This window comes from Belnapia mucosa (assembly GCF_016775475.1).
Lineage (GTDB): Bacteria > Pseudomonadota > Alphaproteobacteria > Acetobacterales > Acetobacteraceae > Belnapia > Belnapia mucosa.
In genome coordinates, this window is record NZ_JAEUXJ010000003.1 from 404,652 (window position 1) to 460,256 (window position 55,605).

Genomic DNA, 55,605 nt, shown 5'->3' on the forward strand with positions numbered 1-55,605 from the left:
CCCGCCTTCGCCAGCGGCCTCGATTCGCGCCCGGCCATCGAGCGCTACTTCCTGAAGGACGGCGTTGCCTGCATCGACGCGCTGGTCTCGCTCACCGGTTTCTCCCTGGTCGGCGGCCCCGCCTACAACGACGCCCACGCCGCCGAGGCGATCCTCGCCCAGCTCGACATCCCCTACATCGCCGCCCATCCGCTCGAATTCCAGACGATGGAGCAATGGCAGGCCGATGCCCGCGGCCTGCTGCCAGTCGAGGCGACGATGATGGTCGCGCTCCCCGAGCTCGACGGCGGCATCTGGCCAATGACCTTCGGCGGCCGCACCGGCACGGCGGATGGCGACACCGCGCATGAGATGGCCGCCCATCCCGAGCGCGCCGCCATGCTCGCCGCCCGCATCGCCCGCCTGGTCGAACTGCGCCGCGCCGAGCGGGCCGCCCGCCGCCTCGCCATCATCCTGTTCAACTTCCCGCCGAACAGCGGCGCCACCGGCACCGCCGCCTATCTCGGCGTCTTCGCCTCGCTCCACCACACGCTGGTCGGCCTGCGCGACGCCGGCTACACGCTCGACGTCCCGGCGACGGTGGACGAGCTCCGCCGCATGATCCTTGACGGCAACCGCGCCCGCTACGGCACCGACGCCAACGTGGCGCTGCGCGTGCCGACCGACGACATCCTCCGCCACGAGGCCTACCTGCCCGAGATCGAGGCGCAATGGGGCCCGGCGCCGGGCAAGCTGCAGACCGACGGCGCCGGCATCCTCGTGCTCGGCCTCCAGCTCGGCAACGTCTTCATCGGCATCCAGCCCGCCTTCGGCTATGAGGGCGACCCGATGCGCCTGCTCTTCGAGCACGGCTTCGCCCCGACCCACGCCTTCAGCACCTTCTACCGCTGGATCCGCGAGGATTTCGCTGCCCATGCCGTGCTGCATTTCGGCACCCATGGCGCACTGGAATTCATGCCCGGCAAGCAGGCCGGCATGTCGGGTGTGTGCTGGCCTGACCGGCTGATCGGCGACCTGCCCAACTTCTACTTCTACGCCAGCAACAATCCCTCCGAGGGCACCATCGCCAAGCGCCGCGCCGGCGCCGCGCTGATCAGCTACCTCAGCCCGCCCGTCGCCCATGCCGGCCTCTATCGCGGCCTGCTCGACCTCAAGGCCTCGATCGACCGCTGGCGCGCGCTTGAGCCGGGCAGCGACCCGGAGCAGCAGGCGAGCCTCGCCACGCTGATCCAGGCCCAGGCCGCCGCCGTCGACCTCACCGCCGCCGAGCCCGCCTGGGGCGATGCGGACGGCCGCATCCTCGCCCTCGGCCGCGAGCTGCTGGCGCTGGAGGAGACGCTGATCCCCTACGGCCTGCACGTCATCGGCGAGCCGCCCAACGCCACCGACCGTGCCGCCATGCTCGACGCCGCCGGCGTGACGGAGCCCGAGCGCCGCGCCGCGCTCGACGCGCTGCTGGCGGAGGACCACGAGATCCCGGCGCTGATTCACGCGCTCGATGCCGGCTACCTCCACCCCGCCCCGGGCGGCGACCTGCTGCGCACGACCGAGGTTCTGCCGACCGGCCGCAACCTGCACGGCTTCGACCCCTTCCGCATCCCGAGCGCCTTCGCCGTGCAGGACGGCGCCCGCCAGGCCGACCGCCTCCTCGCCCGCCACGCGGCGGACGGCAACACCATGCCGGAGACAGTCGCCCTCGTCCTCTGGGGCACCGACAACCTGAAGACCGAGGGCGGCCCCATCGCCCAGGCCCTCTGGCTGATGGGCGCCGCGCCGCGCTTCGACAGCTACGGCCGCCTCTGCGGCGCCCAGCTCCTGCCGCTCGAGACGCTCGGCCGCCCGCGTATCGACGTCGTCGTCACCCTCTCCGGCATCTTCCGCGACCTGCTGCCCCTGCAGACCCGCCTGCTGGCCGAGGCCGCGCTCCTCGCCGCCGAGGCCGAGGAGGCCCCGTCGCGCAACTTCATCCGCAAGCACGCGCTCGCCTTCCAGGCCGCGCATGGCGGTTCGATGGCGGAGGCCGCGCTCCGCGTCTTCGGCAATGCCGACGGGGCCTATGGCGCCAATGTCAACCAGCTCGTCGGCAACGGCGCCTGGACCGATGAGGACGAGCTGGCCGACGCCTATGAGCGGCGCAAGGGCTTCGCCTATGGCGTCAGCGGCAAGCCGGTGCGCCATGCCGCCGTCCTCGCCCATGTCCTCGCCAGCGTCGAGGTCACTTACCAGAACCTCGATTCCGTCGAGCTCGGCGTCACCACCGTCGACCACTACTTCGACACGCTCGGCGGCATCAGCCGCGCGGTGAAGCGGGCCCGCGGCACCAGCGCCTCGATCTATATCGGCGACCAGACGCGCGGCGACGGCGCCGTCCGCACCCTGTCCGAGCAGGTCGCGCTCGAGACCCGGACCCGCGCCCTCAACCCGAAATGGTACGAGGCGCTGCTCTCCCATGGCTATGAGGGCGTCCGCCAGATCGAGGCGCAGGTGACGAACACCCTCGGCTGGTCGGCGACGACCGGCGAGGTGGACCCCTGGGTCTACCAGCAGCTCACCGAGACCTTCGTGCTCGACGCCGCCATGCGCGAACGCCTGGCGACATTGAACCCGACCGCCTCGGCGAAGATCGCCAACCGCCTGCTGGAAGCGCATGAGCGCCGGTACTGGTCGCCCGACCAGGGCGTGCTCGACGCGCTGCGCCAAGCGGGGGAGGAGCTGGAGGACCGGCTCGAAGGCATCACCGTGGAGATGGCCGCATGAGAATCGAGACGCCGCATGCCGCCCTCCACCGCCGCCCCGTGCCCGCCCGGACGGACGGGGATGGCAGCGTGCAGGTCCACCTGGACCCGGGCATGACCATCGGCAGCGCCAAGGTCTTCTCCGTCTATGGCAAGGGCGGCATCGGCAAGAGCACCACCAGCTCCAACCTCTCGGTCGCCTTCAGCAAGCTCGGCAAGCGGGTGCTGCAGATCGGCTGCGACCCGAAGCACGACAGCACCTTCACCCTGACCAAGAGCCTGATCCCGACGGTGATCGACGTGCTGGAGACCGTCGACTTCCATTCGGAGGAGCTCCGCCCCGAGGATTTCGTCTTCGAGGGCTATAACGGCGTGATGTGCGTCGAGGCCGGCGGCCCGCCCGCCGGCACCGGCTGCGGCGGCTATGTCGTCGGACAGACGGTGAAGCTGCTGAAGGAGCACCACCTGCTGGAAGACACCGATGTGGTGATCTTCGACGTGCTGGGCGACGTGGTCTGCGGCGGCTTCGCGGCCCCCCTGCAGCACGCGGACCGCGGCATCATCGTCGCGGCCAACGACTTCGACAGCATCTTTGCGATGAACCGCATCGTCGCCGCCATCAAGGCCAAGTCGAAGAACTACGATGTCCGTCTCGGTGGCGTCATCGTCAATCGCAGCGCGGCGACGGACCAGATCGACAAGTTCAACGCCGTGACGGGGATGCAGACGCTGGCCCATTTCCCCGACCTCGACGTCATCCGCCGCTCCCGCCTCAAGAAGTCCACCCTCTTCGAGATGGACCCGACGCCGGAGCTGGTCGCGGTGCAGGAGGAATACCTCCGCCTCGCCACCAACCTCTGGGCCGGGACCGAGGCCTTGCAGGCCTCGCCGATGAAAGACCGCGACATCTTCGACCTGCTGGGATTCGACTGATGCCGAGCAGCACCTACACCGCCCGCCGCGGCGAGCTCGAGACCTATTTCGACCGCACCGCGGCCGAGGCCTGGGCGCGCCTCACCTCCACCGCCCCGGTCGGCCGCGTCCGCGCCACCGTCCGCGCCGGCCGCGACTCCATGCGCAATACGCTGCTCTCCTACCTGCCGGACGACCTCACCGGCCGTCGCCTACTCGATGCCGGCTGCGGCACCGGCGCGCTCGCCGTCGAGGCCGCCCGCCGCGGCGCCCATGTCACCGCCATCGACCTCTCGCCGACCCTCGTCGGACTCGCCGCCGAGCGCGCCGCCGGCAACACCGGCGCCGGCCATGTCGACTTCCGCACCGGCGACATGCAGGACCCCGCCCTCGGCGAGTTCGACCACGTCGTCGCCATGGACAGCCTGATCCACTACAAGGCGTCCGATGTCGTCGCGGTGCTCGCCGGCCTCGCCGCCCGCACCCACCATTCGATGCTGATTACCTTCGCCCCGCGCACCCCGTTGCTGGCGGCGATGCATGCCGTAGGCCAGTTCTTCCCACGCGGCGACCGCTCGCCCGCCATCGAGCCGGTCGCGGAGCGCCGCCTCGCGCATCTCGTCGCCGCCGGTCTCCCCGGCTGGCAGCCCGTCCGCAGCCAGCGCATCACCGCCGGCTTCTACATCTCCCAAGCTCTGGAGGTGCGCCGCAGATGAGCCGCATCGCCCGGGCCTGGACGAAAATCGGCCCCGAATTCCTCCCCTTCGCCGACGCCGCCTCGACCGAACTCCCCCTTGGCCGCCTGCTGCGCCTCTCGCTTTTCCAGATCTCGGTCGGCATGGGCTCCGTGCTGCTGATCGGCACGCTGAACCGGGTGATGATCGTCGAGCTCGGCGTCTCCGCCTGGCTGGTGGCGACGATGGTCTCGCTGCCGCTGCTCTTCGCTCCCTTCCGCGCGCTCGTCGGCCACCGCTCCGACAACCACCGCTCCGCGCTCGGCTGGCGCCGCGTCCCCTACATCTGGATGGGCACGCTGCTGCAATTCGGCGGCCTGGCGATCATGCCCTTCGCGCTGATCCTGCTCTCCGGCGACAGCAATGCACCGCCCATTGTCGCCCATATCGGCGCGGCAATGGCCTTCCTCCTCGTCGGCGCCGGCCTGCACACCACGCAGACCGTCGGCCTCGCGCTCGCCACCGACCTCGCCCCGCCCGAATCCCAGCCGCGCGTCGTCGCCCTGCTCTCGCTGATGCTGCTCCTCGGCATGATGGTGAGCGCCCTCGGCTTCGGCGCGCTGCTGCAGCATTTCAGCCAGATCCGGCTGATCCAGGTCATCCAGGGCGCTGCCATGCTGACGATGGTGCTGAACTGCATCGCCCTCTGGAAGCAGGAACCGCGCGACCCTGGCCGCACCCGCGCCAATCGCCCGCAGCCGGGCTTCCTCGACTCCTGGCGGCGACTGCGCGGCGAAGGCCGCTGGACGCGCCGCCTTGCCGCCATCGGCCTCGGTTCCGCTGCCTTCAGCATGCAGGACATCCTGCTCGAGCCCTATGGAGGCCAGATCCTCGGCCTTTCCGTCGCCGCGACGACGACGCTGACCGCGCTCTTCGCGGGCGGCGGCATCGCCGGCTTCGCCATGGCAGCGCGCGGCCTCGGCCGTGGCGCGGACCCGCACCGCATCGCCGGCTTCGGCGCACTCGTCGGCGCCACGGGATTCGCCGGCGTTATCTTCGCCGCGCCCCTCGACAGCGCCGTCGCCTTCGGCCTCGGCACGGTGGCGATCGGCCTCGGCAGCGGCCTCTTCACCGTCGGCACGCTGACGGCCTGCATGGACCTCGCCCGCAGCGGCCAGGCCGGCCTCGCGCTCGGCGCCTGGGGCGCGGTGCAGGCGAGCTGCGCGGGCGGCGCCGTCGCCGCCGGTGGCGTGCTGCGCGACATCGTCTCCGACTTTGCGATGCAGGGCGGCCTCGGCTCCACCCTCACCGGCGCCGCGACCGGCTACGGCGCCGTCTATCTGTTCGAGATTGTCCTGCTCTTCGTCACCATCGCCGTGATCGGTCCGCTCGTCAGCGTCGCCCGGCCGCGGCCCACACCCTCGCTCGGCCTCGCCGGGTCGCCCAGCTAGCGGAGGAACGCCGTCATGCAAACCGGTGCCATCACCAGCTATGTCGATGTCGCGCAGGTCGCGCTCTATGCCTTCTGGCTCTTCTTCGCCGGCCTCATCTGGTATCTCCGCCAGGAGGACAAGCGGGAGGGTTACCCGCTCGAGAATGACCGCTCCGACCGCGTGCTGGTGCAGGGCCTGCCGCCCATCCCACGTCCGAAGAGCCTGAAGCTCGCCCATGAAGGGAGCATCATCCCGCACCGGGAGGAGCGTAATCTCGACGGCCTCCTGATCCCGGCCGCTTCCTGGCCCGGCGCGCCGATGCAGCCGCTCGGCGACCCGATGCAGGACGGCGTCGGCCCCGCCTCCTATGCACTGCGCGCCGATGTGCCGGACGTCACCTTCGACGAGCAGCTGCCGAAGATCGTCCCGCTCCGCGCTGCCGGGGGCTACTACCTCGCCGCACAGGATCCTGACCCGCGCGGCTACCAGGTCGTCACCGCCGATGGCCGCATCGCTGGCACGGTCGTCGATTGCTGGGTGGATCGCTCCGAGACGGTGGTGCGCTATCTCGAGGCCGAAGCCGAAGGCGCCTCCGGCATGCGCCGGATCGTCTTTCCCATGGCGCTGTCCCGGATCGATCCAGGGCGCCGCATCGTCAAGGTCGCCTCCGTCCTCTCCTACCAGTTCGTGGGAGCACCGATGCTGAAGGACGCCGACACGATCACCCTGCGCGAGGAGGACCGAATTTGCGGCTACTTTGCCGGCGGTCATCTCTATGCAACGCCACAACGCCTTGGCCCGCTGGTCTGAAGGAGGCGGCAATGGTGCAGGAACACGAGCTGGAGCCGGTCTGGGGCCTGCCCGAACGTCCCCCTGCCGGTGAGGTGATCCTCTGGCAGGGTGCGCCGGACTGGCGGGTCCATCTGCGGCGTGGCCTCCATCTGCGCGGCTTCGCTCTCTATTTCGGGGCGCTGCTCGGGGCGCGCTGCATCGCCTCGCTGGCAGCGGGCGCAAGCCTGCCTGTCGCGCTGCGCGATGCCGCTTGGTTCCTGCCCTTCGTCGCAGCGGTGCTGGCGCTGATCCTGCTGCTCGCTGTCCTGGTCGCGCGCACCAGCGCCTATACCATCACCAGCCGGCGCATCGTCTTCCGGATCGGCATCGCGTTGTCGATGACGGTGAACATTCCTTTCACCGCCATCGAAGGTGCCGCGCTGCGACGCCATGCCGATGGCAGCGGCGACATCACGCTGGCAATCTCACTGCAGCAGCGCATTTCCTACATCTTCTTCTGGCCGCATGTGCGCCCATGGCGCTACGCTCGTCCCGAGCCTGCGCTGCGTGCGATCCCGAATGTGGATGCGGTGGCGCAGACCCTGTCGCGGGCCCTGGCTGCGGCGGCCGCGGTGCCGGTGCAGCCGGTTGCGGTCACCGCACCCGCCGGGGCCGCAAGCGGCCCGCAGACGGCCGCGGCCTGAGGGAGGAAGGGATGAGCAGCCATTCCCACAACATGCCGGTACCGCGTGGTCCGTTGATCGGTGCCGGGGCCTTGCTCCTTGCCGTTCTGCTCGGCACCGGTCTCGGGCGGATCGCCGGGGCTGGCACCACGGCGCCGCAGGACGATGCGCCGATGCTCGCCCGCAGCCTCGGCTTCGAGGATCGTATCGACGGCGCCATTCTCGTGCGCGACGCCGAGGCCGACCGCGACATCGCCGTGCTGGAGCCCGGGACCAACGGCTTCGTCCGCGGCGCACTGCGCGCCCTGGTGCGTGAACGCCGGCGAGAGGATGTGGGCGGCCGTGCGCCCTTCCGCCTGGCCGCCTGGCCGGATGGAAGGCTGACGCTGGAGGATCCAATGACCGGCAGCCGCATCGGCCTCGAAGCCTTCGGCCCGACCAACATGGAATCCTTCGCCCGGCTGCTGACCGCAGGGAGGGCTTTGCCATGAACCCCGGCCTGCTCTCCCGCCTGACTGGCGGCCGCCGCTTCGAGGTACCCTGCACCGTCGAAATCGAGCAGACCTTCGACAGCCTGCATGCCCATGCCATCCCGGAAGGCGTGCAGCTGCGCCCCGGTGACCGCGTGCTCGTCCACAACCTGCCTGGTCATATTGCCCATGGCGAGGCGATGCGCTTCGAGACCCAGGCCACTGTCATCCGCGCCGGCTGGCTGGAACGCGCCTGGACCGAGGCTTCGGCCATCCTGGAACTGACGGAACTCTATCATTGCGGCTTCGAGCCCAAGGAAGCGCCATGAACGCGATCACGCCTGTCGGCAACCCGACCCCGCGCCGCCCGCTCAATGATGCGACGCGCCTCGCCACCACGGAGGCGGTGCTCAGCCCGCGCTTCTACACCACCGATTTCGATGCCATGGACCGCATCGATGTCGACAGCCTGCGCGCCGAATGGGACGCGCTGATGGCTGAATTCCACGCCGACCCCAACAAGGGGCATTTCGTCCGCACCGAGGCATTCGACGAGTTCAAGCTCGATGCCCTGCCGGAGCCCTTGCAAAAGGAGCTTGTCGAGTTCCTCGTCAGCTCCGTCACCGCCGAATTCTCCGGCTGCGTCCTCTATGCCGAGATCCGCAAGCGGGTGAAGAACCCGGACATGAAAGATCTGTTCGGCGTGATGAGCCGGGACGAGGCGCGCCATGCCGGCTTCATCAACGATGCGCTAAAGGATATCGGCATCGGCGTCGATCTGGGTTTTCTCACCAAGGCGAAGAAATACCACTACTTCCAGCCGAAATTCATCTTCTACGCCACCTACCTGTCGGAGAAGATCGGCTACGCCCGCTACATCACCATCTTCCGCCAGTTCGAGCGGCATCCGGAGCTGCGCTTCCACCCGATCTTCCTGTGGTTCGAGAAGTGGTGCAACGACGAGTTCCGCCACGGCGAGGCCTTCGCCCTGCTGATGCGCGCCAACCCCAAGCTGCTCGAAGGCCGCAACAAGCTTTGGGTGAAGTTCTTCCAGCTTGCCGTCTATGCGACGATGTATGTGCGCGACCATGCCCGGCCGGAATTTCACAAGGCCCTTGGCATGACGCCAACCGGCTACGACCACGAGGTCTTCCGCACCTGCACCGCGATCTGCAAGCAGGTCTTTCCGGTCACGCTCGACACCGACCACCCGGCGATGCGTCGCGGCCTTGACCGGCTGTTTCGCATCACCCAGCGCCAGGCGGCCGCCAAGGCCCGCGGCGGCCTTGCCGGCAAGCTGCAGCGCGCCGGCCTTGGTGCCGCGGCGGCCGCAACCTTCGCGCGGCTCTACCTCCTCCCGGGCAAGCATGCGGCGCTGCCGGCGCAGATCCGCATGGCGCCGGCCTGGTAGCGCGCCATGGCCGATTACGGTCTGCCCGCCCTCTATGCGCTGTTCGTCTGGTGGTTCAGCACCGGGGCGATCATCTGGCTGGACGGGCTGCCGGCGCGGACCTATCGACGCAGCATGCTGGGCGCGACGGTAATGCTTGCCGCCGCCCTCTGGGGCCTCGCCGCCAGCAGCGCGGACGCCTCGCCCCTCGGCGCCTACTGCGCCTTCTCCTGCGGCCTGCTCGCCTGGGCCTGGCAGGAGATGGCTTTCCTGATGGGCTTTGCCACCGGCCCGCGCCGCCAACCCTGCCCGGAAGGCTGCACCGGCTGGCCGCGCTTCCGCCTCGCCGTGCTGACGATCCTGCATCATGAGCTGGCGATCATCGCCGGCGCCGGAGCCGTCCTGGCTCTGACCTGGGGCCAGCCGAACCAGATCGGCGCCTGGACCTTCCTGCTGCTCTGGGGCATGCGGCAGAGCGCCAAGCTGAACGTCTTCCTCGGCGTACGGAACCTCAACGAGCAGTTCCTGCCGCCGCACCTCGCCTACCTCGGCAGCTTCTTCGCCCGCAAGCCGATGAACCTGCTCTTCCCGCTTTCCGTCACCGGCGGCACGCTGCTCTGCGCCTGGTTTTTCCACCGCGCCCTGGCCGGCGGGGCCAGCGACTTCGAGGCCGCCGGCTTCACCTTCCTCGGCGTGCTGACCGCGCTCGCCATCCTCGAACACTGGTTCCTGGTGCTCCCCATCCCGGCGGAAGCGCTCTGGAACTGGAGCATGAAGTCACGCCGCCAGGCCGCATCGGCCGTGGCGGAGGCGGAACCACAGCACCTGCATGCGCTGCGGCCCGCCGCCTGATGCCATAGACCCTGAAAGGGAGAGGGGACGATGAACTACGAGGCGTTCTTCCGGAAGCAGATCGGCGCCCTCCACCGCGAAGGCCGCTACCGCGTCTTCGCCGACCTCGAGCGCCAGGCCGGCGCCTTCCCCTATGCGACGCACCACCGCCCGCGCGGCCAGCAGCAGGTGACGGTCTGGTGCTCCAACGACTATCTCGGCATGGGCCAGCACCCGAAGGTGCTCGCCGCGATGCACGAGGCGCTCGACAAGTGCGGCGCCGGTGCCGGCGGCACGCGCAACATCGCCGGCACCAACCACTACCACGTCCTGCTCGAGCAGGAGCTCGCCGACCTCCACGGCACGGAGGCCGCGCTGCTCTTCAACAGCGGCTACATGTCGAACTGGGCGACGCTCTCGACGCTCGCCTCGCGCATGCCAGGCTGCGTCATCGTCTCCGACGAGCTGAACCATGCCTCGATGATCGAGGGCATCCGCCACAGCCGCGCCGAGCGCCGCGTTTTCGCCCATAACGACCCGGCCGACCTCCGCCGCATCCTCGCCGAGCTCGACCCGGAGGCGCCGAAGCTCGTCGCCTTCGAAAGCGTCTACTCGATGGACGGCGACATCGCGCCCATCGCCGAGCTCTGCGACATCGCTGAGGAATACGGCGCGATGACCTATATCGACGAGGTCCATGCCGTCGGCCTCTACGGCCGCCGCGGCGGCGGCGTGACGGAGCGCGACGGCGTCGCCCATCGCCTCACCGTCATCGAGGGGACGCTGGCCAAGGCCTTCGGCGTCGTCGGCGGCTACATCGCCGGGTCCGCCGCGATGTGCGACTTCGTCCGCTCCTACGCCTCGGGCTTCATCTTCACCACCTCCATGCCGCCCGCGGCCGCAGCCGGCGTCATCGCCAGCATCCGCCACCTGAAGGAGAGCAGCGTCGAGCGCGACCTGCTGCATGCAAATGCTTCGCAACTCCGCGCCAAGCTCGACGCCGCCGGCGTGCCGCATCTGGAGAACCCCAGCCACATCGTCCCGGTCATGGTGCGCGATCCGGTGGTCTGCAAGCAGATCAGCGATCTCCTGCTGGACCACTACGGACTCTACGTGCAGCCCATCAACTACCCAACCGTGCCGCGCGGCACGGAGCGCCTGCGCTTCACCCCCGGCCCGCTGCACAGCACCGCGGATATCGACCATCTGGTCGCTTCCCTGTCCGAGATCTGGTCGCAGTTCAGCCTGCAGCGCGCTGCTTGAGACGCATTCTCATGAGACGAAAAACATCGTTGTTACGCTTGGCAAGTTCGGTATCGGACCCATGCTTGGCGTGCCGCCCAATCGGAGGAGGTCATACAGGTGATGGACAAGCGTTCGAAACCGCAGGCGCGCCGCGCCTTCCTGCAGAGGACCGGGCTTCAGGTCGCCGGCCTCGCCGCCCTGGCACCATTCGCCGTCGCTACGGCCCGTGCGCAGGACAAGCTGGCGCCCGAGATGGTGATGTATCAGAACGAGCCGAAGGAAGGCCAGCGATGCAGCGGCTGCCAGCATTTTCAGCCGCCGAATGCCTGCGCGATCGTCAACGGCAATATCAGCCCGGATGGCTGGTGCGCCGTCTGGGCCGCAAAAGGCTGACCATGACCCGGCGCGGCCCGCTCGCCGCGCCGGCCGGAGACAGGCGGCCGTGACTGGGCGGCGCGCCTTCCCCTTCTCCGCCATCGTCGGGCAGGAGGAGATGAAGCTGGCGATCCTCATCGCCGCCATCGACCCCGGCATCGGCGGCGTGCTCGTCTTCGGCGACCGCGGCACCGGCAAGTCCACCGCGATCCGCGCCCTCGCCGCCCTGCTGCCCGAGATCCCCGTCATCGAGGGCTGCCCCTATCGCTGCGACCCGGCCGACGAGGCCGCGCTCTGCGCCGAATGCCGCACCCGCCGCCCGCTGCGCACCGCCATGGCGCCGGTCCCCGTGGTGGACCTGCCGCTCGGCGCGACCGAGGACCGCGTGCTCGGCGCCCTCGACATCCAGCGCGCGCTGGCCGAGGGAGTGAAGAGCTTCGAGCCCGGCCTCCTCGCCCGCGCCCATCGCGGCTTCCTCTACATCGACGAGGTGAACCTGCTCGAGGATCACCTCGTGGACCTCCTCCTCGACGTCGCCGCTTCCGGCGAGAATGTGGTGGAGCGCGAGGGCCTCTCCATCCGCCACCCCGCCCGCTTCGTCCTGGTCGGCAGCGGCAACCCGGAGGAGGGCGAGCTCCGCCCGCAGCTGCTCGACCGCTTCGGCCTCTCGGTCGAGGTGGCGACCCCGAAGGACCTCCCGAGCCGCATCGAGGTCATCCGCCGCCGCGACGCCTTCGAGCGCGACCCCGCGGGCTTCACCGCCCACTGGTCCGGCGCCGAGGCCGAGCTGCGGAACCGCATCCTCGCCGCCCGCACCCGCCTGCCCGACATCGCCCTGCCGGACGCCGCGCTCGAGCGCGCCGCCCGGCTCTGCCTCGCCCTCGGCACCGACGGCCTCCGCGGCGAGCTGACGCTCATCCGCGCCGCCCGGGCGCTGGCCGCCCTCGAGGGCGAGGCGGCGGTGGACGACGCCGCCCTCCGCCGCGTCGCCCCGCCCGCGCTGCGCCACCGCCTGCGCCGCAACCCGCTGGACGAGGCCGTCTCCACCACCCGGGTCGAGCGCGCCATGGCGGAGGTCTTCGCCCCGTGACCCCGGGGGCCGGGCCCTGGGCCGATGCCGCGCGGGCCGCCGCCCTCCTGGCCATCGACCCGGCCGGGCTCGGCGGCGCCGCCCTCCGCGCCCCGCCCGGCCCGGTGCGCGAGGCCTGGCTCGCCCTGCTGCGCAGCCTCCTGCCGCCGGCGATGCCCTGGCGCCGCCTGCCGCTCGGCATCGCCGATTCCCGCCTGCTCGGCGGCCTCGACCTCGCCGCCACGCTGCGCGCCGGCCGCCCCGTCGCCGAGCGCGGCATCCTGGCCGAGGCCGATGGCGGCGTCCTGCTCCTCGCCATGGCGGAGCGGCTGGAGCCCGGTACCGCCGCCCGCCTCGCCGCCGCCCTGGATACGGGGGAGGTGGCCGCCGAGCGCGACGGCCTCGCCCTCCGCGCCCCCGCCCGCCTCGCCCTCGTCGCCCTCGACGAGGGGATCGCGCCGGAGGAGGCCCCGCCCGCCGCCCTGCTCGACCGCCTGGCCCTCCGGCTCGACCTCTCCGCGATCCCGCCCGCCGCCACCTCGGCGCCCACGCCCACGGGCGGCCAGGTCATCGCCGCCCGCGCCCTGCTGCCCCGCATCGCCGCCGGGCCCGACGTGCTGGAGGCGCTCTGCGCCACCGCCGCCGCTCTCGGCATCGACAGCCTCCGCCCGCCCCTGCTGGCGCTCCGCCTAGCCCGCGCCGCCGCTGCCCTGGCCGGGCGCGAGGCCGTCGCCGAGGAGGATGCCGCGCTCGCCGCCCGCCTCGTCCTCGGCCCCCGCGCCACCCAGGCCCCGGCCGCGCCCGAGCAGGAGGCGCCACCCCCGCCACCCCCGCCCGAGACGGCCGAGGACCAGCCGCCCCAGCCCAGCCCCGAGCAACTGGGGGAGATCCTCCTCGCCGCCGCCGAGGCCGCCATCCCCGCCGGGCTGCTGGATGGGCTCCGCCTCGCCCCCGCCCGCGCCCGCACGGCCGGCACCTCCGGCCTGCGCCGCGCCTCGCCCCATCGCGGGCGACCGGTCGGCAGCCGCCCCGGCGAGCTGCGCGGCGGCGCCCGCCTCGCCCTGGTCGATACCCTCCGCGCCGCCGCCCCCTGGCAGCGGCTGCGGGCCAATGGGGGAAATCCCGGCCCCCGCCTCCGCATCGCCCGCGAGGACATCCGCATCCGCCGCTTCCAGCAGCGCTCGGAGACGGCGACGCTCTTCCTGGTCGATGCCTCCGGCTCCGCCGCCCTGCACCGCCTGGCCGAGGCCAAGGGCGCCGTCGAGCTCCTCCTGGCCGAGTGCTACATCCGCCGCGACCGCGTCGCGCTGCTGGCCTTCCGCGGCGCCGGCGCCGAGCTGCTCCTGCCGCCGACCCACTCGCTCGTCCGCGCCCGCCGCAGCCTCGCCGCGCTGCCCGGCGGCGGCGGCACCCCCATCGCCGCGGCGCTCGACGGGGCCCTGGCGCTGGCGGATGCCATCCAGCGCCGTGGCCAGACCCCGCTGCTGGTCCTGCTGACCGACGGCCGCGCCAACATCGCCCGCGACGGCCGGCCCGGCCGCGAGCGCGCCATGGCCGAGGCGCTGGAAGCCGCCCGCGCCCTCCGTGCCGCCCGCATCCCGGCGCTGCTGGTCGACACCTCGCCCCGCCCGCAGGAGGCCGGCCGCAGCCTCGCCGCCGCCCTGGGCGGCCGCTACGTCCCGCTGCCCTATGCCGATGCCGCCGCCATCTCGCGGGCCGTGAGGCAGGGATGAGCCCCGGCCGCCCCGACTGGGCGACCGACGGCCGCGACTGGCCGAACCGCGCCGCCAGCCGCTTCGTCCGCGCCGCCGGCTTCCGCTGGCATGTCCAGGTGGCGGGGAGGGGGCCCGTGCTGCTCCTCGCCCACGGCACCGGCGCCGCCACCCATTCCTGGCGCGGCCTGCTGCCGCTGCTCGCCCGCCGCTTCACCGTCGTCGCCCCCGACCTCCCGGGCCACGGCTTCACCAACACCCCCGCCGGCGGCCGCCTTTCCCTGCCGGTGATGGCCCGGGCGCTCACCGAGCTGGTGCGCGCGCTGGGCCTGCCACCCGACCTCGCCATCGGCCACTCCGCCGGCGCCGCCATCCTGGCGCGGATGACGCTCGACGGCGGCATCGCCCCGCGCGCCGTCATCGGGCTCAACGCCGCGCTGCTGCCCTTCGAGGGCTTCGCCGGCCAGGTCTTTTCCCCCATTGCCCGGCTGCTCGCCGGGGTGCCCGCCGTGCCCTGGTTCTTCGCCCGCCGCGCCGCCGGGCCCGGCGTGGTCGAGCGCCTGCTGCGCGACACCGGCTCCGCCCTCGACCCGGAGGGCGTCGAGCTCTACGCGCGCCTCGTCCGCCGCCCCGCCCATGTCGCCGCCGCCCTCGGCATGATGGCGAACTGGGACCTACACCCGCTGCTGCGCGACCTCCGCCGCCTGAGGCCGCCGCTGGTCCTGCTGGTCGGCGGCGCCGACCGCACCATCCCCCCCGCCGATGCCCGCCGCCTCAAGGCGATGCTCCCCGCCCTGCGCGTCATCCCGCTCCCCGGCCTCGGCCACCTCGCCCATGAGGAGGATCCGGCGCGCATCGCCACCCTCGTCGCCGGCCTCGCCGAGGAGCTGGGCCTCGCCACCGGCCCCGCCTCCCTGGCCGAGGCATGATCCTCCCGCCCTCGCACCCCCAGCGCCTCGAGCTGAACGACGAGGTGCATGCCCGCCCGCCCGAGGCCCTGGCCGCGCCGCTGCGCCTCACCTACCTGGCCCTGCTGACCGACCCGGCACGGCGCGACGAATCCTACGAGGCGATCTGCGACCTCGCCCGCCGCTCCGCCATCCCGCCGCCGCTGCCCGGCGCCAGCCATGCCAGCACCGATTTCGGCCCCTTCCGGCTGAAATGGGAGCGCCACACCGAGTTCAGCCGCATCATGGTGATCACCCCCGGCGCCGATGCAGCCGATCCCTTCGCCAGCCCCGCCATCGACGCGCTGCCGCCCGACTGGGTGCAGGCGCTGCCCGGCCGGCTGCTGGTGGCGACGCACCTCGCCCTGCTCCCCGCCGGCGAGACCGATCCCGACAGGCTCGCCGCCCGCCTCTTCGCCGGCAACGGCCTGATCGGCGGCACGATGAGCGGCGGCGCCGCCCGCGTCTTCACCGATTTCCGCATCCATGGCGGCTTCAGCCGCATCCTGGTCGAGGATATCCGCACCACGCCGCGCCAGGCCGGCCGCCTCATCCAGCGCCTGCTTGAGATCGACACCTACCGGATGCTGGCGCTGCTCGCCCTGCCGCTGGCCCGCGACCTCGGTGCCCCCATCACCGCCAGCGAACGCAAGCTCGTCGAGATCACCGAGGCCCTCGTCACCGCCCGCTCCGCCGACGAGCCGGAGCTGCTCGACAGCCTCACCCGCCTCGCCGCCGAGACCGAGAGCCGCGAGGCCCGCACCCTCTACCGCTTCAGCGCGGCAGAGGCCTACGACGCCCTCGTCCAGCGCCGCATCGCCGAACTCCGCGAGGGCCGGATGGAAGGCATGCAGACCCTGCAGGAGTTCATGGAGCGCCGCCTCGCCCCCGCGATGAACACCTGCCGCGCCATGGCCACCCGGCAGGACGCGCTCTCCCGCCGCGTCGCCCGCGCCACCCAGCTTCTCTCCACGCGCGTCGACCTCACCCGCGAGCAGCAGAACCAGGTCGTCCTCGCCAACATGGACCGCCGCGCCCAGCTCCAGCTGCGCCTGCAGGAAACGGTCGAAGGCCTCTCCGTCGCCGCCATCACCTACTACATCGTCGGCTTGGTGGCCTATGTGGCGAAGGGCCTGAAGGCCAGCGGCCTCCACCTCGACGTGGACCTCGTCACCGGCATCGCCATCCCTGTCGTGGCGGTGGCCGTCGCCCTGGCCATCCGGCAGTTCCGCCATGTGATGACGAAGCGCACGACCTTCCTCACTCCACCAATGGGAAGGTAGCCGCCAGCGCCCAGGCCAGCGCCAGCGCATGCCCGATCGCCGCCGGCAGCGGCGTCCCCGTCGCCCGCCAGCTCCACCGCCCAACGAGCCCATAGACGGCAAGGAAGAGCAGCATCACCGGCACGATGATGACGAGGAAGAACAGCCGCCGCGGATCCAGCGCCACGGCGAGGAGCAGCGAGACGAGGAAGGCGAGCTTCGTCGCCGGCGCCGCGAACCGCGCCGCATGCGGCCCCCGCACCGCCCATTCATCCGCGAGGAACCAGGGCAGCGTCCCACACAGCATTACCGGCACCAGCCAAGCCCGCATCCCCACCGGCAGGAAGCTCGTCAGCAGCAGGTCGATCGCCACGCCGAAGCCGAGCATCGCATAGGCCGCAACGCCGATGGCCCCGAGCGCGACCCGCCCCGGCCGCGCCCCGCTCCACCCCGCGCCCCGCCACCACAGCAGCAGCCCTGTCACTACCCCATAGAGCGCGCAATGCAGCGCGAGGTAATCGCCGAGCAGCAGCGGCAGGAACCGCCCCGGCACCAGCCGCAGCAGCAGCGGCGTCACCACCGCCGGCACCAGCACGACCGGCCAAAAGCGCCGCCACCTCATCCCCCCACCCTCGGCCCCGGCCACCGCCCGCGGCAGCAGCATCGACAGCGGCCAGCCCAGCACCAGCAGCCCGCCGAACAGCAAGGCCAGCGCCCCGCCGCGGATATCGAGGAACCCACTCCCCGCCCGCCCGAACACGCCATCGAGCCAGCCGAGCGATTCCGCCAGCGCATCCCGGCCGTAGAGGATGCCGATATGCTCGACGCCCGCGGCGAGCGCATACCGCCGCCCCCGTCCCCTCCTCGAAGCGCCCCGCGGTGACGCGCTCCGCCCCCGCCCCGGCCAGTCGCCGCGCCGCATCCCGGAGGAATTCCGGCTCCCAGGCCCCCACCAGCAGCAGCAGGTTGCGCGGCCGCTCCGCCGTCACCTCCGGCCCGAAGCCCGAGACCGCGACGGTCGCCGCCACATCCTCCCGTCCGAAGGCGAAGCGCACCGCGATATCCGCCGCCATCGAATGCCCGAGCAGCGCCAGCCTGCCATCGCCAAGCCCCCGCGCCGCCTCCACCACCCGCCCGAGCGCCGCCAGCAGCGCCCCCGCCGCCGCCCGGTCATCGCTCAGCCCGCCTGCCAGCGGCACCGGATTCCGCCCATGCCCGGGAAAGTCGAAGGTCACCGCCACATACCCGCCCCTCGCCAGCGTCACGGCGAAGGCCTGCATCATCTGCTGCGACCCGGCGAAGCCATGCGCCAGCACCACCACCGGCCCCGCCGTCTCGGCCGCCAGCCGAAACACCCGCGCCGGGATCTCCCCCAAGGCCAGCGGCGCCACCACCACCCCCTCGCGCGCCGCATGCAGCCGCCAGCCGCCGAGCCCGATCGCCGCCAGGGCCAGCAGCGCCACGACCATCCCCGCAATTCGTCGCAAGCCCCGCTCTCCGCACTGGTGGTTTCCGTCAAGACAGGTTTACACTCACACGCAATGCCCGACTTTACACCCGCCGCGCCACCGAGCCTCCCGGCCCTGCTGCCCCAAGCTGCGCGCCCGCATGCGGTGGTGATCGGCTCCGGCTTCGGCGGCCTCGCCGCTGCCATCCGCCTCGGCGCCCGCGGCTACCGCGTCACTGTGCTCGAACGCCTGGCCGAGCCCGGCGGCCGCGCCCGAGTCCACCGTCAGGACGGCTTCACCTTCGATGCCGGCCCGACCATCGTCACCGCGCCCTTCCTGCTGGAAGAGTTGTGGTCCCTCTGCGGCCGCCGCATGGCCGACGACATCGACCTCCGCGCCCTCGACCCCTTCTACCGCATCCGCTTCGACGACGGCGCCACCTTCACCTATTCCGGCGACCAGGCCGCGATGCGCGCCCAGATCGCCGCCTTCAACCCTGGCGACCTCGCCGGCTACGAGCGTTTCATGGCGCTCAGCGCCGAGACCTGCCGCATCGGCTTCGAGCAGCTCGGCCACGTCCCCTTCGGCCACTGGACCGACATGGCGAAGGTTGCCCCCGGCCTCGCGCGCCTGCAGGCCTGGCGCAGCGTCTACCGCACCGCCGCCGCCCATTTCCGCGACGAGCGCCTCCGCACCGTCTTCAGCTTCCACCCGCTGCTGATCGGCGGGAATCCCTTCGCCGCCAGCGGCATCTACGCACTGATCTCGCATCTCGAGCAGCGCTGGGGCGTCCACTGGGCGATGGGCGGCACCGGCAGCCTCATCCAGGGCCTCGTCCGCCTGATCGAAGGGCAGGGGGGGCACCTGCGCTGCGGGGCCGAGGTCGCCCGCATCGAGACCACCGGCCGCCGCGCCACGGGCGTGACGCTCGCCGACGGCGAGGCCATCCCCGCCGATGTGGTGGTCTCCAACGCCGACGCCGCCTGGACCTACGGCAAGCTGCTCCCGGGCGTGGTGCGCCGCCGCTGGACCGATGCGAAGCTCGCCCGCGCCCGCTACTCGATGAGCCTCTTCGTCTGGTATTTCGGCACGCGCCGCCGCTACGAGTCCGTCGGCCACCACACGATCCTGCTCGGCCCGCGCTACCGCGGCCTGCTGCGCGACATCTTCACCCGCAAGCACCTCGCCGAGGATTGCAGCCTCTACCTCCACCGTCCGACCGCGACCGACCCGTCGATGGCCCCGCCCGGCTGCGACGCCTTCTACGTCCTCTCCCCCGTGCCGCATCTCGGCGGCGGCCAGGACTGGGCGGCGCAGGCCGAGCCCTACCGCCAGCGCATCGCCCGCCGCCTGCACGAGACGCTGCTGCCCGGCTTCGAGCAGGAGATCGTCACCTCCCGCGTGACGACGCCGCAGCATTTCCGCGACGACCTGCTGGCCGTCCACGGCGCCGCCTTCGGCCTGGAACCGGTGCTGACGCAGAGCGCCTGGTTCCGTCCGAACAACCGCTCCGAAGAGGTGGAGCGTCTCTACCTCGTCGGCGCCGGCACGCATCCCGGCGCCGGCATCCCCGGCGTCATCTCCTCCGCCAAGGTCCTCGACAGCGTGGTGCCGCATGCCTCCGCCCTGGCGTAAGCCTGTCCTCGCCGCCGCCGACCTCGCCGCCTGCCGCGCCCTGCTGCGCGGTGGCTCGAAGAGCTTCCACGCCGCCGGCAAGCTGCTGCCCGCCCGCATCCACGAACCCGCCGCCGCGCTCTACGCCTTCTGCCGCGTCGCCGATGACGTGATCGACGAGGGCGGCGGCCCCGCCGCTCTCGCGGCCCTGCATGCGCGGCTCGACGCTGCCTATGACGGCCACCCGCACCCGGACCCGGCCGACCGGGCGCTGGCCGCCGTCGTCGCCCGCTACGCCATCCCCCGCGCCCTGCCCGCCGCCTTGCTCGACGGCTTCGCCTGGGACCAAGCCGGCCGGCACTACGAGACGCTGGCCGAGCTCGAGGCCTATGCCGCCCGCGTCGCCGGCTCGGTCGGTGCCATGATGGCGCTGCTGATGGAGGAGCGCCGGCCGGAGGTGCTGGCCCGCGCCTGCGACCTCGGCGTCGCCATGCAGCTCACCAACATCGCCCGCGATGTCGGGGAGGATGCCCGCAACGGCCGCCTCTACCTGCCTCGCGCCTGGATGCGCGAGGCCGGCCTCGATCCCGATGCCTGGCTCGCCGCGCCCCATTTCGATGCGCGGCTCTCCGCCGTGGTGCAGCGCCTGCTCGCCGCCGCCGATGCGCTGTATCGCCGCTCGGAAGGCGGCATCGCCTGCTTGCCGCTTGCCTGCCGCCCCGGCATCGGCGCCGCCCGCTTCATCTATGCCGAGATCGGTCGGGTGCTGGAACGCGACGGGCTCGACAGCGTCAGCCGCCGTGCCGCCGTTCCCGGCCGACGCAAGGCGCTGCTGCTCGCCCGCAGCCTCGGTGCGTTGCTGCTGCCGCGCCCGGCCGTCGGCGCCCCGCCGCTGGAGGCGACGCGCTACCTCATCGAGGCCGTCGCCGCCGCCCCGCCGCCACGGATGCGCAGCCGCGCTCCGGCCCGGTCCTTCGATGAGCGTGTGGCCTGGCTTGTCGATCTCTTCACGCGGTTGCAGCAGCAGGAGCTGCGCCGCAACGGATAGGGAGGCTCCCCATGCGCAACCTGCCCGGCATGCTCATGCTCGCCGGCACCGTCTGGCTGGTCTGGTCCGCCCTCGGCCGCCGCCGCAGCGCGGAACAGGCCGCCGCCCGCGGCGAAGCCCCGCCGGCCCTGCATCCGTCGCTCGAACTGATGGGCGGCATCATGCCGCCGCTGGTCAATCTCGGCCTGGTCATCGCCGGGGGCCAGGTCGCCTTCGCCTTCTGGCTGACGAATGGCGCAGGCCTCTTCGGTCCGCTCGACCTGATCGGCTTCCTGGCGCTGCTGGCCGCCTATTCCTATTGGCTCGGCATGAAGACCCGGCACCGCCTGGCCGGGTGACGCCGAAGGAAGCCCAAGGCTTCCCGCGTCAGGCGCGCGGCTGCGGGCCGGCCTCGGGCGTCGTCGCCACCGAATGTTCGTTGGTGCGCTTGGCCTGCTTGACCCGGGTCCATTGCCAGACGCCGAGCGCGGCCCCGACGATCAGGGTCATGGCAAAGAGCCATACGATGAGGCTGTCGGAATTCATGGGTGTCTGCTCCCGGCTTGCATTGGGAGCAGACGCGAGGGTGAGAACGGGGTTTCTCCGCTGCCGCTTGGGGTCACCTCTCCGTGCGCGGACCTCTACTCCGGCAGGATCGCCGCATGGGCGAGGCTGCTGAGCACATCCATGCGCTGGTTGTGGAAGACCTCCGTCTGCCGGCAGTTCGAGAAGAAGGCAAAGGAGGTGCCGCTGGTCGGATCCGCCCAGCAATAGGAAGAACCGACGCCGCCATGACCGAAGGTCCGCGGATGGCCGATGGTGCCGAGGCCACGCGCCACCGGCGTCTCGCCGCGCGAATGCGGGCCGATGCCGCGATGCATCGGGATGCCCATATACTCGTCGATCCGGTCGCCGGTGAAATTGCGGGTGACGAATTCGATCATCCGCGGCGAGAACAGGCGGGTGCTACCGAGCACGCCGCCCCCGGCCAGCATCTGGTAGAAGGCGGCCATGCCGCGGGCGGTGCCGTAACCGCCGCCGCCCGGGATGCCGGCTGCATGGTGCTCGGCGGTGTTCTCCGCGGCGCGCGGGACGAAGGCGCCGTCCTGCTTCGGGTCATAGATCTCGGCGGCGCGGGGCAGGGTCGCGGCCTCCATGCCGATGACGATCTCCTGCGTGAGACCGAGCGGGGTGATGATCCGTTCCCGGATGAAGGCGCGGAAATCCTGGCCGGTCACGGCCTCGATCAGCACTGCGGCGACCCAATGCGCGGCGGTCGGGTGGTATTGCACCCGGCTGCCCGGCGTCCATTCCAGGGTGAAGTCGGACACCGTTCGCCGCAGCCGCGCATGGTCGGCCCAGCACTCCGCCGGCACCATGGCCGAGGGGAAGCCGCCCTGATGGGTCAGGAGCTGGAGGATGGTGATGCCGCCCTTCCCATGCGCGGCGAATTCCGGGACGTGCTGGGCGACGGTGTCGGAGAAGCGGATCAGCCCCTCCTCCGCCAGCAGCCAGACCGCGGCGGCGGTCACCACCTTGGTGTTGGAATACATCAGGAAGAGCGTTTCGGCCGAGGCCGGGCTGCCGACCCGCGCCTCGCCGAAGCTGCGGAACAGGGCCAGCTTGCCATGGCGCGCGACCGCGACCTGGGCGCCCGGATGATGGCCCTCGGCGATATGCCGCTCGATCGTGGCGCAGAGCCGGGCGAGCGGGCGCGGGTCGAGGTTCAGCGCCTCGGGATTGGACTCGGGCAGCGGGAAGGCCATGGACGTGCTCCCTTCAGGGGGTCTGCCCGAAGCCTAGCACCCTCGGCCGCCGCCGCCAGGGCCAGCCTAGTTCGGCTTCAGCACCTCGGTCCCCATCCCGCCGCCGCTGGTCCAGCTGCCGCGCAGGCTGCCATCCGGCTCCACCCCGTAGATCGCCACCCCCGGTCGGCCATCGGCCGAGAAGCCGAGGGCGAGCATGCCGCTCTGGATCAGGCCAAGGCCGAGGATCTGGGCATTGCCGACCAGCCATCGGCCGATCCAGGCGCCGTTCGGCCCCTCGCGCAGCTCGAAACTACCCTCATAGGTGGTGCCATCGGGGTTGATCCCCTCGATCGCATAGCTGCCGGGGCGAAGCTGGGCGAAGGCGGCGGGGGCGAGCAGCAGCAGGCCGGCGGCCAGCGCGAGGATGCGGAAGCGGGACAAGATGGTCTCCGGGCAGGAAAAGGCGGCGGAGAGTGGCGTCCCGCACCGGCCGCGTCCAGCGCGGCGCTTGCCCAGGGCGCGCCTCCCGCCCATTTTCCGGCCATGGAGGACCCCGCCCCGTGATCGACCTGCCCGCCCCGAAACCCGATGTGCTGGCCCGCCGCGCCGAGATCCTCGCCGGCCTCCAGGCCCTGCTGCCCGGCGATGGCGTCATCACCGAGCCGGCGCGGGTGAAGCCTTATGAAACGGATGGGCTCTCGGCCTATCGCCAGCCGCCGCTGGCCGTCGTGCTGCCCCGCACGACTGAGGAGGTGGCGGCCATCCTCCGCTTCTGCCACCGCAACGGCGTGCGCGTCATCCCCCGCGGGGCTGGGACCAGCCTCTCCGGCGGGGCGCTGCCGCTGGCCGATGCGGTGGTGCTCGGGATGATGCGGCTGAACCGCATCCTGGAGGTCGACTACGCCAACCGCCTGGCGGTGGTGGAGGCGGGCGTCACCAATCTCGGCATCACCAACCACATCGCCGGGGACGGCTTCTTCTACGCGCCCGACCCTTCCTCCCAGCTCGCCTGCATGATCGGCGGCAATGTGGGGATGAATTCGGGCGGGGCGCATTGCCTGAAATACGGTGTCACGGCGAACAACCTGCTCGGCCTCAAGGCCGTCACCATCGAGGGCGAGATCTTCGAGGTGGGTGGCCGGCACCTGGATGCCGCCGGCTATGACTGGCTCGGCCTGCTGACGGGCTCCGAGGGCCAGCTCGCGGTGGTGACGGAGGTGACGGTCCGCATTCTCCATGCGCCGGAGGGGCAGCGGGCCATGCTCGCCGCCTTCAAGGGCACCGAGATCGCCGGCGCTGCGGTCGATGCGATCATCGCCAGCGGCATCATCCCCGTCGCGCTGGAATTCATGGACAAGCCCTGCATCCATGCCTGCGAGGCCTTCGCCCATGCCGGCTACCCGCTGGATGCCGAGGCGATGCTGATCATCGAGGTCGAGGGGAGCCAGCAGGAGCAGGACATGCTGCTCGGCAAGCTGAAGGAGATCTGCAGCCGCTTTGACCCGATCAGCCTCAAGGTGGCGCAGACGCCGGAGGAGAGCCTGGCGATCTGGAAGGGAAGGAAGGGCGCCTTCGGCGCGGTCGGCCGCATCTCGCCCGACTATCTCTGCATGGATGGCACCATCCCGACCGGGGAGCTGCCGCATGTGCTGCGCCGCATCGGCGAGATGAGCACGGAATACGGCCTGCAGGTCGCCAATGTCTTCCATGCCGGCGACGGCAACCTGCACCCGCTCATCATGTTCGACGCCAATGACGCCGCGAGCTTCCGCAAGGCCGAGGCCTTCGGCGCCGATATCCTGAAGCTCTGCGTCGAGGTCGGCGGCTGCCTCACCGGCGAGCATGGGGTCGGCGTCGAGAAGCGCGACCTGATGCCGGTGCAGTTCACCCCATTCGAACTGGACCAGATGCGGGCGTTGAAGGCAGCCTTCGACCCTGATTGGCTGCTGAACCCGGCCAAGGTCTTCCCGATCGAGGGCAACCCGGCGCTGCGGCCGGCGGCATGAGCGGCGCGTCCGATGCCAGGAACGGCGAAGGCCGCGGAGGGCTGAATCAGCCACGCATGCCGCAAGGCATGCTCATCGCGCCGGCCGAGGAGGCCGGGGTGGCGGCTGCGGTCGCCGAGGCCGCGGCCGCGGGCGAGCCGCTGGCGATCGAGGGACGAGGCACCAAGCGCGCCCTGCTGCGTCCGGTGCAGGCGGCGCGGACGCTCTCACTGCGGAACCTCTCCGGCATCACCCTCTATCGGCCGCAGGAGCTGATCCTCTCCGCCCGGGCCGGCACGCCGCTCCCGGAGATCGAGGCGGCGCTGGCCGAGCACGGGCAGCAGGTGATCGCCGAGCCGCCCGACCTCACCGGCCTGTTCGGCGCGACGGAGCCGGCGACGATCGGGGGCCTGGTGGCGACCAACCTCTCCGGCCCGCGGCGCATCAGCGCCGGCGCGATGCGCGACCATGTCATGGGCATCCGCGCCGTGAACGGGCTAGGCGAGGTCTTCCGCAGCGGCGGGCGGGTGCTGAAGAACGTCACCGGCCTCGATCTCTGCAAGCTGCTGACGGGCGCCCATGGCACGCTCGGCGTCATCACCGAGGTGACCTTGAAGGTCCTGCCGGCGACGGAGGCGGAGGGGACGGTCTCGGTCGCCGTGCCGGATCTGGAGACCGGGGTGCAGGCGCTCTCGGCCGGGCTCGGCAGCCCCTATGGCGTCAGCGGCGCGGCGCTGCTGCCAGGCCCGACGCCCCGGGCCCTGCTGCGGATCGAGGAATTCGCCGAATTCGTTGCCTACCGGTGCGGCCGGCTGCGCGAGGCGCTCGGCCGCTTCGGCGAGGCGAGCCTGGTCGAGGGCGAGGAGAGCCGCGCCCTCTGGCGCCGGGTGCGGGATGCCGAAGCGCTGGACGCGGCGCCGGAGGAGGCGATCTGGCGCGTCTCCGTCCAGCCGAGCGCGGGGCCGGGGGTGGCAGTTGCGGCGGGGCTGGATAAGGCGCTGCTGGACTGGGGCGGCGGGCTGGTCTGGCTGGCCGGGCCGGCGACCGAGGCGGCGCATGGCCGGGTGATGGCGGCGGCCCGCGCCGCCGGCGGCAGCTTCACCCTCTTCCGCGCGCCGGAGCCGCTGCGGGCGGCAGTGCCGGTCCTGCCCGAGGAAGCCCCGGCCCTGGCCGAAATCGGCCGCCGGGTGCGGGCGGTGATGGACCCGAAGGGCATCCTCAACCCGGGGCGGATGCGGGCGGCTTAAGGCTCGGTCAGCGCCCCGCGATCCGCGGCGGCCCGGCGGCATTAACCACTGCCTGGGCCAGCGCCCCGGCCAGGCAGGCATAGCCGCGGTCATTGTGGTGCAGCCCGTCCGGGCCGATCACCGCGGCGGGTGGGGTGCCATCCGCCTCCCAGGCCGCCATCAGCGCGGCGCGGGAGAAGAGCGGCACATGCAGCCGGGCGGAGAGATCGCGCAGCGCCTCGTCGAAGCGCTCGAAATGCGGCGCCTTCACGATGCGGGGCGCCCGCTGGCTGTCCATCAGCACCACATCGATGCCCCGGGCCCGCAGCCGGTCGATCCCATCCGCCATGGCGTCATGGAAGGCCGCCGGCGCCATGCCGCGCAGCACCGCATTGGCCCCCGCCTGCCAGATCACCATGGTCGGCCGGGTGGCGATCACATCCGTCTCCAGCCGGGCCATCATCTCCTCCACCTCCTCGCCGCCGCGGCCGCGGTTCAGCACCACCAGCCGGGCCTCCGGCAGGGCGGTGTGCAGCAGCCCCTCCAGCACGGCCGGATAAGCACGGTCGGGGCCGCTGGCGCCCGATCCCTCGGTGGAGGAGGAGCCGAAGGCGATGACCGTGATCTTCCGCCCATGCGCCAGGGCGGCCCGGGTGGCAGGCAGGGAGAGAAGCTGGGTCGGCGCCCTCGGGCAGGGCTCCCCCGCCCCGGCGGGGGCGGCGAAGGCGAGGCTGCATAACAGCAAGGCAATGAACCGGCGCATGGCCGGAGGCTGCCGCAAGCGGCGGCGGCGCGCCAGCCCCCAATCCGCCCGGCTTGCGCCCCGGCCGGACCATGGGCATCTCTCCGGCCGGAGGTGGCGATGCGGCAACTGATCCGGGGCCTGCAGCATGGGCCGGGCGGGCAGGGCGGGCGCGACCTCCGGGCCGATGCCTTCCGTGGCCTCGCCCTCTGGTTCATCCTGATCGATCATATTCCCGGCAACCGCCTGGGCGGGCTGACCCTGCGGAACATTGCGCTCTGCGATGCGACGGAGGCTTTCGTGCTGCTGGCCGGCTATGCGGCCGGCATCGCCTATGGGGCGGCATTGGACCGGCGCGGCTGGACCTTCGCCGCGGCAGTGCTGATCCGCCGCGTCAGCACCCTCTACGTGGCGCATATCTTCCTCTTTGTCGTCTTCACCGCCCAGGTCGGCTATTCCGCCGCGGCGCTGGAAAGCTCGGCCTATCTGGACGAGCTGCATCTCGATGTGTTCGGGGAACAACCCTATCTGGCGCTTCTTCAGGCTTTGTTACTGCGCTTCCAGCCGGCCTTCCTCGACATCCTGCCGCTCTACATCGTGCTGCTGCTGCTGCTGGTGCCGGCGCTGGCGCTGCTGCGGCGGCCGGCGGTGCTGATGGCGGTGTCCGCGCTGCTCTATTTCGTGGTGCGGCTGCTCAATCTCAACCTGCCGAACTGGACCGGTGGCGGCTGGTTCTTCAACCCGCTGGCCTGGCAGGTGCTGTTCTTCACCGGCTGCCTGCTGGGCTATGCCCGGCCACGCGGCGGGCGGCGCGGCCCGGTGCCGGCGGTGCCCTTTCATCCGCTGCTGGCGACAGCCGCAGGGGTGGCGCTGCTCATCGGCATGGCGATCGTTTTCGTCAATGACTATGGCGAGGCCTGGCTGGCCGAGGCGCCGCCCCGGCTGGCCGAGCTGCTGACCACCATCGACAAGACCGGGCTGCATCCCTTCCGGCTGATCTCGATCCTCGCCATGGCCTATCTGGTGGGCCATGCGGTGCCGCGCGATGCCGGCTGGCTGCGCAGCCGGGCCGCCTCCCCCTTCGTGCTGATGGGCCAGCACGGGCTGCCGGTCTTCTGCGCCGGCATCTTCCTCGCCTTCCTTGGGCGGCTGGCGCTGGAGATGGACGACCGCTGGCCGATGCAGCTGCTGGTCAACCTGGCGGGGCTCGGGGCGCTGGTGCTGGTCGGGGTGATCGGCGCCTGGTACCGGCTGCGGGAGAGGGGCGAGGCGCCACGCCATGCGCCGGCCAGCGCTGCCGATCCCTTGCGGCCCCCTGTCCCGTCCACTACCACTATGTCATGAAAGGCGGAATGATCGCGGGCGCCGGCCGCATCCTCCTGCTCTGCGCCACGCTGCTGGCCCCTGCCGCAGCGCGGGCCGAGGCGCTCGCCTGCGGCGCCCCGCCGGAGCTGCTGGAAGCCAGCGCCGCCCTGCCCGCCACCGCCCGCGCCGCCAGCGCCGGCAGCCTCCGCATCCTCGTCGTCGGCAGCGCCTCGGTCCTTGGCCCCGGCACCAGCGGCCCGCCGGCCGCCTGGCCGGCCCGGCTGGAGGCGCGCATCCGCGCACGCGTCCCGCGCCTCAAGCTCGAAGTGGTGACCCGCGGCGCCCGCGGCCTGACCACCGCCGAGACCGAGGCGATCATCGAGGCCGAGCTGCACCAGGGCCCGCCGCCGAACCTCGTGCTGTGGCAGGCCGGCACGGCGGAGGCGGTGCGCGGCCTCGATGTGGATGAGATGGTCACGGCGCTGAATGCGGGCCTGTCGAAGGTGGTGGCGGCCGGGGCCGATGCGATCCTGATGGACCAGCAATTCTCCCGCTTCATCCGCGCCAATGCCAATGTGGATGCCTATCGGGACGCCTTGCGGCTGGCCGCTGCGGCCCATGGCGTGCCGGTGCTGCGGCGCTGGGACCTGATGCGCTTCTGGGCCGATAACGACCTGATCGATATCGAGCGCGCCGGCCGGACCGAGCGGGTGGCGGTGACCGACCGGCTGAACGACTGCCTCGCCCAGGCCATGCAGGCCCTGATCCGCGACGGTGTCGCCGAGGCGCGCGGCCGGCCGACGCCCCGGTAGCCCGGCCCCTGGTCCCTACCCCTGGCGCGGGCCTATATCTGCGTCATGCAAACCCATTTCTCGCCGGAGCAGCTGCGCGATCCCGACACGCGGGAGAGCAACGGGATTCTCCGCACCTGCGTCCATTGCGGCTTCTGCACCGCGACCTGCCCGACCTTCGTGCTGCTGGGCGATGAGCTCGACAGCCCGCGGGGGCGCATCTACCTCATCAAGGACATGCTGGAGGGGGGCAAGCCCGCCACCGAGGAGGTGGTCCGGCATGTGGACCGCTGCCTTTCCTGCCTGTCCTGCATGACGACCTGCCCCTCGGGCGTGAACTACATGCATCTGGTCGATCATGCCCGGCACTATATCGAGGAAACCTATGACCGGCCCTGGCATGAGCGGGTGCTGCGCCGGGCCCTCAGCGGCATCCTCCCCTATCCGAAGCGGTTCCGGGCGGCGATGGCGGGCGCCCGGCTCGGCCGGCCGCTGGCCGGGCTGATCCCGGGCGGGCATGTGCTGGCGCAGCGGCTGCGAGCGATGCTGCGCCTCGCGCCCGGTGCCCTGCCGGCGCCGAGCCCGATGCAGGCGCCGCAGGTGCATCGCGCGGAGGGCGAGCGGCGGGGGCGCGTCGCCCTGCTGACCGGTTGCGCCCAGCAGGTCCTCGCCCCCTCGATCAACGAGGCGACGATCCGCCTGCTGACCCGGATGGGGATCGAGGTGGTGATCACCCGGGAGCAGGGCTGCTGCGGCGCGCTCGACCACCATATGGGCCAGCACGACCCGGCGATGCGCCTGGCGCGGGCCAATATCGCCGCCTGGATGCGCGAGATCGAGGGCGAGGGGCTGGACGGCATCGTCATCAACACCTCGGGCTGCGGCACGACGGTGAAGGATTACGGCTTCATGCTCCGCGAGGAGCCGGAGGCGAAGCAGGCCGCGCAGGTTGCCGCCCTGGCGATGGATGTCTCCGAAGCGCTGGTGAAATTCGACTATGCGCCGAGCCGGGAGCCGCCGGGGCTGACGGTCGCCTATCACGCCGCCTGCTCGCTCCAGCACGGGCAACGGGTGACGGCGGCGCCGAAGCAGCTGCTGGCCCGGGCTGGCTTCCTGGTGCGGGAACCGGCGGAGCCGCATCTCTGCTGCGGCAGCGCCGGCACCTACAACCTGCTGCAGCCGGAGATCGCGGCGCAGCTGCGAGACCGCAAGCTCGGCAACCTCAACCGCACCGGGGCCGACCTGATCGCGGCCGGCAATATCGGCTGCCTCACCCAGCTCGGCGGGGACACGCTGCCGGTGGTGCATACGGTGGAGCTGCTGGACTGGATGGCCGGCGGACCGGCCCCGGCCGCCGTCGGGGCGGTCCGGGACGCGGCCTGATCGAGTTGTCTCGGTACTGCGCCATCGGCGCAGTACCGAGTGGCGGCACCGGCTTAAATCAGGCCACCGTATCGGCCATCTTCGCGCCGCGGGCGCCCATCGGGCGCTCCGGCCCGGTGGTGGTGTCGCGCGACGTCTGGTGCTCCATCTCGGCATCCAGCTCGGCGCCGGCCAGCACCACCGTCGAGGAGAGCCAGATCCAGGTCATGAAGCCGACCACGGCGCCGAGCGAGCCATAGGTCTCGTTGTAGTTGCCGAAATGCGTGACGTAGTAGGAAAAGCCGAGCGAGAAGGCGAGGAAGCCGAAGGCGGCGACGGCGCTGCCCCAGCTCACCCAGCGCCATTGCGCCGTATCGCGGCTCGGCCCGTAGCGATAGAGGACCGCGAGCAGGAGGCCGATCGCCAGCACCAGCACCGGCCAGCGCGCCAGGCCGAGCAGCGTGCCCATGAACCCGCCCTCGAGCCCGAGGAAGCGCAGCGCCACCGGCAGCACGACCACGCCGGCCATCGCCAGCAGGACGAACAGGATCCCGCACAGGGTGAAGGCCAGCGTGATGGCGGTGCGGCGGATGAAGCCGCGCCGCTCATGTTCCGAATAGACGACGTTCAGCGCATCGACCAAGGCCTTGATCGCCTGGTTCGCGGACCAGAGCGAGGTGGCGATGCCGAGCACCGCACCGAAGCCAAGGCTGGCGCCGCCCTTGGAGACGATGCGCTTCACCTGCTCGTCGATGATCTGCATGCCGCCTTCCGGCACCACCACCGAGATGGCGCGGAGATGCTCGCCGATCGTGGCCGGATCGGCGAAGAGGCCGTAGATCGAGATCAGCGCGCCGATCGCCGGGAAAAGGGCCAGCAGGGTGTAGAAGGTGATGCCCGCCGCCTCGGTCAGCACCCGGTCCTCGGAGATCTGGCCGGCGGTGCGCTTGAGGATGTCCCACCAGCCCCGCGCCGGAATCTGCTCCGGCCGCTCGGCATTGTGGCCGCGGTCGCCGGCGGCGGCCGCTCCACGCCGGGCCGACCCAGCGTCGTCGGGACGGCGCTCGACCTGCTGGGGAACGCGGCCGCTGCGCCCAGTGAGCAGGAGCAGCGCGGCCCCGGCGGCGGCGAAGGTGGCGAGGATCGGATTGGGCTGAGACTGGGACGGCATCGGCGTTCTCCGGATCGGGACCGGGTCGAAAGGAGTTGTGATCGGCAACGCGCCGATGCCGCTCGGGTGGCATGCCGGGCGCGAATTGCCTTGCGGCGGCATACGGGGCATGCCGGTGGGCAAGATTCTCCGGGAAGGAAACCCGCCATGCGTCTCGGCCGTCGCGCCCTGCTCGCCGCCCCTGCCCTGCTGGCCACCCCGGCCGGTGCCCAATCGTCCTGGCCGGAGCGGCCGATCAGCCTGGTGGTGCCCTTCCTCGCCGGCGGCTCCACCGACATCGCCGCCCGCATCCTGGCGGAGCGGATGGCGCCGCTGCTGGGAGCCGGGGCGCGGATCGTAGTGGAGAACCGCGCCGGGGCCGGCGGCTCGGTCGGCAGCGAATGGGTCCGGCACCGGTCGGCGGATGGCTATACCCTGCTGCTGGCCAGCGCCTCGGCGCTCGGCACCAACCCGGCGGCGCTGCCGGAGCAGACGCCCTATGACCCCGTCGAGGATTTCACCCCCATCGCCCTGGTCGGCGGCGGGCCGATGGTGCTGGTGGTGCCGATGCAGTCGCCCTACCGCGACGTGCGGGCGCTGCTGGCCGCGGTACGCGCGGCGCCGGGGCAAATGACCTGGGCGACCAGCGGCGCCGGGGGCATCGGTCACCTGACCGGGGAATACCTGAAGATCCGCGCCGGCGGGCTGCGGGCGGAGCATGTGCCCTATCGCGGAGGCTCGGCAGTGATGGAGGCCCTGGCCAAGGGCGAGGTGGATTACTCGCTCGAGGTGCTGGCCTCGGTCGCGCCGCATCTGCGCGACGGACTTTCGCGCGGCCTCGCCGTGACCTCGCTCAAGCGCCATCCGCTCTTTCCCGATGTGCCGACGCTGGATGAGAGCGGGCTGCCGGGCTTCGAGGTGACGACCTGGAACGTGCTGGTGGCGCCGCGCGGCCTGCCGCCGCAGCTGGCCGAGACGCTGGCCGCCGCGGTCCGCCGGGTGCTGGCGGATTCCGTGGCGACGGCGCGACTGGCCCAGGCGGGCGTGGACCCGGCCGAGCCCGGCACGCCGGCGGCAACCCGCGCCTTCCTGATGGCTGAGCGGGAGAAATTCACCGGCATCGTCCGGGCGGCCGGGCTGCGCCTCGGCCGTTGAGCAAGGGGCCCGTCAGGCTGCCTGGCGAGCGGCCTCACGGGCCGGCATCGCGGTCAGGGCATAGGGGTCGAGCCGGTAGCCGCCGCTCTCGGTCACCAAGATGCGGCAATCGCTCGGGTCGCGCTCGATCTTCTGGCGCAGCCGGTAGACATGCGTCTCCAGCGTATGGGTGGCGACCGCGACATTGTAGCCCCAGACCTCGCGCAGCAGGGTCTGCCGCGACACGGACCGGCCGCCGGCGCGGTAGAGGAATTTCAGGATCGCGGTTTCCTTGTCGGTCAGCCGGACCTTGCGGCCGCCCTCGGCCGCCACCATCAGCCGCGCCGCTGGGCGGAACCGATAGCCGCCGATGATGAAGACGGCATCGTCGGTATTGTCGAAGACGCGCAGCTGGGCGCGCATCCGCGCCATCAGCTCGGCCAGGCGGAAGGGCTTGGCGATATAGTCATTGGCCCCAGCATTGAGGCCGCGGATCACATCCGCCTCGGCATCCGCGCCGGTCAGCATGATGATCGGCATGGTGCGGCCCTCGCGCCGCAGCCGGGCGCAGAAGTCGCGCCCATCCGCATCCGGCAGGCCGACATCGAGGATGAGGAGATCGAAGGGCGGGCTGACCGCCAGCCGCAGCTCCGCCTCCGCCGCGCATTCCGCCGTATCGGCCAGGAATTCGCTGCCGAAGGAAATCTGCTCCGCCAGGGTGGCGCGCAGCATGGCGTCGTCCTCGACGATCAGGACCCGGCGGAAGGCGGGCATGGGAGACCTCCGGTTTTTTATTCAGGGCGCGGAGGCTAGCGGCCGCCCTGTAGCGAACCGATGGGGTTACGGTCGCGTCGGCCACGCGGCGGGTCGCAAATGTCGCGGGCTACCGGCTCACACGCCGCCCCACCGGCGGCCGCCAGTCGCGCCGCTGCCGTGCCGCCCAGCCGAAGCGCTGGTCGCCCTCCAGCAAATGCAGGTGGTCGCGCAGCCGGTTGCGGCCGAGCCAGGCGGCGGCGGCCTCCAGCTCCTCGATCGACATCTCGCTGCGGCTCTTGCCACCCAGCGCCCGTTTCAGCGCGGCATTGTAGGCGTGGTAGAGCCCGGCGCCGCGCGGGATCGGGCCGGACAGGCCCTCCGCCGCATCCTCCACCACCTGGGCCGCGACCAGGTCGCCCAGCCGGTGTCGCAATTCCCGCTCGGCGCGGGAGGGGGTGAGCAGGTCGCCCTGCGGCTCCGGCTCCCGCGCCGCCGCGAGCCCTGCCGCCAGGTCGGGGCCGGGGCGCAGCGTGGTCAAGCGGAGCGTCAGCGCATTGCTCTCGAGCGGGATGATCCCATGGCGCTCCCGTGCCTCGGCCAGCTCATCCTCCAGCCAGCCGGGGAGGTCGAGTGCGGGCTGGCGCGGCGGCCGGCGGTCGGGCTTGGCGCGCGTCCCCTGCTCGCGCTCCATCCGCCAGCGGAAGCGGGCGAAGAGCGGATCGTCGGGGTGGTAGACCAGCGCCCGCTGCGCGTCATAGGGGCCGGCATGCGGGTCCACCCGCGTCGCCCGCGCCACCATCTGCTCCAGCCAGGGGCGGGAGCGGATATGGGTCAGCGCCGCGACCACCGCGACCTCGGGCGCGTCCAGCCCCTCATAGGCCATGGCGACGGTGACGAGGATCGAGGGCTCGGGCGTCAGGCGGAAGGCGGCCAGCATCTCCGGCGCGCCCGGCTCGTCCGAGACCGCGAGCGCGGCGGCGCCGGTCTGGCCTGGCGGCAGCCAGCCCTCGATGATCTCCAGGTAGCGTCGCGCCTGGGCCTGGTCCGGCGCCACCACCAGCAGCTTGCCGAGGCCCCGCGCGCCCTCCCCCAGCACCCGCCGCCGCTGGGCGCGCAGCCGCCGCGTCGCCTCGAAGGCGCGACGCAGCAGCCCCTCGGCGAAGCCGGTGCGGAGCGCGGTAAACAGCGCCGGGCGCGTCGCCTCGTCCGGTGCCGGGGCGCGCAGCCGGTGCGGGCCGAGCCGCGGGCGCTCGCCGCCGCCCTCGGGCTCCGGCCCCAGCCACGCCGCCTCCCCATCCAGCGCGCCGAAGGAGACCGGGAGGACGGCGCGCTCGGCCAGCGCCCGGGCGCGGCTATAGCCGATGACGGCCCAGCTCGGCGCGGCGAGATCGACCTCCCGCTTGCCGCCGGCGGCGCGGCGATAGGGCAGCCAGAGGATGCGCCGGCCATCGGCCCGTTCCAGCGTGCCCGAGAGCAGCAGCCGCACGGCCGAGAGCGAGAGCAGCGGCTCGATCGGCGCCGACCAAGCGGCGGCCTCGCCGGCCTCGTCCTCATCCAGCGCCGGCAGGTGATGCACCTCATCGACCACCAACAGGTAGCGGTGGCGGCGGAAGGCGGCGAGGTGGAGGTCGGGCGCCGCGGCGATGCCCTGATAGGTGGTGACATAGCCGGCGAGGCCACGGCAGGGATCGCCCGGCGCATTCTCCGCCGCCCGCACCGAAAGGGCATGGCCCAGCGCGTTACGCCAGGCGGGATCGGCGAAGGCCTCCTCGGCCTGGAGGCGGAGGCTGTCGCGCGGCACCACCCAGCAGACCCGCTCGCAGAGCCCGGCGCCGATCAGCACATGCGCGGCGAGGACGGGCAGCAGGGACTTGCCGCCGCCTGGTGTCACGGCGGCCAGGATGTCGCGCAGGTCGCCTGCCTCGCCGGCCGCGATGGCGCGGACGATGGCCAGAAGCTCGCTTTGATGGCTGCGAAGGGCGCGGCCAGAGGGACGGCTTGCAGGGCGGGGCGAATCGCTCACCGTAGAATCCTGAAATATCATAGATTCCTTGTCGAGTGCCGAGACGCCTCCCATGCGATGCGACGGGAGGATAGGCTGCCGCCGCCATGACCCCGGCCCCCGACCATATCCGCCTGATGCATGACGGCCCGAGCGGCGTGGAGGCGATCGAGGCGCGCTTCGCCGCCCATGCCTATGACCTGCACCGGCATGACGACTGGCTGGTCGGCGTCACGGAACAGGGGGTGCAGGATTTCCACTGCCGCGGCGCACACCGGCGCAGCACGCCGGGCCGCGTCATCCTGATCGAGCCCGGGGAGGCGCATGACGGCCAGGCCGGGGCTGCGGGTGGCTTTGCCTATCGCATGCTCTATCTGCCGCAAGCCTGGCTGCGCGCGGCGCTGGCCGATGCACCCGGCGGCGATCCCGGCTTCGCCGCCACGCTCTGCGACGACCCGGCGCTCGGCGGAGCGATCCGCGCCGCCTGCCTGGCCCTCGCCCAGCCGGAGGAGCGGCTGGGGCGCGACCTGGCGCTGGATGCGGTGCTGGGCTGGCTGCGGCCGCATCTCGGCCGGCCGTCACGCGGCGGCGCGGCCGGGCGCAATACCCGGCTGGCGCGGCGCGCGCGGGAGAGGCTGGAGGACGACCCCGCCTCCGATCCCGGGGCGGATGGGCTGGCCCGTGCGGCGGGGGCGGCGGACCGGTTCCAGCTCGCTCGCGCCTTCCGCGCCGCCTATGGCACCTCGCCGCATGCCTATCTGGTGCAGGTGCGGCTACTGCGGGCCCGGCGGCTGCTGGCCGAGGGGCTGCGGCCGGCGCTGGTCGCCGCTGAATGCGGCTTCGCCGACCAGAGCCATCTCGGCCGCCGCTTCCGCCGCGCCTATGGGCTGACGCCGGCCGCCTATCGCGCGCTTTGCACAGGCGTTCCAGACCGCGGGCCGGGAATGGCCTGAGATGCGCGCCGCAGCGGCGGAGGGGCGCGCATGGTGTTCGAGACGAAGGTGGCCATCCTGGTGCTGGATGATCTGGCCGTCTGGCAGAAGCTGAACGTCACGGCCTTCCTGGCCACCGGCATCGCGGCGGCGGCGCCGGAGGCGATGGGCGAGCCCTATGAGGATGCAGCCGGGCGGCTGCATGCGCGGCTGCTGGGTCAGCCCATGCTGATCTTCGCCGCCGGGCCGGAGGTGATGCAACGCGCCTGGCGCCAGGGGATCGAGCGCAACCTGACCCGCGCCGCCTATGTCCGGGCGATGTTCCAGACCGGCCACGACGCCGCCAACCGGGAGGCCTTCCGGGCGGAGCCAGCCGAGGCGCCGGACTTCGTCGGGCTGGCGCTGCGCGGGCCGCGGCGGGATGTGGACAAGGCGACCAAGGGCGCCGTGCTGCATCCCTGAGGACTCCGCGCCCCACCTGCGTCATCCTGCGCCAGGCACAGGGACGGGAGGGGCGCGATGGCCGACATCGAAGCGCTGCGAGGCCGCATCAAGGTCTGCATGTTCGACCAGTACGGCACGGTGGTGGACATGCAGGGCGGGTTGCGCGAGGCCGCGGCGCCCTGGCTTCGCGCCAAGGGCTGGACGGGCGACCCCAATTCCTTCGTCACCTGGTGGCGCCGCACGCATTTCGAGAATTCGATGATCAACGCGCTGCTGCACCGCGAGCACATGCGCTACCGCGATATCGGTCACCTCTCCGTCGACCACGTGCTCAACCGCGCCGGCATCGAGCACAGCTGGGAGGAGGTGCAGATGCTCGTCGCCCATATCGAGCGGCTGCGCTGCTTCCCCGAGGTGCCCGAGGCCCTCGCGCGGTTGCAGCGGCGCTACCGCCTCGTCGTCCTCTCCAACGGCGATCCCGACATGCTGGAGGAGGCGAAGCGGCATCACGGCATCCCCTTCGACGAGGTGATCTCGGTCGCCGCCGCCGGCGCCTTCAAGCCGCATGTCGCCACCTATACCAAGGCGGCCGAGATCTGCGGCGTGGCGATGGAGGAGATCCTGTTTGTCGCCAACCACGAATTCGATTGCGTGGGTGCCAAGGCGGCCGGCATGCGCGCTGCCTTCATCGACCGCCGCCGCCGCCCCTTCGCCCAATGGGCCTACCAGCCCGACCTGATCGTGAAGAGCATGACGGAGCTGGCGGATCTTCTCGGCGGCGTCGGCTAGTCGTCCGGCCCGCCGGGCGTGCTGTTGGTCACCCCGGGCGGGTCCGGATAGAGGTCCGAGGGAACCTTGGCATCCGGATTCTTGGTGGTGCCGCCCTGCTGCACCTTGGCAGCAGTGGTCTTGGCCTTGGGGTCGGCGCTGTTCATGCGCTCCCCCGCGCCGGTCGGCGGTGTCTCGGGCATCAGTCGAACTCCTTGCAATCGAGCCGGTCGCCCGGCGCCAGCAGCCCCGGCGCGCCATCCCGCAGCGCCGCCCGCGCCGCGCCATCGCCGAGCAGCATGGCGCGCAGGAACAACACCGCGAGGCCGGCGGTGCGGGCATGGTAGGTGGGGTCGCCCCAGCGCGGGCCGGCCGCCGGTTCATCGGCGAAGGCGGCATGGTTGGCGCCGGCCAGCACCGCCAGGGCCTGGGGCGCGCCGGAGATGGCGTGGAAGGGCGCCTCCCGGTCGGCCGGCGTGGCGCCATCGATGGCGCCCCGGTCCTCGGTACCGGTGACATGCAGCATCGGCGTGGCGATGCGGCCGAAGGCATAGCGGGCCGGCAGGCCGCGCGGCGGGATGGGCGAGAGCGCGATGCCCGCCTTCAGCCGTCGGTCCGGCAGGGCCAGCCCATGCTCGCCCCCCGGCAGGCGCTGGCCGAGCAGGTGCTGCACCACCCAAGCGCCATAGGAATGGCCGGCGACCGCGAGCCGCCCGGTATCCACCCGGCCGCGCAGGCTCTCCCGCCGGCCGATCTCGTCGAGGGCGAAGACGCCGTCGCGCAGCCGCGCCAGCGCCTGGCCGGGGTCGAGCGCCGCGGCGCCCAGGGCGGAGAAGTCGCCCCTGCCCTGCCAGAGCGAGGCATCGGTGCCCGGATGCTGGATATGGATGGCGACGAAGCCCGCCCCCGCCAGCGCCCGGCCGAGATAGGCGAGCCCCTCGCGCGAGCCGCCGAGCCCATGCGAGACCAGCACCACCGGGGCCGGCGCCGCCCCTTCGGGCAGGCGGATCAGCACCGGCAGGGTCCGGCCGCGGGTGGGGTCGGTCCAGCCCTCCTCGATCACGGGCTCGGCCGCGGCGGGACGGGGCAGCAGGGCGGCGAGCAGCAGGGGACGGCGGCGCATCGGGGGATCACCCGGGGCGAACGCCGCAGGCTGCCGGCGGTTCAGGCGGCCTCGCCGCCCTCCGGGCCGTAGAAGATTACCCAGGTGGCGAAATCGTCGGAGAAATCCTCGAACCGGTGCTCGGCGCCGGCGGGGGCGAAGAGCAGGTCGCCGGCGCGGCAGTCGCCGACCTCCCCGGCGCAGCGGAAACGGCCATGGCCGGAGATGACGACATAGACCTCGTCCCGGTCATGCGGCACCTGCGAATCCACGCCGCGTGGCGCATACCAGCGCACCTCCAGCGAGCCATGGCGGAAGACCTCGGCCGAGAGGCGCCCCGGCGCATTCGGCAGGCGGGCCGCCCGCGCGGCCTCGAACAGGAAGGTCATCGGCGGGCTCCTTCCTCGGGCAGCCGAGGGGTCAGAAGCTTAGGCGCCCCGCCGCCCGCAGCGCCAGCAACAGGATGCCGACATGATTGGCATTGCCGATCACGCCCTCGGCCAGCCCGGCCAGGACGGTGGCGATGGGCAACTCCTCCACAGCGATCTCCTCTCCATGGTCGAGCGCCTGCGCCCCGCCGGGGATAGCGCCCTCGGCAAGGACGGCATGGATCAGGTTGCCGGCATGGGCCGGGTCGTTGCGGAGGGTCGCGGCCAGGCGGAAGCTGCCCGCCGCGTAGCCCGTCTCTTCCTCGAATTCGCGGCGGCCGGCGGCGACCGGGTCGGTCTCCTCCGGCTCCATCATGCCGCCCGGCAGTTCCAGGATGGCGGCGCCGGCACCGGGGCGGAACTGCCGCACCAGCACCAGCCGGTCCTCCGGCGTCAGCGCCACCACATGCACCAGCCCCGGCCAGTCGAGTCGGTACCAGGGATCGAGCAGCGTGCCGCCCGCCGTCTCCCAGGCCTCGGCGCGGAGATGCACCCAGCGGTCGCGGTGGACGGTGCGGTCACCCCGCCACCGCCAGGGGCGCACCGTCACTCCGCCGCCTGGAGGTGCATCCGCTCCGCATAGGCCTCCAGCGGCGCGCAGGTGCAGACCAGGTTGCGGTCGCCATGGACGTTGTCCACGCGCTTCACCGGCGGCCAGTACTTGTGGGCGCGCACGAAGTGCAGCGGGAAGGCCGCCTCCTCCCGGCTGTAGGGGTGCGTCCACTCGCTCGCCATGACCTCGGCGGCGGTGTGGGGCGCGTTCTTCAGCGGGTTGTCGGCGCGGTCGCTGCGGCCCTGCTCCACCGCGCGGATCTCGGCGCGGATGGCGATCATGGCGTCGCAGAAGCGGTCCAGCTCCTCCTTCGGCTCGCTCTCGGTGGGCTCCACCATCAGCGTGCCGGAGACGGGCCAGGACATGGTCGGCGCGTGGTAGCCGTAGTCCTGCAGGCGCTTGGCGATGTCCTCGACCAGCACGCCGCCACCCTGCTGGAAGCCACGGCAGTCGAGGATGCACTCATGCGCCACCATGCCGCGCAGGCCGCGGTAGAGCACGGGGAAGTGCCCCTCCAGCCGGCGGGCGATGTAGTTGGCGGAGAGGATCGCCACCTGCGTCGCCCGCGTCAGCCCCTCGGCGCCCATCATGCGAATATAGGCGTAGGAGATGGGCAGGATGGCGGCGCTGCCGAAGGGCGCCGAGGAGACGGGGCCATAGCCCGTCGCCGGGCCCGCACCACGATGAAAGGGATGGTTCGGCAAGTGCGGCGCCAGATGCGCGGCGACGCCGATCGGGCCGACGCCCGGGCCGCCGCCGCCATGCGGGATGCAGAAGGTCTTGTGCAGGTTCAGGTGGCAGACATCGGCGCCGATGGCGGCGGGCGAGGTCAGGCCGACCTGGGCGTTCATGTTGGCCCCGTCCATATAGACCTGGCCGCCATGGCGATGGATCAGGGCGCAGATCTCCCTGATCTGCTCCTCGAAGACGCCATGGGTGGAGGGGTAGGTGACCATCAACGCGGCGAGCCTGTCGGCATGCTGCGCCGCCTTGGCCTCCAGATCCTTAAGGTCCACGTTGCCGTCGCGGTCGCAGCCAACGACGACGACCTTCATCCCCGCCATCACCGCAGAGGCCGGGTTGGTGCCATGGGCGCTGGAGGGGATCAGGCAGACATTGCGCTGGTCATTGCCTTGGGCGCGATGCCAGGCGCGGATGGCGAGCAGCCCGGCATATTCGCCCTGGCTGCCGGCATTCGGCTGCAGCGAGACGGCGGCGAAGCCGGTGACGGCGCAGAGCCAGGACTCCAGCCGCTTGATCATGGCGAAATAGCCCTCGGCCTGGTCCTCAGGCGCAAAGGGGTGGATGTTGGCGAAGCCGGGGAAGGTGATCGGGATCATCTCCGCCGTCGCGTTCAGCTTCATCGTGCAGGAGCCGAGCGGGATCATGCTGCGGTTCAGCGCGACATCCTTGTCCTCGAGCCGCTTGAGGTAGCGCAGCATCGCATGTTCGGAGTGATGGCTGCGGAAGACCTCGGCGGTGAGGTAGGGGGTGCAGCGGGCGAGCGCCTCCGGCAGGCTGGCCTCGGGGTGGAGCGCATCGAGCGCGCCGGCGCCAAGGAGGTCGGCGAGGGAGGCGAGTTCCTCCCGCGTCACCGTCTCGTCGAGGGCGATGGAGACGCAGCCGGCATCGACGCGCCAGAGGTTGAAGCCGCGCTCGAACGCGCCTTGCATCAGCGCATCGGCGCGGTCGCCCGCTTCGATGGCGATGGTGTCGAAGAAGGCCGTGTGCCGCAGGGTGAAGCCGCCGCGCCGCGCCGCATCGGCCAGCAGCCGCGCCTGGAGGTTCACGCGGCGAGCAATGCGCGCAAGCCCCTCCGGCCCGTGCCAGACGGCATACATGCCGGCCATCACGGCGAGCAGCACCTGCGCGGTGCAGATGTTGCTGGTCGCCTTCTCGCGGCGGATATGCTGCTCGCGAGTCTGCAAGGCGAGGCGCATCGCCGGGTTGCCGGCGGCATCGACGGAGACGCCGACCAGGCGGCCGGGCAGCAGGCGTTTGAGCCCGTCCTTCACCGCCATGTAGGCGGCATGCGGCCCGCCATAGCCGAGCGGCACGCCGAAGCGCTGAGTGCTGCCGATGACGACATCGGCGCCCATCTCGCCGGGCGGCGTCAGCAGGCAGAGCGAGAGCGGGTCGGCGGCGACGATGGCGAGGCCGCCCACGGCCTGCACCGCGGCGATCTCGGGCGTGAGGTCGCGGACCTCGCCGGTGGTGCCGGGGTAGTTCAGCAGCAGGGCGAAAGGCTTCTCAGCGGCGGCAGCCTCGGCAATGCCGGCGGGCGGCACGACGACGACGCGGAGCCCGACCGGCTCGGCGCGGGTGCGGACCACAGCGAGGGTCTGCGGATGCAGATCGGCCGCGACCAGCAGCGTCGTCGACTTGCCCTTCTGCGCGGCATGGGCCAGCGCCACCGCCTCGGCCGCCGCCGTGCCCTCATCGAGCAGCGAGGCATTGGCGACCGGCAGGCCGGTGAGGTCCGTCACCATGGTCTGGAAATTGACCAGCGCCTCCAGCCGGCCCTGGGCGATCTCGGCCTGGTAGGGCGTGTAGGCGGTGTACCAGCCGGGATTTTCCAGCACGTTGCGCAGGATCACCGGTGGGGTGTGGGTGCCGTGATAGCCGAGGCCGATCAGCGACTTCACCCGGCTGTTGCGCTCGGAGAGGGCGCGCAGCTCGGCGATGGCCTCCGCCTCGGTCGCCGGCGGCGGCAGGGCGGACAGATCGGCGCCGGCGATGGCGGCAGGGACGGTGCGGCCGGCCATCTCCTCGAGGCTGGCGGCGCCGACGACGCGCAGCATCGCCGCGATGTCATCGGGACCGGGGCCGATATGGCGGCGGGCGAATTCCGTGCCCTCCTCCAGTGCGGCGAGTTCCTGCAACGCGCTCACGCCTGGCTCTCCACGAAGGCGGCATAGGCGCCCTCATCCATCAGCGCAGCGACGGCGCCGGCATCGGCCGGCTCGATCTTGAAGAACCAGCCCTCGCCGGTCGGCTCGCGGTTGATGAGGCCGGGATCGTCTACCAGGGCGGCATTCACCTCGACGATGCGGCCGGCGATCGGGGCGTAGACATCGGAGGCGGCCTTCACGCTCTCGACCACGGCGATCGCCTCGCCGGCCGCGACCTCGCGCCCCACCTCGGGCAGATCGACGAAGACCACATCACCCAGCGCATTCTGGGCGTGGTCGGTGATGCCGATCGTGGCGGCATCGCCATCGGCCCGCACCCATTCATGGTCCTGGGTGAATTTCAGCTCTGCCATCGGATCGTCCTCAGCGGGCGTAACGGTGGGGGATGAAAGGCATGGGCGCGACGCGGGCCGCGAGCGGCCGGCCGCGCACGATCAACTCCAGGGCAGTGCCGTCCGCCGCATGGGCGCGGGCGACATAGCCCATGGCCATCGGGCCACCCAATGAGGGGCCGAAGCCGCCGGAGGTGATGCTGCCGACGGCCTCGCCGCCCGGCGCATGGATCATGGTCTCGCCCCGGGCCGGCTGCCGCCCCTCGGGCCGCAACCCGATACGGAGGCGCTGCGTGCTATTGGCCAACTCCTCCCGCACCCGCTCGGCGCCGGGGAAGTCCCAGCTCATGCGGCGGCGCTTGCCGATGCTCCAGGTGAGGGCGGCCTCGACCGGGCTGGTGCTCTCGTCGATATCGACGCCGTAGAGGCAGAGCCCCGCCTCCAGCCGCAGCGAATCGCGGGCGCCGAGGCCGGCCGGCTGCACGCCGGGCAGGCCGAGCAGCTGCTTCGCCAGCGCCTCGGCGGCCTCGGCCGGGGCGCTGATCTCCCAGCCATCCTCGCCGGTATAGCCGCTGCGGCTGGCGATGACGGGGATGCCGGCGATCTCGGCCTGCGCGATGCCCATGAAGGACAGCGCGGTGAGCGCCGGGGCGACGGGCGCCATCGCCGGCGCGGCGCCCGGCCCCTGGAGGGCCAGCAGCGCCCGGTCCGGCAGGCGGCGCAGGGTGATGCCGGCGGGCAGGACGGACTCGATCAGCGCGAAATCGTCATGCTTGCGGCTGGCATTGACCACGACGAAGAGCCGGTCGCCGAGATTGGCCACCATGCAGTCGTCGAAGATGCCGCCCTCCGGCGTCATCAGCAAGGCGTAGCGCTGGCGGCCGGGCTTGAGGCCTTGGATATCGGCGGGCGTCACCCGCTCCAGCGCCGCCGCGGCGCCCTCGCCGTGCAATTCCGCCTGGCCCATATGGGAGACGTCGAAAAGGCCCGCAGCGCCGCGCACATGCAGGTGCTCGGCCATGATCCCGGCCGGGTATTGCACCGGCATGGCATAGCCGGCGAAGGCGACCATCCGGCCCCCCAGGGCACGGTGCAGGCCGGCAAGCGGTGTCTCGAGCAGCGATTCGGTCTCGGCCACGGGTCCCCCGACCGCATCAGCGGCGTGAGTTGAAGTCCGTGGCCCCCCTCTGTCCGGTGAACCTGAGAGATTCGGCTGACGGCCTTGGGCCGGGCCTTACTCCTTCGGTGCCAATGCCTTGCGGCACCAGGCTTTCCAGAGGTCCCTTCTCCGCGCGGCCCTTCTGCCTGAGCGTTTCCGGGGGCCGGTTGCGCCTTCGGCGGGGGCGAAACCACCCCTCTCTCCCGCGCGGTATCTACGGGTGCGCCTCTCTAGACCGCTCCGGGGCTGTGGCGCAATGCCAGGTTGGAGATCAGCGCGGCCCACGCCTGCGATTCAGCGCGAGATCCGCCTCGGTCAGCTGGAAGGAGACCAGGATGCGGTAATCCCCAGCACTGCGGCTCTCGCTGACCGGGAGGGAGAGCTGGACCGGCTCGCTCTGCAGGTTGGCTCGGGTCTCGTTGCGGCCGAAAGTGGCCCGCTCGACGAAGGCCTGGCGTTGCAGGATGGTCTCGTCCCGGCGGTCGATCACCGCCACGAACCAGGGCAGGTCCACGCTGCGCCCCTCGGCGGCGGCGCCCCGTTCCACATCGAAGGCGGCGGTCAGGGTCATCTCGATGCTGCGATCGCCCCGGCCGGCGGCGCAGCCCCCGTTCAGCCCGCGCAGCCGGGCATCGAATTCGAGGGTGGTGAGGTCCTGCGGCCCGCCGGGGCGATAGCGGGTGAGGTCGGCACCCTCCGCCAGAATGCCAGGGGACGGGCAGGCGGTCGGCAGCCGCGTGGCGAAGCCGCCACCGCCGCATCCCTGCACCGTCAGGGCGGCCAGCAGCACCGCCGGCAGGACAACTCTTTTCCGCATTGCCATATCCACCCCATATCCCCCTTGAGCCAGGACGGCGGGCCGCTAGTGTGCGCCCCGCCCACTGTGCCCGCCGGCCCTTCGGCTCGGCAAATAGCGCCAGCGAGCGAGAGGCACCATGGACCTGCACCCCGGCGCGACCGAATCCCCCCGCGCCCTGCCCCGCCTGAATGTCCTCCTGGCCGGCCCGCGCGGCTTCTGCGCCGGCGTGGACCGGGCCATCAAGATCGTCGAGGAGGCGATCCGCCGCTACGGCGCCCCCGTCTATGTCCGGCACGAAATCGTGCACAACCGTTTCGTGGTCGAAAGCCTGGAACGGCAGGGTGCCGTCTTCGTCGAGGAGCTAGGCGAGGTGCCGGACGACGCGCCGGTGGTCTTCTCCGCCCATGGCGTGCCGAAATCGGTCCCGGCCGAGGCCGGCCGCCGCAAGCTCTTCTACCTCGATGCCACCTGCCCGCTGGTCAGCAAGGTCCATCGCGAGGCCGAGCAGCATTTCAGCCGCGGCCGGCACCTCCTGCTGATCGGCCATGCCGGCCATCCGGAGGTGGTCGGGACCATGGGCCAGCTCCCCGAAGGGACGGTGACCCTGATCGAGGATGCCGAGCAGGCCCGCACCGTGCCGGTCCCGAGCGGCCGGCCGCTCGCCTTCATCACCCAGACCACGCTCTCGGTCGATGACACGGCGGATATCGTGGCGGCGCTGCGGGAGCGCTTCCCCGAGGTGCATGCCCCGGCCAAGGAGGATATCTGCTACGCCACCACCAACCGCCAGGCGGCGGTGAAGGCGATCGCCAACCGGGCGGAGCTGATGGTGGTGGTGGGCGCGCCCAATTCCTCCAACTCGCTGCGGCTGGTGGAGGTGGCGGAGCGCGCCGGCTGCCCGCGGGCGGTGATGGTGCAGCGCGGCCGCGACCTCGATCTGGCGTTGGCACAGGGCGTCTCCACCATCGGAATCACCGCCGGCGCCAGCGCACCCGAGGTGCTGGTCGAGGAGGTGCTGGCCCGGCTGCGCGAGGGCTTCGAGCTCTCGATCGAGGAGGTGGTGGTGGCGGAGGAGACGGTGACCTTCAAGCTGCCGGCCGCCCTGCAGACCGAAGCCGCCCGCTAGCCCTCCCGCATGGCCGTCTATACCGAAGTCTCGGATGAGGCGCTGCGCGCCTTCCTCGCCGATTACGCGTTGGGCGAATTGCTCGCCTTCCGCGGCATCGCCGAGGGAGTGGAGAATTCCAACTACGCGCTGAAGACCACGGCGGGCGACTTCATCCTCACCCTTTATGAGAAGCGGGTCGATCCGGCGGAGCTGCCCTGGTTCCTGGCGCTGATGCAGCATCTGGCCGCACGCGGCCTGCGCTGCCCGCAACCGGTCGAGGCGCGGGACGGGGCCGCGCTGCGCCAGCTGGCCGGGCGGCCGGCGGCGATCTGCACCTTCCTCCCCGGCGTCTGGCCGCGGCGGGTCCGGCCGGAGCATGCGCGCCCGCTCGGCGAGGCGCTGGCGGGGCTGCACCGGGCCAGCGAGGATTTCACCGCGACCCGCCCGAACGGCCTCGGCCCCGCCGCCTGGATGCCGCTGCTGGATCGCTGCCGCGCGGGCGGCGATGCGGTGCGGCCAGGGCTGATCGCCGAGCTGGATGCGGCGCTGGCGGCGATCCTCGCGGCCTGGCCGGCGCCGGGCGCGCTGCCGGTCGGGCAGATCCATGCGGACCTTTTCCCCGACAATGTCTTCTTCCTCGACGGGCCGGACGGGAAGCCGGTGGTCTCCGGCATCATCGACTTCTACTTCGCCTGCACCGACCTGCTGGCCTATGACGTCGCAGTCTGCCTGAACGCCTGGTGCTTCGAGCCGGACCTGTCCTTCAACGTGACGCGGGCGCGGGCGCTGCTGGCTGGCTACCAGCGGGTGCGGCCGCTGCTGGCGGAGGAGCGGGCGGCGCTGCCGCTGCTCTGCCGCGGAGCGGCGATCCGCTTCCTGCTGACCCGCCTCTATGACTGGATGGCGACGCCGCCGGGTGCGCTGGTGACGCGGAAGGATCCGCTGGAATACCTGGCGAAGCTGCGCTTCTTCGCCGCGGCCGAGGGGGCTGGCGCACTTGGCCTCTGAGGACGCGACCCCCGCGGCGCCGGTCGAGATCTGGACCGATGGCGGCTGCAAGCCCAATCCCGGCCCGGGCGGCTGGGCGGCGATCCTGCGCTATGGCGAAACCGAGCGGGAGCTGTCGGGCGGCGACCCGGCGACGACCAACAACCGGATGGAGCTGATGGCGGCGATCAGCGCGCTGGAGGCGCTGAAGCGCCCCTGCCGCGTGGTGCTGCACACTGACAGCGAATATGTCCGCAACGGCATCAGCCGCTGGATCAATGGATGGGTGCGGAACAACTGGCGCAACTCGGCGAAGGAGCCGGTGGCGAACATGGCGCTGTGGCAGCGCCTGCTGGCCGCCGCCAAGCCGCATGAGGTCGAGTGGCGCTGGGTGCGCGGCCATGCCGGCGACCCGATGAACGAACGGGCCGACCGGCTGGCGACGGAGGCGAGGCTGAAACTGGGCTAGCGGGGCGCCGCCCTAGGCCGGCGCACACAGCTCCGCCACCAGCCGCGCCAGTTCGGCCGGCTGGAACGGCTTGCGGATCACCGGCAGGTCCCGCGGCACCTTGTCCAGATCGGCATAGCCGGTCATCAGCAGTACCGGCACGCTCGGCCGAAGGCCGCGGGCATGATGGGCGAGCTCGACCCCGCTGACCCGCGGCATGGCGAAATCGGTGATCAGCAGCTCGACGGGTTCGCTGGCCAGCAGCCGCAGGGCGCTGTCGGCATCGCCGGCCTCGATCGTCTCATGGCCCATTTCGCGCAGGATGGCGCTGGTGACCTCGCGCACATCGGCCTCGTCATCGGCGACGAGGATGCGCACCGGGTGGTCCGCATGCGGCACCGTGCCGGACTCGGCCTCCGGTGCCGGCGCATCGGCCGGGCTGGACCGCGGCAGGGTCAGCTCGACCGTGGTCCCCTCCCCCAATCGGGAGGCAATGCGGATCGCCCCCCCCGATTGCTGCGCCATGCCATGCGCCATGGACAGGCCGAGCCCGGTGCCCGAGCCGACCTCCTTGGTGGTGAAGAAAGGTTCGAAGACCCGGCTCAGCACCTCCGGCGGAATGCCGGAGCCGGTGTCCCGGACCGAGACCACCACGTAATCCCCGGCGGGGAGCTCCGGATCCTCCCCGGCCGCGATCCGCAGGTTGCGGGTGGCGATCACGACGGTGCCGCCGCCGCCCATCGCATCCCGAGCATTCACGCAAAGGTTGAGGACGACGAGCTCGAGCTGGTCCGGATCGATCTTGGCCGGCCAGAGATCGGGATCGAGCTGCTGTTCCAGTTGCACGCCGCCGCCGAGGCTGCGGGCCAGAAGGTCGCCCATGCCGGCCAGCAGCTGGTTGATGCTGGTCGGGCGGAGCATCAGGCTGCGCTGCCGGCTGAAGCTCAGCAGCCGCTGCGTCAGCGATGCGCCGCGCTCCGCCGCCGCCAGCGCCACGCCGAGCAGCCGGGCCGAGCGCGCGGGATCGATGCCCGGCTGGGTCGCGATGCGCAGGCTGCCGATGATGGCCGTCAGCAGGTTGTTGAAATCATGCGCGACGCCGCCCGCCAGCGTCCCCAGCGCCTGCATCTTGTCGGCTTGGCGCAGCCGCGCCTCCAGCCGGCGCGCCTCGGTCACCTCGCGCTCGATGGTGGCAAGCCATTCGATGCGGCCGTCGCGCCCGGGGATCGGGATGCGGCTGACCTCGAAATGCCGGCTCTCGGGGCCGTCGCCGCCCCGTTCGATACTGGTGACGCCGGGCTGGCCCTCGCGCCGCGCCGCCTCATCCGCCGCCGCCAGCGCCGCCGCCCCATCCGCGGCCAGGAATTCCTCCTCGCGCCGGCCGAGGCAGGCGGCGACATCCACCCCGAGCGAGGCGGCCTTCACCGCGTTCAGCCGGATGAAACGGCCGTCACGGTCTTTGAAGGACAGCGCGTCCTGCGAATGCTCCAGCAGCCCGCGCAGCAGGCGCTGCTCGGTCTCCAGCGCGCGGGCGAGGCGATAGCGCTCCCGCGCGCCGGCGACCATGCCGCGCAGCGCCGCCGGGTCCCAGGGCTTCGGCGAATAGCCGGCGATGCGGCCATTATTGATGGCCCGGACCACCGCCTCCAGATCGGCATAGCCGGTCAGCAGCAGCGCCTCCGCGGCCGAGACGCGGCGCGCCTCGGCCAGGAAGGCATCGCCGTTCATTCCCGGCATGCGCTGGTCGGAGATGATCACCGCGATATGCGGGTCGCTGCGCAACAGCTCGAGCGCTTCCGCCGGCGAATGGGCGGCGAGCACGACATGGTCCTCTTCGAGGAGATCCTCCAGCGCGATCAGGATCTCCGGCTCGTCATCGACGACCAGGACCTTCTCCGGGGCCATGCCGCTCATGCCGCCGTACTCTCCTGCGGCCGGCGCAACGGCACGGCAATGGTGAAGCGCGCGCCGCCCAGCGGCGCCTGGTCCACTGCGATCGTCCCCTCATGGCTGCGGACGACGCTATAGGCGATGGACAGGCCGAGGCCGGTTCCGGCGCCGACCGGCTTGGTGGTGAAGAAGGGCTCGAAGACCCGCTCGCGCAGCTCCGCCGGCACGCCCGGCCCGGAATCGGCGATCTCGATGACGTAGCGGTCGGCATCGCTGCGCGTCGCGATCGCGATCGTGCCGGCGCCCTCGATGGCATCCAGGGAATTGCCGATGATGTTCATGACCACTTGGTTCAGCAGCGCGGGCGAGCAGTGCAGCAGCCGCCCGGCGCGATAGTCCCGCGTCACGGTGATCCGGTCGCCGATCTTGTTGCCGAGCAGCGTGAGGACCGTCTCCACCGCTTCCGGCACATCCACATCCTGGAAGCCGCCATCATCGAGGCGGGAGAAGCGGCGGAGCTTGAGCACGAGATCCTGGATGCGCTGCAGGCCGAGTGTGGTCGAGCGGATGCGCTCGCGGCACTTGCCGAGCGTCGCCGCGGCCTCGGGCCGGTCCTGCACCGCCGGCTCCAGCCGGCCGAGCAGGCGCTCCGCCGTGCCCTGATGCGCCAGAATGAAGGCGAGCGGGTTGTTGATCTCATGTGCGATGCCGGCAACCAGTTCGCCGAGCGAGGCCAGCTTGGCGGCCTGCACCAGCTGCGCCTGCGCCTCAACGATCTGGCGGTTCTTCGCCGCCAGCTCGGCATTGGCCTGGGCCAGCGCCTCGGCGAGCGAGGCCCTGGCCGCCGCCGCCGCGGCTTCCGCCCGGGCCCGGGCGACCTCCAGGGCGTGCTGCCGCGTCTCCGCCTCCAGGCGGCGGTTCTCGTCCTGCAGCAGCTTGCGCCGGGCGATGGCGCGGATGCGCACGCCGAGCACATCGGCGCCGGCCGTGGCGGGCAGCAGGTCGTCCGCCCCAGCCTCGAAGGCCTCGGCCAGCAGCGCGCGGGGCGGCGGGTCGTCGCCGCCGATCGCCGCGATCTGGAAGAAGGGCGCCTCGCCGCCCGAGGGGCCGGTACCGCTGCGCAGCGCGGCCAGGCGGCGGCAGAGCTCGAAGCCGTCGAAGCCGGCGCCCATCACCCGCACCAGCACGCAATCCCAGGCGGCCTCGCTGCCGCCGATGGCGGCAAGCGCCTCCGCCGGCCCGGCCGCCATCTCCACCGCATAGCCACTGTCGGACAGCAGCCGGGCAAGCCAGAGCCGGGAGGTCGCGCTGTCATCCACCACCAGCAGCCGGGCCCGGCGCAGGGCGGTGAATGCGCCGGCCTCCCCGGCTGCCTCCCCCGCCGGGGCGGGCCGGCCACGCAGCAGGGCGCGGACCCGCAGCAGCAGCAGGTCCAGCCCGGCCGATTTCGGCACATAGGCATCGGCGCCGCTTTCCAGCCCCTGCCGCTCCAGCCCCTGCTCGCGCCCCTCGGTCAGCATCAGCACCGGCACGCGGCGGGTGCGGGTGTTCAGCTTCACCTGGCGCGACAGCTCGTCGCCATTCATCCCCGGCAGGTGGTAGTCGGCGATGATCAGGTCGGGCAGCGCGCCGTTCAGGGCCTCGAGCGCGGCCTCGGCGCTGGCCGCGCGCGCCACCTCGAAGCCGCCGCCTTCCAGCAGCCGGCGGACCTGCAGCGCCTGGGTGTCGGAATCCTCTACGACCAGGATCCGCGCGGCGGGCTCGGTGGTGGCGCTCATCCCGCGGGTCTCCCGCCCTGCACCAGGCGCAGCACGCGCGGCGCGATCAGCGGCAGGGGCAGGGACAGGCTGGACCCACCCAGGCGCACCGCCGCGGCCGGCATGCCGAAGACCACGGCCGTGCTCTCATCCTCCGTGATGGTCAATCCCCCTTGCCGGCGCAGCGCAACCAGGCCGCGGGCGCCGTCCTCACCCATTCCGGTCAGTATGATCCCGGAACCGCTGGAACCATAGACCTCGGCGATGGAATGGAACATGGCCGTGGCCGCCGGGCGCTGCCCGCCCACGGGCGGGTCGCGCGTCAGTCGCAAGGTCCGGTCCGGGCCGATGCGGAGATGCTGGTCCCCCGGCGCCACATGGACCCGCCCCGGCTGCGGTACCTCGCCTTCCTGGGCCAGCGCGACCTTCGGCGGCACCACCCCGTCGAGCCAGGCGGCGAAGCCTTCCATGAAGGCGGCGCCCATATGCTGGACCAGAAGGATCGGCACCGGGAAATCCGCCGGCAGCGCGCCGAGCAGCTTCGCCAGGGCCTGCGGCCCGCCGGTCGAGGCCGCGATGCCGATCAGCGCCGGCCGGTCCGGCAGGGCGAGCGGCGGGCCCGGCGGCCGCGGCGACAGGCGGGTGCCGATATCGCGGCGGCGGATCAGCGGCACATCGCTCATGATGAAGAGCTGGGTGCAGATATGGTCCGCCAGCGCATCATAGCCGGCGGTCGCCACGCCCACCGGCTTCTCCACCACCGACAGGGCCCCAGCCCGCAGCGCGTTCATCGAGATGCGGAGCGAGTCGTCCTCGACGCTGTCGGCGATCACGACGATGGGCGTCGGCTGCTCCGCCATGATCCGGCGCGTCGCCTCGAGCCCGTCCATGCCGGGCAGGCGGATATCCATGGAGATGACATCGGGCTTCACCCGCGGCAGCTCCTGCAGCGCCTCCTCGGCCGAGCCGACCGCGGCCACCAGCGCGAGGCGCGGGTCGCGCGCGACGATATGGGCCAGCAGGTGCCGCACCACCGCCGAATCCTCGACGATCATGACCCGGACCGGCGCCTTCACAGCATCTGCCCGATCGTCGCCAGCAGCTCGCGCTGGTCGAATTTCTGCTTGGTCACATAGGCGCCGGCGCCGAGATCGAGGCCGCGCCGGATATCGGCAGGATCGGCGCGGGAGGTCATCAGGATGACCGGGATCGGCGCCAACCGTGGGTCAGTCTTCATCGCCTGCAACAGGGCGAAGCCGTCCATCCGTGGCATCTCGACATCCGCCACCACCAGATCGACGGCCGCCCCGGCGCCACGCAGCACGCCGAGCGCATCCACCCCGTCCACGCTCAGCAGCACGCGGTAGCCCTGGGCTTCGAGGATGCTCCGCTCCAGCGTGCGGGTGGTGATGGAATCATCGACCACCAGGATGGTCCGCTGCGGCGGCGCGGCCGTGGCAGGCACGGCGAGGCCGACGCCGCTCGCCGCCAGCCGGCTCTCGTCGCGCAGCCAGCGGTCGAGCAGCCCATCGGGATTCAGCACCAGCACGGGCGTGTCGTCATCCAGCAGGGTGCCGCCGGCGACCAGCGCCGCATCCATCCCCGGCGTGTCGAGATCGCCCACCGGCAGGGTGCGGACGTCGCGGCAGGCCTCCACCGCGAGGGCGCAATGGCGGTTGCCGCGCCGGAGCAGGACGAGCTGGACATGGCCGGCAACAACCGGAAGCGCAGAGGCATGGAATCCCAACAGGGTAGACAGGGCGAGGACGGGGGCCACAACGTCGCCACCCCGCCCCGCGATCCGTATCACCGGCTGGCCTTCCACCTGATCCAGCGCATCGGTCCGCAGCCGGATCAGTCGGTCCACGCCATGGCCCGGCAGCGCCAGGGTCTCGCCGCCCGCCTCCAGCAGCAGCAGGGTCTGCAGCGAGGCGGAGAAGGGCACCGCGATCTCGATCTCCGCCCCATGCGGCCGGCGCGGCCGCAGCACGGCGCTGCCGCGCAGCCGGCGGGCTGCCTCGGCGACCACCGAGAGCCCCATGCCGCGGCCGGACAGCCGGTCCACCGCCGCGGCGGTGGAGAAGCCTGGCTCGAAGACGAGGCGCAGGAGCTGGTCGGACGGCGGCGGGGGCTCCCCGGGGGGGCGCGGCGCCAGCAGGCCGCGGCTGGCCGCCACCGCCTCGATCCGGGCCAGGTCCGGCCCGCGGCCATCGTCATGGACGGTCACCACCAGCCGCCCGCCGGAAGGGGCGAGGCGCAGCCCGACCTCGGCCTGGGGCGGCTTGCCCCGGGCGGCGCGCTCCGCCGGCGGCTCCACGCCATGGCTGATGGCGTTGCGCAGCATGTGCAGGACCGGGTCCTTGAGTGCCTGCAACACCCGCCGCTCGGCCTGTAGCTCGAGCCCTTCCAGGCGCACCGTGACCTCGCGCCCCTCCTCGCGGGCGATGTCGCGGGCCATGCGGCCGAGCGGCCCGAGCACCTCGGAAGCCGGGACCAGGGAGAGCTGCGCGGTTGCCTCCCGCACCTGCTGCGCCGCCTGGCCGAGGCTCCAGCCCGCCCCGCGCTGGCCGCGCGCCAGGGCGGCGGTCCGCCTCTCCAGGGCGCGCAGTGCCTGCTCGAAACCGGCCAGGCCGGAGGCGAGCCCATCGGCGCCGGGCAGCGCCCCGAGCCGGCGCCGCAGTTCCTCCCATTGCCGGCCCAGCGCCTGCGCATCGGACTGGACGCCGCGCAGCCGGCCCGTCACCGTCTCCTGCCGGCCATACTCGGTGGCGAGCAGATGCACCGCATCGGAGAGGCGGTCCACCTGCCCGGCGGTGATGCGGAGATATTCGGCCGGCGCGCCGGCCACCGGGGGCGGCTCGGCCGGCGCCACGGCGGGGGCGGGCGGCGGGGGCGGCGCCTCCGCCGGCGCGCCCAGCAGCCGGTCGAGGCCGGCAAGGGCCTCCTGCGCTGGCGGCCCGGCCGCATCCCCCGGCGCGGCGGATTGCGCCTCGATGGCATCGAGCGCCCGCTGCACGGCATCGATCGTCGCCCCATCGAGAGCCCGCCCGCCCGCCTCCACCGCGGCAAACAGTGTCTCCAGCCGGTGCGCGATCGCCTCGACCACGGGCAGGTCCACCGCCCGGCCCGCGCCCTTCAGCGTATGGGCCCGGCGGAAGGCGTCGCGCAGCTCCGGCCGCTGCCCGGCGGAGGCGCCCTCCAGCACCGCACGGATCGCCGCCAGGTGTTCCTTCAGCTCGGCCGCGAAGACCGCAAGGAGCTCCTGGCGGAAATCGGACATGGCCTAGAGCCGGTAGCGATCGGCGAAGGTGACGAGCTGCTGCGCGAGCCCGGCCAGGTTGCCGGCCGCGCTGTCCAGCTGGCGCGTGCTGACCGCGGTCTGCTGGCTCGCCTGGCGGATATTCTGCAGGGCGGTCATCACCTGCTCGATCCCCAGCTGCTGCTGGTTGGTCGAGGCGATGATCTGCTGGAAGGTGTGCACGCCTTCCTGCACCCGGCTGGTGATCTCATTGATGGTCGCCAGCGTCGTATCCGTGCGCTCCTTGCCGGCCGCCACGCGCTTCACCGCCTCCTCGGTCAGCATGACGGAGGAATTGATGCCGCGCTGGATGTCGCCGAGGATGGAGCGGACCTGGCCGGTGGCGTCCTTCGCCTGGTCGGCCAGCGTCTTCATCTCGGCCGCCACCACGGCGAAGCTGCGGCCATGCTCGCCTGCCGCCGCCGCCTCCAGCGCCGCATTGAGCGCGAGGAGATGCGAGCGTTCGCTGATGTCGTTGACGGTGCTGATGATGTCGCCGATCGCCTGGGTCTTCTCGCTCAGCGCGACGATATTGCCGGCCACCGCCTCGGCCTGCTCGCGGATCGCGTCCATGGCGCGGGAGGTGTCGCCCACCGCGCGCACGCCGGCGGCGGAGGTCTGCGCCGTGGCCTGGGCCGAGGCGATGACCTCCTGCGCCCGCTTGCCGACCTGCGCCCCGGCATGGGTGATCTCGTCCACCGTCGCCGCGGTCTCCTGCACCGCGGCCAGCTGCTCCTCGACGCTCGCCGCCTGCTGCTGGGTGGAGGCGCGGATCTCGGCCGCCGCGGCATTCAGGTTCTCGGTCGCCGCATGGCTCTGCTTGGCGAGCTGGCGTAGCCCTTCCACCGTGCTGTTGAGGGTGGCGCCGAGCCGGGCGAATTCGTCGCGGCCGCTGCTGGGCGCGGTGCCGGTCAGGTCGCCGCGGCCGATGCCTTCCAGGAAGTCCATGAACACGCCGATCGGCCGTGTGATCGAACGCCGGGTCAGGACCACCGCCACGATCGCCAGCAGCAGCGCGCCGCCGAGCAGGATCAGCACCGAGAGCTGGCTGCCATTGTAGAAGCTGTTGATCCGTTCCTGCCCGATGCGGATGGCCCGGTCCAGCGCCTGGTCCATCTGCTGCATCGCGCGCTCGAACTCCTCGTTCAGCGCCGTCAGCGGCTCTCCGGCGGAGACGATGCCGGTGGCATCGCCGGTGCGGACCGCCTGGAATTGCAGGTTGCTCTGGCTGATGATCTGCCGGACCACCGCCACGGCCTGGTTGACCGATTGCGCCACGTCACGCCAGGCGACCATCCGGTCGGGCGACAGGGCCACCGCCTCGCGCCGCTGCATCGCGGCCAGCAGCTCGTTCAACGAAGCCTCGGTCTGCGTCGCCACGCTGCGCCAGGTTGCGATCAGGGGCGTGACGGCAGCCTCGTTCCCCCCGGTCAGACTGCGGATCACCACGGCCGCCCGCGCTTCCCGCATGTGGTACTGGTTGTCCCGCGCCGTCTGGATCTGGCGCAGGGCGGCGATGTCGCGGCTGAGGATGGTCTCGGTGGTGGTTCGCACCGCATCCATCTGCTGCAGCGAATAGAAGCCGAGAATGCCCGTCAGCAGGATGATGGAGGCGAAGCCCAGCAGCACACGATTTCCGATCGACACGCGGTCAGGCTCCGGTCTGGGAGGAATCGAGCAGGGGGCCCAGCAACAGGCCGGGATCGAGCAGGCCTAGCAGCACCGCCGATTCGGCCAGGCTGCCGGCCGGGGCCAGCGCATAGCCGGTCACGGCGGCGGCGCCCATCCCCCGGTGCGGACGGTCGGCGACGGGGCTCGCGGCGACGACGCCGGCCACATGCTCCACCCGCAGCAGCAGGCGGCGCGGCAGGTGGCGGAGGCGCAGGAGG

At 72.0% G+C, this 55,605-nt stretch carries 53 protein-coding genes, 1 pseudogene and 2 riboswitches (2 of these 56 running past the window's edge); of the genes and pseudogenes, 31 read left to right on the forward strand and 23 right to left on the reverse strand.

Going from position 1 to position 55,605, the window contains the following annotated elements; all coding sequences use genetic code 11:
* The 16 genes from JMJ55_RS10050 to JMJ55_RS10125 form a co-directional block, all read left to right on the forward strand.
* Positions 1-2,757, forward strand: partial view of a magnesium chelatase subunit H gene (locus tag JMJ55_RS10050; protein WP_202825395.1) — the 3' portion only. Its footprint begins 846 nt before the window's first position; only the last 2,757 of its 3,603 coding nucleotides appear in the window; its start codon lies beyond the left edge, outside the window; its stop codon occupies positions 2,755-2,757.
* Complete coding sequence (gene bchL, locus JMJ55_RS10055) at positions 2,754-3,668, forward strand: ferredoxin:protochlorophyllide reductase (ATP-dependent) iron-sulfur ATP-binding protein (RefSeq protein WP_202825396.1); 915 nt, start codon at positions 2,754-2,756, stop codon at positions 3,666-3,668. The genes JMJ55_RS10050 and bchL overlap by 4 nt, the downstream gene beginning before the upstream one ends.
* Positions 3,668-4,363: a magnesium protoporphyrin IX methyltransferase gene (gene bchM / locus JMJ55_RS10060; protein ID WP_202825397.1), complete on the forward strand. Its 696-nt coding sequence runs from the start codon at positions 3,668-3,670 to the stop codon at positions 4,361-4,363. Before bchL ends, bchM begins: the two co-directional genes overlap by 1 nt.
* Entirely contained in the window at positions 4,360-5,772 is a 1,413-nt protein-coding gene (locus JMJ55_RS10065; protein ID WP_202825398.1) for a BCD family MFS transporter, read from the forward strand. The genes bchM and JMJ55_RS10065 overlap by 4 nt, the downstream gene beginning before the upstream one ends.
* A 15-nt stretch (positions 5,773-5,787) precedes the next feature.
* Positions 5,788-6,564 carry a photosynthetic reaction center subunit H gene (puhA, locus tag JMJ55_RS10070; RefSeq protein WP_202825399.1) on the forward strand — a complete coding sequence of 259 codons (777 nt, stop codon included), beginning with the start codon at positions 5,788-5,790 and terminating at the stop codon, positions 6,562-6,564.
* A gap of 11 nt (positions 6,565-6,575) precedes the next feature.
* On the forward strand, positions 6,576-7,229 hold the full coding sequence (gene puhB, locus JMJ55_RS10075) for a photosynthetic complex putative assembly protein PuhB (protein ID WP_202825400.1): 654 nt from the start codon (positions 6,576-6,578) through the stop codon (positions 7,227-7,229).
* An 11-nt stretch (positions 7,230-7,240) separates the two neighbouring features.
* Positions 7,241-7,699, forward strand: coding sequence for a photosynthetic complex assembly protein PuhC (gene puhC / locus JMJ55_RS10080; RefSeq protein ID WP_202825401.1), 459 nt, complete (start codon positions 7,241-7,243; stop codon positions 7,697-7,699).
* On the forward strand, positions 7,696-8,007 hold the full coding sequence (locus JMJ55_RS10085) for a hypothetical protein (protein ID WP_202825402.1): 312 nt from the start codon (positions 7,696-7,698) through the stop codon (positions 8,005-8,007). The genes puhC and JMJ55_RS10085 overlap by 4 nt, the downstream gene beginning before the upstream one ends.
* Positions 8,004-9,089: a magnesium-protoporphyrin IX monomethyl ester (oxidative) cyclase gene (acsF, locus tag JMJ55_RS10090; protein ID WP_202825403.1), complete on the forward strand. Its 1,086-nt coding sequence runs from the start codon at positions 8,004-8,006 to the stop codon at positions 9,087-9,089. The genes JMJ55_RS10085 and acsF overlap by 4 nt, the downstream gene beginning before the upstream one ends.
* A gap of 6 nt (positions 9,090-9,095) precedes the next feature.
* Entirely contained in the window at positions 9,096-9,920 is an 825-nt protein-coding gene (puhE, locus tag JMJ55_RS10095; RefSeq protein ID WP_202825404.1) for a putative photosynthetic complex assembly protein PuhE, read from the forward strand.
* A 30-nt stretch (positions 9,921-9,950) separates the two neighbouring features.
* The gene (gene hemA, locus JMJ55_RS10100) at positions 9,951-11,162 is read left to right on the forward strand and encodes a 5-aminolevulinate synthase (protein WP_202825405.1); all 1,212 of its coding nucleotides are present in this window, start codon (positions 9,951-9,953) and stop codon (positions 11,160-11,162) included.
* A 102-nt stretch (positions 11,163-11,264) separates the two neighbouring features.
* Positions 11,265-11,537 carry a high-potential iron-sulfur protein gene (locus tag JMJ55_RS10105; protein WP_202825406.1) on the forward strand — a complete coding sequence of 91 codons (273 nt, stop codon included), beginning with the start codon at positions 11,265-11,267 and terminating at the stop codon, positions 11,535-11,537.
* A gap of 49 nt (positions 11,538-11,586) precedes the next feature.
* On the forward strand, positions 11,587-12,609 hold the full coding sequence (bchI, locus tag JMJ55_RS10110) for a magnesium chelatase ATPase subunit I (protein WP_328702601.1): 1,023 nt from the start codon (positions 11,587-11,589) through the stop codon (positions 12,607-12,609).
* Positions 12,606-14,321 (forward strand): magnesium chelatase subunit D, encoded by a 1,716-nt coding sequence (locus tag JMJ55_RS10115; protein ID WP_202825408.1) that lies wholly within the window; start codon positions 12,606-12,608, stop codon positions 14,319-14,321. Before bchI ends, JMJ55_RS10115 begins: the two co-directional genes overlap by 4 nt.
* Positions 14,318-15,229, forward strand: a complete 912-nt coding sequence (gene bchO, locus JMJ55_RS10120; RefSeq protein ID WP_202825409.1) for an alpha/beta fold hydrolase BchO — start codon at positions 14,318-14,320, stop codon at positions 15,227-15,229. The genes JMJ55_RS10115 and bchO overlap by 4 nt, the downstream gene beginning before the upstream one ends.
* Complete coding sequence (locus JMJ55_RS10125; RefSeq protein WP_202825410.1) at positions 15,226-16,530, forward strand: DUF3422 family protein; 1,305 nt, start codon at positions 15,226-15,228, stop codon at positions 16,528-16,530. Before bchO ends, JMJ55_RS10125 begins: the two co-directional genes overlap by 4 nt.
* Here the strand turns inward: JMJ55_RS10125 and JMJ55_RS30925 are convergent.
* Both JMJ55_RS30925 and JMJ55_RS32055 read right to left on the reverse strand, forming a co-directional pair.
* A complete protein-coding gene (locus JMJ55_RS30925) occupies positions 16,508-17,431 on the reverse strand; it encodes a hypothetical protein (protein ID WP_236033551.1) in 924 nt (307 codons plus the stop codon). The genes JMJ55_RS10125 and JMJ55_RS30925 overlap by 23 nt on opposite strands.
* 91 nt (positions 17,432-17,522) lie before the next feature.
* Positions 17,523-17,978: pseudogene (locus JMJ55_RS32055) on the reverse strand (alpha/beta hydrolase); the annotation flags it as partial.
* A 72-nt stretch (positions 17,979-18,050) separates the two neighbouring features.
* Between JMJ55_RS32055 and JMJ55_RS10140 the strand changes: the two are divergent.
* The 3 genes from JMJ55_RS10140 to JMJ55_RS10150 are packed head-to-tail and all read left to right on the forward strand — an operon-like array spanning position 18,051 to position 20,957.
* The gene (locus JMJ55_RS10140; protein WP_202825413.1) at positions 18,051-19,592 is read left to right on the forward strand and encodes a phytoene desaturase; all 1,542 of its coding nucleotides are present in this window, start codon (positions 18,051-18,053) and stop codon (positions 19,590-19,592) included.
* Positions 19,573-20,619, forward strand: coding sequence for a phytoene/squalene synthase family protein (locus JMJ55_RS10145; protein ID WP_202825414.1), 1,047 nt, complete (start codon positions 19,573-19,575; stop codon positions 20,617-20,619). Before JMJ55_RS10140 ends, JMJ55_RS10145 begins: the two co-directional genes overlap by 20 nt.
* An 11-nt stretch (positions 20,620-20,630) precedes the next feature.
* Positions 20,631-20,957, forward strand: coding sequence for a hypothetical protein (locus JMJ55_RS10150; protein WP_202825415.1), 327 nt, complete (start codon positions 20,631-20,633; stop codon positions 20,955-20,957).
* A gap of 28 nt (positions 20,958-20,985) precedes the next feature.
* Here the strand turns inward: JMJ55_RS10150 and JMJ55_RS10155 are convergent, their stop codons facing one another.
* The 3 genes from JMJ55_RS10155 to JMJ55_RS10165 form a co-directional block, all read right to left on the reverse strand.
* Positions 20,986-21,144, reverse strand: coding sequence for a hypothetical protein (locus JMJ55_RS10155; protein ID WP_202825416.1), 159 nt, complete (start codon positions 21,142-21,144; stop codon positions 20,986-20,988).
* Between the two features lie 95 nt (positions 21,145-21,239).
* Complete coding sequence (locus tag JMJ55_RS10160) at positions 21,240-22,364, reverse strand: serine hydrolase domain-containing protein (protein WP_202825417.1); 1,125 nt, start codon at positions 22,362-22,364, stop codon at positions 21,240-21,242.
* A gap of 66 nt (positions 22,365-22,430) precedes the next feature.
* The gene (locus tag JMJ55_RS10165; protein ID WP_202825418.1) at positions 22,431-22,787 is read right to left on the reverse strand and encodes a hypothetical protein; all 357 of its coding nucleotides are present in this window, start codon (positions 22,785-22,787) and stop codon (positions 22,431-22,433) included.
* Positions 22,788-22,906: 119 nt separating this feature from the next.
* Here JMJ55_RS10165 and JMJ55_RS10170 point away from each other — a divergent pair, with 119 nt between their 5' ends.
* Complete coding sequence (locus JMJ55_RS10170; RefSeq protein ID WP_202825419.1) at positions 22,907-24,352, forward strand: FAD-linked oxidase C-terminal domain-containing protein; 1,446 nt, start codon at positions 22,907-22,909, stop codon at positions 24,350-24,352.
* 56 nt (positions 24,353-24,408) lie between these two features.
* The gene (locus JMJ55_RS10175) at positions 24,409-25,578 is read left to right on the forward strand and encodes an FAD-binding protein (protein WP_236033552.1); all 1,170 of its coding nucleotides are present in this window, start codon (positions 24,409-24,411) and stop codon (positions 25,576-25,578) included.
* 7 nt (positions 25,579-25,585) lie between these two features.
* Here the strand turns inward: JMJ55_RS10175 and JMJ55_RS10180 are convergent, their stop codons facing one another.
* Positions 25,586-26,320 carry an SGNH/GDSL hydrolase family protein gene (locus tag JMJ55_RS10180; protein WP_202825420.1) on the reverse strand — a complete coding sequence of 245 codons (735 nt, stop codon included), beginning with the start codon at positions 26,318-26,320 and terminating at the stop codon, positions 25,586-25,588.
* Between the two features lie 99 nt (positions 26,321-26,419).
* Between JMJ55_RS10180 and JMJ55_RS10185 the strand changes: the two genes are divergently transcribed.
* The 3 genes from JMJ55_RS10185 to glcF are packed head-to-tail and all read left to right on the forward strand — an operon-like array spanning position 26,420 to position 29,778.
* Complete coding sequence (locus tag JMJ55_RS10185) at positions 26,420-27,643, forward strand: OpgC family protein (RefSeq protein WP_202825421.1); 1,224 nt, start codon at positions 26,420-26,422, stop codon at positions 27,641-27,643.
* A gap of 8 nt (positions 27,644-27,651) precedes the next feature.
* A complete protein-coding gene (locus tag JMJ55_RS10190; protein WP_202825422.1) occupies positions 27,652-28,416 on the forward strand; it encodes a GDSL-type esterase/lipase family protein in 765 nt (254 codons plus the stop codon).
* Between the two features lie 45 nt (positions 28,417-28,461).
* The gene (gene glcF, locus JMJ55_RS10195) at positions 28,462-29,778 is read left to right on the forward strand and encodes a glycolate oxidase subunit GlcF (protein ID WP_202825423.1); all 1,317 of its coding nucleotides are present in this window, start codon (positions 28,462-28,464) and stop codon (positions 29,776-29,778) included.
* A gap of 58 nt (positions 29,779-29,836) precedes the next feature.
* Here glcF and JMJ55_RS10200 read toward each other — a convergent pair whose 3' ends face one another.
* On the reverse strand, positions 29,837-30,928 hold the full coding sequence (locus JMJ55_RS10200; RefSeq protein WP_202825424.1) for a YihY/virulence factor BrkB family protein: 1,092 nt from the start codon (positions 30,926-30,928) through the stop codon (positions 29,837-29,839).
* A 147-nt stretch (positions 30,929-31,075) separates the two neighbouring features.
* Here JMJ55_RS10200 and JMJ55_RS10205 point away from each other — a divergent pair, with 147 nt between their 5' ends.
* Positions 31,076-32,062, forward strand: a complete 987-nt coding sequence (locus JMJ55_RS10205) for a Bug family tripartite tricarboxylate transporter substrate binding protein (protein ID WP_202825425.1) — start codon at positions 31,076-31,078, stop codon at positions 32,060-32,062.
* A gap of 12 nt (positions 32,063-32,074) precedes the next feature.
* Here the strand turns inward: JMJ55_RS10205 and JMJ55_RS10210 are convergent, their stop codons facing one another.
* The gene (locus JMJ55_RS10210) at positions 32,075-32,815 is read right to left on the reverse strand and encodes a response regulator transcription factor (RefSeq protein WP_202825426.1); all 741 of its coding nucleotides are present in this window, start codon (positions 32,813-32,815) and stop codon (positions 32,075-32,077) included.
* Between the two features lie 109 nt (positions 32,816-32,924).
* Positions 32,925-34,820, reverse strand: coding sequence for a DEAD/DEAH box helicase (locus tag JMJ55_RS10215; RefSeq protein ID WP_328702602.1), 1,896 nt, complete (start codon positions 34,818-34,820; stop codon positions 32,925-32,927).
* A gap of 86 nt (positions 34,821-34,906) precedes the next feature.
* Here JMJ55_RS10215 and JMJ55_RS10220 point away from each other — a divergent pair, with 86 nt between their 5' ends.
* The 3 genes from JMJ55_RS10220 to JMJ55_RS10230 are packed head-to-tail and all read left to right on the forward strand — an operon-like array spanning position 34,907 to position 36,964.
* A complete protein-coding gene (locus JMJ55_RS10220) occupies positions 34,907-35,752 on the forward strand; it encodes an AraC family transcriptional regulator (RefSeq protein ID WP_202825428.1) in 846 nt (281 codons plus the stop codon).
* 30 nt (positions 35,753-35,782) lie between these two features.
* Entirely contained in the window at positions 35,783-36,193 is a 411-nt protein-coding gene (locus JMJ55_RS10225) for a DUF2000 domain-containing protein (RefSeq protein WP_202825429.1), read from the forward strand.
* Positions 36,194-36,250: 57 nt separating this feature from the next.
* A complete protein-coding gene (locus JMJ55_RS10230; RefSeq protein WP_202825430.1) occupies positions 36,251-36,964 on the forward strand; it encodes a haloacid dehalogenase type II in 714 nt (237 codons plus the stop codon).
* Here JMJ55_RS10230 and JMJ55_RS10235 read toward each other — a convergent pair.
* The 8 genes from JMJ55_RS10235 to JMJ55_RS10270 form a co-directional block, all read right to left on the reverse strand.
* Entirely contained in the window at positions 36,961-37,146 is a 186-nt protein-coding gene (locus JMJ55_RS10235) for a hypothetical protein (protein WP_202825431.1), read from the reverse strand. The genes JMJ55_RS10230 and JMJ55_RS10235 overlap by 4 nt on opposite strands.
* Complete coding sequence (locus JMJ55_RS10240) at positions 37,146-38,066, reverse strand: alpha/beta hydrolase family protein (RefSeq protein WP_202825432.1); 921 nt, start codon at positions 38,064-38,066, stop codon at positions 37,146-37,148. The genes JMJ55_RS10235 and JMJ55_RS10240 overlap by 1 nt, the downstream gene beginning before the upstream one ends.
* 41 nt (positions 38,067-38,107) lie before the next feature.
* The gene (locus JMJ55_RS10245) at positions 38,108-38,434 is read right to left on the reverse strand and encodes a cupin domain-containing protein (RefSeq protein WP_202825433.1); all 327 of its coding nucleotides are present in this window, start codon (positions 38,432-38,434) and stop codon (positions 38,108-38,110) included.
* A gap of 31 nt (positions 38,435-38,465) precedes the next feature.
* On the reverse strand, positions 38,466-39,023 hold the full coding sequence (locus tag JMJ55_RS10250) for an NUDIX hydrolase (protein ID WP_202825434.1): 558 nt from the start codon (positions 39,021-39,023) through the stop codon (positions 38,466-38,468).
* A complete protein-coding gene (gene gcvP, locus JMJ55_RS10255; protein ID WP_202825435.1) occupies positions 39,020-41,917 on the reverse strand; it encodes an aminomethyl-transferring glycine dehydrogenase in 2,898 nt (965 codons plus the stop codon). The genes JMJ55_RS10250 and gcvP overlap by 4 nt, the downstream gene beginning before the upstream one ends.
* Entirely contained in the window at positions 41,914-42,291 is a 378-nt protein-coding gene (gene gcvH / locus JMJ55_RS10260) for a glycine cleavage system protein GcvH (protein WP_202825436.1), read from the reverse strand. The genes gcvP and gcvH overlap by 4 nt, the downstream gene beginning before the upstream one ends.
* Before the next feature lie 10 nt (positions 42,292-42,301).
* Positions 42,302-43,408 (reverse strand): glycine cleavage system aminomethyltransferase GcvT, encoded by a 1,107-nt coding sequence (gene gcvT / locus JMJ55_RS10265; RefSeq protein WP_202825437.1) that lies wholly within the window; start codon positions 43,406-43,408, stop codon positions 42,302-42,304.
* A 39-nt stretch (positions 43,409-43,447) separates the two neighbouring features.
* A riboswitch (glycine riboswitch) is annotated at positions 43,448-43,553 on the reverse strand.
* A riboswitch (glycine riboswitch) is annotated at positions 43,554-43,645 on the reverse strand.
* A 55-nt stretch (positions 43,646-43,700) separates the two neighbouring features.
* Complete coding sequence (locus JMJ55_RS10270) at positions 43,701-44,246, reverse strand: hypothetical protein (protein ID WP_202825438.1); 546 nt, start codon at positions 44,244-44,246, stop codon at positions 43,701-43,703.
* 118 nt (positions 44,247-44,364) lie between these two features.
* Between JMJ55_RS10270 and ispH the strand changes: the two genes are divergently transcribed.
* Genes ispH through rnhA form a run of 3 tightly spaced genes read left to right on the forward strand, consistent with a single transcriptional unit; the run spans position 44,365 to position 46,792 of the window.
* Positions 44,365-45,354 (forward strand): 4-hydroxy-3-methylbut-2-enyl diphosphate reductase, encoded by a 990-nt coding sequence (gene ispH / locus JMJ55_RS10275; RefSeq protein WP_202825439.1) that lies wholly within the window; start codon positions 44,365-44,367, stop codon positions 45,352-45,354.
* Positions 45,355-45,363: 9 nt separating this feature from the next.
* Positions 45,364-46,344 (forward strand): homoserine kinase, encoded by a 981-nt coding sequence (locus tag JMJ55_RS10280; RefSeq protein ID WP_202825440.1) that lies wholly within the window; start codon positions 45,364-45,366, stop codon positions 46,342-46,344.
* Positions 46,334-46,792, forward strand: coding sequence for a ribonuclease HI (gene rnhA, locus JMJ55_RS10285; protein ID WP_202825441.1), 459 nt, complete (start codon positions 46,334-46,336; stop codon positions 46,790-46,792). Before JMJ55_RS10280 ends, rnhA begins: the two co-directional genes overlap by 11 nt.
* Positions 46,793-46,804: 12 nt before the next feature.
* On the opposite strand, the gene JMJ55_RS10290 is transcribed toward rnhA, so the two are convergent.
* The 6 genes in view from JMJ55_RS10290 to JMJ55_RS10315 are tightly spaced (at most 4 nt apart) and all read right to left on the reverse strand, a layout consistent with a single transcriptional unit that may run on beyond the window.
* Positions 46,805-48,685, reverse strand: coding sequence for a response regulator (locus JMJ55_RS10290; RefSeq protein WP_202825442.1), 1,881 nt, complete (start codon positions 48,683-48,685; stop codon positions 46,805-46,807).
* Positions 48,682-50,439, reverse strand: a complete 1,758-nt coding sequence (locus JMJ55_RS31570) for a response regulator (protein ID WP_202825443.1) — start codon at positions 50,437-50,439, stop codon at positions 48,682-48,684. The genes JMJ55_RS10290 and JMJ55_RS31570 overlap by 4 nt, the downstream gene beginning before the upstream one ends.
* On the reverse strand, positions 50,436-51,494 hold the full coding sequence (gene cheB, locus JMJ55_RS10300) for a chemotaxis-specific protein-glutamate methyltransferase CheB (protein WP_456237071.1): 1,059 nt from the start codon (positions 51,492-51,494) through the stop codon (positions 50,436-50,438). The genes JMJ55_RS31570 and cheB overlap by 4 nt, the downstream gene beginning before the upstream one ends.
* Positions 51,491-53,698, reverse strand: a complete 2,208-nt coding sequence (locus JMJ55_RS10305) for a hybrid sensor histidine kinase/response regulator (RefSeq protein ID WP_202825444.1) — start codon at positions 53,696-53,698, stop codon at positions 51,491-51,493. Before JMJ55_RS10305 ends, cheB begins: the two co-directional genes overlap by 4 nt.
* A gap of 3 nt (positions 53,699-53,701) precedes the next feature.
* Positions 53,702-55,363: a methyl-accepting chemotaxis protein gene (locus tag JMJ55_RS10310; protein ID WP_202825445.1), complete on the reverse strand. Its 1,662-nt coding sequence runs from the start codon at positions 55,361-55,363 to the stop codon at positions 53,702-53,704.
* 4 nt (positions 55,364-55,367) lie between these two features.
* On the reverse strand, positions 55,368-55,605 hold the 3' end of the coding sequence (locus JMJ55_RS10315) for a chemotaxis protein CheW (protein ID WP_202825446.1). 335 nt of this gene lie beyond the right edge of the window; 238 of the gene's 573 nt are visible here — the last part of the coding sequence; the start codon falls outside the window, past its right edge; its stop codon occupies positions 55,368-55,370.

Coding starts and splice junctions, on each gene's coding strand:
- bchL (WP_202825396.1), top strand. CDS start 2,754: ATGAGAATCGAGACGCCGCATGCCGCCCTCCACCGCCGCCCCGTGCCC.
- bchM (WP_202825397.1), top strand. CDS start 3,668: ATGCCGAGCAGCACCTACACCGCCCGCCGCGGCGAGCTCGAGACCTAT.
- JMJ55_RS10065 (WP_202825398.1), top strand. CDS start 4,360: ATGAGCCGCATCGCCCGGGCCTGGACGAAAATCGGCCCCGAATTCCTC.
- puhA (WP_202825399.1), top strand. CDS start 5,788: ATGCAAACCGGTGCCATCACCAGCTATGTCGATGTCGCGCAGGTCGCG.
- puhB (WP_202825400.1), top strand. CDS start 6,576: ATGGTGCAGGAACACGAGCTGGAGCCGGTCTGGGGCCTGCCCGAACGT.
- puhC (WP_202825401.1), top strand. CDS start 7,241: ATGAGCAGCCATTCCCACAACATGCCGGTACCGCGTGGTCCGTTGATC.
- JMJ55_RS10085 (WP_202825402.1), top strand. CDS start 7,696: ATGAACCCCGGCCTGCTCTCCCGCCTGACTGGCGGCCGCCGCTTCGAG.
- acsF (WP_202825403.1), top strand. CDS start 8,004: ATGAACGCGATCACGCCTGTCGGCAACCCGACCCCGCGCCGCCCGCTC.
- puhE (WP_202825404.1), top strand. CDS start 9,096: ATGGCCGATTACGGTCTGCCCGCCCTCTATGCGCTGTTCGTCTGGTGG.
- hemA (WP_202825405.1), top strand. CDS start 9,951: ATGAACTACGAGGCGTTCTTCCGGAAGCAGATCGGCGCCCTCCACCGC.
- JMJ55_RS10105 (WP_202825406.1), top strand. CDS start 11,265: ATGGACAAGCGTTCGAAACCGCAGGCGCGCCGCGCCTTCCTGCAGAGG.
- bchO (WP_202825409.1), top strand. CDS start 14,318: ATGAGCCCCGGCCGCCCCGACTGGGCGACCGACGGCCGCGACTGGCCG.
- JMJ55_RS10125 (WP_202825410.1), top strand. CDS start 15,226: ATGATCCTCCCGCCCTCGCACCCCCAGCGCCTCGAGCTGAACGACGAG.
- JMJ55_RS30925 (WP_236033551.1), bottom strand. CDS start 17,431: ATGCGGCGCGGCGACTGGCCGGGGCGGGGGCGGAGCGCGTCACCGCGG.
- JMJ55_RS10140 (WP_202825413.1), top strand. CDS start 18,051: ATGCCCGACTTTACACCCGCCGCGCCACCGAGCCTCCCGGCCCTGCTG.
- JMJ55_RS10145 (WP_202825414.1), top strand. CDS start 19,573: ATGCCTCCGCCCTGGCGTAAGCCTGTCCTCGCCGCCGCCGACCTCGCC.
- JMJ55_RS10150 (WP_202825415.1), top strand. CDS start 20,631: ATGCGCAACCTGCCCGGCATGCTCATGCTCGCCGGCACCGTCTGGCTG.
- JMJ55_RS10155 (WP_202825416.1), bottom strand. CDS start 21,144: ATGAATTCCGACAGCCTCATCGTATGGCTCTTTGCCATGACCCTGATC.
- JMJ55_RS10160 (WP_202825417.1), bottom strand. CDS start 22,364: ATGGCCTTCCCGCTGCCCGAGTCCAATCCCGAGGCGCTGAACCTCGAC.
- JMJ55_RS10175 (WP_236033552.1), top strand. CDS start 24,409: ATGCCGCAAGGCATGCTCATCGCGCCGGCCGAGGAGGCCGGGGTGGCG.
- JMJ55_RS10180 (WP_202825420.1), bottom strand. CDS start 26,320: ATGCGCCGGTTCATTGCCTTGCTGTTATGCAGCCTCGCCTTCGCCGCC.
- JMJ55_RS10185 (WP_202825421.1), top strand. CDS start 26,420: ATGCGGCAACTGATCCGGGGCCTGCAGCATGGGCCGGGCGGGCAGGGC.
- JMJ55_RS10190 (WP_202825422.1), top strand. CDS start 27,652: ATGATCGCGGGCGCCGGCCGCATCCTCCTGCTCTGCGCCACGCTGCTG.
- glcF (WP_202825423.1), top strand. CDS start 28,462: ATGCAAACCCATTTCTCGCCGGAGCAGCTGCGCGATCCCGACACGCGG.
- JMJ55_RS10200 (WP_202825424.1), bottom strand. CDS start 30,928: ATGCCGTCCCAGTCTCAGCCCAATCCGATCCTCGCCACCTTCGCCGCC.
- JMJ55_RS10205 (WP_202825425.1), top strand. CDS start 31,076: ATGCGTCTCGGCCGTCGCGCCCTGCTCGCCGCCCCTGCCCTGCTGGCC.
- JMJ55_RS10210 (WP_202825426.1), bottom strand. CDS start 32,815: ATGCCCGCCTTCCGCCGGGTCCTGATCGTCGAGGACGACGCCATGCTG.
- JMJ55_RS10220 (WP_202825428.1), top strand. CDS start 34,907: ATGACCCCGGCCCCCGACCATATCCGCCTGATGCATGACGGCCCGAGC.
- JMJ55_RS10225 (WP_202825429.1), top strand. CDS start 35,783: ATGGTGTTCGAGACGAAGGTGGCCATCCTGGTGCTGGATGATCTGGCC.
- JMJ55_RS10230 (WP_202825430.1), top strand. CDS start 36,251: ATGGCCGACATCGAAGCGCTGCGAGGCCGCATCAAGGTCTGCATGTTC.
- JMJ55_RS10235 (WP_202825431.1), bottom strand. CDS start 37,146: ATGCCCGAGACACCGCCGACCGGCGCGGGGGAGCGCATGAACAGCGCC.
- JMJ55_RS10240 (WP_202825432.1), bottom strand. CDS start 38,066: ATGCGCCGCCGTCCCCTGCTGCTCGCCGCCCTGCTGCCCCGTCCCGCC.
- JMJ55_RS10245 (WP_202825433.1), bottom strand. CDS start 38,434: ATGACCTTCCTGTTCGAGGCCGCGCGGGCGGCCCGCCTGCCGAATGCG.
- gcvH (WP_202825436.1), bottom strand. CDS start 42,291: ATGGCAGAGCTGAAATTCACCCAGGACCATGAATGGGTGCGGGCCGAT.
- JMJ55_RS10270 (WP_202825438.1), bottom strand. CDS start 44,246: ATGCGGAAAAGAGTTGTCCTGCCGGCGGTGCTGCTGGCCGCCCTGACG.
- ispH (WP_202825439.1), top strand. CDS start 44,365: ATGGACCTGCACCCCGGCGCGACCGAATCCCCCCGCGCCCTGCCCCGC.
- JMJ55_RS10280 (WP_202825440.1), top strand. CDS start 45,364: ATGGCCGTCTATACCGAAGTCTCGGATGAGGCGCTGCGCGCCTTCCTC.
- JMJ55_RS10290 (WP_202825442.1), bottom strand. CDS start 48,685: ATGAGCGGCATGGCCCCGGAGAAGGTCCTGGTCGTCGATGACGAGCCG.
- JMJ55_RS31570 (WP_202825443.1), bottom strand. CDS start 50,439: ATGAGCGCCACCACCGAGCCCGCCGCGCGGATCCTGGTCGTAGAGGAT.
- JMJ55_RS10305 (WP_202825444.1), bottom strand. CDS start 53,698: ATGTCCGATTTCCGCCAGGAGCTCCTTGCGGTCTTCGCGGCCGAGCTG.